Annotated in this window: 44 protein-coding genes, 1 pseudogene and 2 riboswitches (2 of these 47 running past the window's edge); of the genes and pseudogenes, 8 read left to right on the plus strand and 37 right to left on the minus strand. The window is 53.8% G+C overall.

Translation table 11 applies throughout. The features are described 5' to 3' along the window. From purD to purE, 12 genes are all read right to left on the minus strand, one after another. On the minus strand, window positions 1-704 hold the 5' portion of the coding sequence (purD, locus tag K0T92_RS08875) for a phosphoribosylamine--glycine ligase (RefSeq protein WP_219872083.1). It extends 574 nt beyond the left edge of the window; the window shows 704 of its 1,278 coding nt (coding positions 1-704); its start codon is at window positions 702-704; the stop codon falls past the left edge of the window. A 154-nt stretch (window positions 705-858) separates the two neighbouring features. Then, entirely contained in the window at window positions 859-2,406 is a 1,548-nt protein-coding gene (gene purH, locus K0T92_RS08880; RefSeq protein ID WP_219872084.1) for a bifunctional phosphoribosylaminoimidazolecarboxamide formyltransferase/IMP cyclohydrolase, read from the minus strand. A 23-nt stretch (window positions 2,407-2,429) separates the two neighbouring features. Then, window positions 2,430-3,038, minus strand: coding sequence for a phosphoribosylglycinamide formyltransferase (gene purN / locus K0T92_RS08885; protein WP_219872085.1), 609 nt, complete (start codon window positions 3,036-3,038; stop codon window positions 2,430-2,432). Beyond that, window positions 3,038-4,081 (minus strand): phosphoribosylformylglycinamidine cyclo-ligase, encoded by a 1,044-nt coding sequence (gene purM / locus K0T92_RS08890; RefSeq protein WP_219872086.1) that lies wholly within the window; start codon window positions 4,079-4,081, stop codon window positions 3,038-3,040. Before purM ends, purN begins: the two co-directional genes overlap by 1 nt. A gap of 42 nt (window positions 4,082-4,123) precedes the next feature. Beyond that, window positions 4,124-5,605 carry an amidophosphoribosyltransferase gene (purF, locus tag K0T92_RS08895; protein ID WP_219872087.1) on the minus strand — a complete coding sequence of 494 codons (1,482 nt, stop codon included), beginning with the start codon at window positions 5,603-5,605 and terminating at the stop codon, window positions 4,124-4,126. Next, the gene (purL, locus tag K0T92_RS08900) at window positions 5,590-7,833 is read right to left on the minus strand and encodes a phosphoribosylformylglycinamidine synthase subunit PurL (protein WP_219872088.1); all 2,244 of its coding nucleotides are present in this window, start codon (window positions 7,831-7,833) and stop codon (window positions 5,590-5,592) included. Before purL ends, purF begins: the two co-directional genes overlap by 16 nt. Then, complete coding sequence (gene purQ / locus K0T92_RS08905) at window positions 7,811-8,506, minus strand: phosphoribosylformylglycinamidine synthase subunit PurQ (protein WP_219872089.1); 696 nt, start codon at window positions 8,504-8,506, stop codon at window positions 7,811-7,813. The genes purL and purQ overlap by 23 nt, the downstream gene beginning before the upstream one ends. A 3-nt stretch (window positions 8,507-8,509) precedes the next feature. Continuing rightward, window positions 8,510-8,752 carry a phosphoribosylformylglycinamidine synthase subunit PurS gene (purS, locus tag K0T92_RS08910; protein WP_219872090.1) on the minus strand — a complete coding sequence of 81 codons (243 nt, stop codon included), beginning with the start codon at window positions 8,750-8,752 and terminating at the stop codon, window positions 8,510-8,512. Between the two features lie 79 nt (window positions 8,753-8,831). Next, complete coding sequence (locus tag K0T92_RS08915; protein ID WP_219872091.1) at window positions 8,832-9,722, minus strand: phosphoribosylaminoimidazolesuccinocarboxamide synthase; 891 nt, start codon at window positions 9,720-9,722, stop codon at window positions 8,832-8,834. Between the two features lie 80 nt (window positions 9,723-9,802). Then, window positions 9,803-11,098 (minus strand): adenylosuccinate lyase, encoded by a 1,296-nt coding sequence (gene purB, locus K0T92_RS08920; RefSeq protein ID WP_219872092.1) that lies wholly within the window; start codon window positions 11,096-11,098, stop codon window positions 9,803-9,805. A 5-nt stretch (window positions 11,099-11,103) separates the two neighbouring features. After that, window positions 11,104-12,294: a 5-(carboxyamino)imidazole ribonucleotide synthase gene (gene purK / locus K0T92_RS08925; RefSeq protein WP_219872093.1), complete on the minus strand. Its 1,191-nt coding sequence runs from the start codon at window positions 12,292-12,294 to the stop codon at window positions 11,104-11,106. Next, on the minus strand, window positions 12,291-12,776 hold the full coding sequence (purE, locus tag K0T92_RS08930) for a 5-(carboxyamino)imidazole ribonucleotide mutase (protein ID WP_219872094.1): 486 nt from the start codon (window positions 12,774-12,776) through the stop codon (window positions 12,291-12,293). Before purE ends, purK begins: the two co-directional genes overlap by 4 nt. A gap of 160 nt (window positions 12,777-12,936) precedes the next feature. Continuing rightward, window positions 12,937-13,038, minus strand: a riboswitch (purine riboswitch). Window positions 13,039-13,338: 300 nt separating this feature from the next. Here purE and K0T92_RS08935 point away from each other — a divergent pair. Beyond that, window positions 13,339-19,062, plus strand: coding sequence for a carboxypeptidase regulatory-like domain-containing protein (locus K0T92_RS08935; protein ID WP_219872095.1), 5,724 nt, complete (start codon window positions 13,339-13,341; stop codon window positions 19,060-19,062). Window positions 19,063-19,110: 48 nt separating this feature from the next. Here the strand turns inward: K0T92_RS08935 and K0T92_RS08940 are convergent, their stop codons facing one another. The 12 genes from K0T92_RS08940 to K0T92_RS08995 all read right to left on the minus strand — a co-directional run bounded on the left by K0T92_RS08940 (window position 19,111) and on the right by K0T92_RS08995 (window position 35,497). Next, the gene (locus K0T92_RS08940; protein ID WP_219872096.1) at window positions 19,111-20,502 is read right to left on the minus strand and encodes an NCS2 family permease; all 1,392 of its coding nucleotides are present in this window, start codon (window positions 20,500-20,502) and stop codon (window positions 19,111-19,113) included. Between the two features lie 132 nt (window positions 20,503-20,634). Beyond that, window positions 20,635-20,735: riboswitch (purine riboswitch) on the minus strand. Window positions 20,736-20,893: 158 nt separating this feature from the next. Next, window positions 20,894-21,604: a Crp/Fnr family transcriptional regulator gene (locus K0T92_RS08945; protein WP_246628002.1), complete on the minus strand. Its 711-nt coding sequence runs from the start codon at window positions 21,602-21,604 to the stop codon at window positions 20,894-20,896. Between the two features lie 16 nt (window positions 21,605-21,620). Further along, window positions 21,621-22,694: an HD-GYP domain-containing protein gene (locus K0T92_RS08950; RefSeq protein WP_219872098.1), complete on the minus strand. Its 1,074-nt coding sequence runs from the start codon at window positions 22,692-22,694 to the stop codon at window positions 21,621-21,623. A 497-nt stretch (window positions 22,695-23,191) separates the two neighbouring features. After that, window positions 23,192-23,866 carry a restriction endonuclease gene (locus K0T92_RS08955; protein ID WP_246628003.1) on the minus strand — a complete coding sequence of 225 codons (675 nt, stop codon included), beginning with the start codon at window positions 23,864-23,866 and terminating at the stop codon, window positions 23,192-23,194. A gap of 340 nt (window positions 23,867-24,206) precedes the next feature. After that, complete coding sequence (guaA, locus tag K0T92_RS08960; RefSeq protein WP_219872099.1) at window positions 24,207-25,745, minus strand: glutamine-hydrolyzing GMP synthase; 1,539 nt, start codon at window positions 25,743-25,745, stop codon at window positions 24,207-24,209. Between the two features lie 699 nt (window positions 25,746-26,444). Next, the gene (locus K0T92_RS08965) at window positions 26,445-29,351 is read right to left on the minus strand and encodes a transglutaminase-like domain-containing protein (protein WP_219872100.1); all 2,907 of its coding nucleotides are present in this window, start codon (window positions 29,349-29,351) and stop codon (window positions 26,445-26,447) included. Continuing rightward, complete coding sequence (locus tag K0T92_RS08970; RefSeq protein ID WP_219872101.1) at window positions 29,329-30,666, minus strand: DUF58 domain-containing protein; 1,338 nt, start codon at window positions 30,664-30,666, stop codon at window positions 29,329-29,331. The genes K0T92_RS08965 and K0T92_RS08970 overlap by 23 nt, the downstream gene beginning before the upstream one ends. After that, a complete protein-coding gene (locus K0T92_RS08975) occupies window positions 30,663-31,649 on the minus strand; it encodes an AAA family ATPase (protein WP_343223672.1) in 987 nt (328 codons plus the stop codon). The genes K0T92_RS08970 and K0T92_RS08975 overlap by 4 nt, the downstream gene beginning before the upstream one ends. A 676-nt stretch (window positions 31,650-32,325) precedes the next feature. Beyond that, on the minus strand, window positions 32,326-32,808 hold the full coding sequence (gene bcp / locus K0T92_RS08980; RefSeq protein WP_219872103.1) for a thioredoxin-dependent thiol peroxidase: 483 nt from the start codon (window positions 32,806-32,808) through the stop codon (window positions 32,326-32,328). A gap of 32 nt (window positions 32,809-32,840) precedes the next feature. Continuing rightward, a complete protein-coding gene (locus K0T92_RS08985) occupies window positions 32,841-33,632 on the minus strand; it encodes an ABC transporter permease (RefSeq protein ID WP_219872180.1) in 792 nt (263 codons plus the stop codon). 7 nt (window positions 33,633-33,639) lie between these two features. Beyond that, window positions 33,640-34,434, minus strand: coding sequence for an ABC transporter permease (locus K0T92_RS08990; protein ID WP_219872104.1), 795 nt, complete (start codon window positions 34,432-34,434; stop codon window positions 33,640-33,642). Continuing rightward, window positions 34,427-35,497 (minus strand): ABC transporter ATP-binding protein, encoded by a 1,071-nt coding sequence (locus K0T92_RS08995; protein ID WP_219872105.1) that lies wholly within the window; start codon window positions 35,495-35,497, stop codon window positions 34,427-34,429. Before K0T92_RS08995 ends, K0T92_RS08990 begins: the two co-directional genes overlap by 8 nt. Before the next feature lie 254 nt (window positions 35,498-35,751). Here K0T92_RS08995 and K0T92_RS09000 point away from each other — a divergent pair, with 254 nt between their 5' ends. Together K0T92_RS09000 and K0T92_RS09005 are read left to right on the plus strand one after the other, a co-directional pair. Then, window positions 35,752-36,813: an LCP family protein gene (locus tag K0T92_RS09000; protein ID WP_343223673.1), complete on the plus strand. Its 1,062-nt coding sequence runs from the start codon at window positions 35,752-35,754 to the stop codon at window positions 36,811-36,813. A 106-nt stretch (window positions 36,814-36,919) separates the two neighbouring features. Beyond that, window positions 36,920-38,239: a glutamate-1-semialdehyde 2,1-aminomutase gene (locus tag K0T92_RS09005; RefSeq protein ID WP_219872107.1), complete on the plus strand. Its 1,320-nt coding sequence runs from the start codon at window positions 36,920-36,922 to the stop codon at window positions 38,237-38,239. Window positions 38,240-38,363: 124 nt separating this feature from the next. On the opposite strand, the gene K0T92_RS09010 is transcribed toward K0T92_RS09005, so the two are convergent. The 8 genes from K0T92_RS09010 to K0T92_RS09045 form a co-directional block, all read right to left on the minus strand. Further along, complete coding sequence (locus K0T92_RS09010; protein WP_219872108.1) at window positions 38,364-39,218, minus strand: inositol monophosphatase family protein; 855 nt, start codon at window positions 39,216-39,218, stop codon at window positions 38,364-38,366. A 97-nt stretch (window positions 39,219-39,315) separates the two neighbouring features. Further along, window positions 39,316-40,137 (minus strand): sulfite exporter TauE/SafE family protein, encoded by an 822-nt coding sequence (locus K0T92_RS09015; RefSeq protein WP_219872109.1) that lies wholly within the window; start codon window positions 40,135-40,137, stop codon window positions 39,316-39,318. 690 nt (window positions 40,138-40,827) lie between these two features. Further along, window positions 40,828-41,259 (minus strand): hypothetical protein, encoded by a 432-nt coding sequence (locus K0T92_RS09020; protein WP_219872110.1) that lies wholly within the window; start codon window positions 41,257-41,259, stop codon window positions 40,828-40,830. A 142-nt stretch (window positions 41,260-41,401) separates the two neighbouring features. Beyond that, complete coding sequence (gene fabI, locus K0T92_RS09025; protein ID WP_219872111.1) at window positions 41,402-42,172, minus strand: enoyl-ACP reductase FabI; 771 nt, start codon at window positions 42,170-42,172, stop codon at window positions 41,402-41,404. 89 nt (window positions 42,173-42,261) lie between these two features. Next, window positions 42,262-43,287, minus strand: coding sequence for a UV DNA damage repair endonuclease UvsE (gene uvsE, locus K0T92_RS09030; protein ID WP_219872112.1), 1,026 nt, complete (start codon window positions 43,285-43,287; stop codon window positions 42,262-42,264). Then, a complete protein-coding gene (locus K0T92_RS09035; protein WP_219872113.1) occupies window positions 43,284-43,601 on the minus strand; it encodes a hypothetical protein in 318 nt (105 codons plus the stop codon). The genes uvsE and K0T92_RS09035 overlap by 4 nt, the downstream gene beginning before the upstream one ends. Before the next feature lie 54 nt (window positions 43,602-43,655). Next, window positions 43,656-44,786, minus strand: coding sequence for a D-alanine--D-alanine ligase (locus K0T92_RS09040; RefSeq protein ID WP_219872114.1), 1,131 nt, complete (start codon window positions 44,784-44,786; stop codon window positions 43,656-43,658). A 34-nt stretch (window positions 44,787-44,820) separates the two neighbouring features. Beyond that, entirely contained in the window at window positions 44,821-45,945 is a 1,125-nt protein-coding gene (locus K0T92_RS09045) for an amidase domain-containing protein (RefSeq protein ID WP_219872115.1), read from the minus strand. A 203-nt stretch (window positions 45,946-46,148) separates the two neighbouring features. Between K0T92_RS09045 and acnA the strand changes: the two genes are divergently transcribed. The 3 genes from acnA to K0T92_RS25295 all read left to right on the plus strand — a co-directional run bounded on the left by acnA (window position 46,149) and on the right by K0T92_RS25295 (window position 50,433). Next, window positions 46,149-48,860, plus strand: a complete 2,712-nt coding sequence (gene acnA, locus K0T92_RS09050) for an aconitate hydratase AcnA (RefSeq protein WP_219872116.1) — start codon at window positions 46,149-46,151, stop codon at window positions 48,858-48,860. A 258-nt stretch (window positions 48,861-49,118) separates the two neighbouring features. Further along, window positions 49,119-49,694, plus strand: a complete 576-nt coding sequence (locus tag K0T92_RS09055; RefSeq protein WP_219872117.1) for a sortase family protein — start codon at window positions 49,119-49,121, stop codon at window positions 49,692-49,694. A gap of 43 nt (window positions 49,695-49,737) precedes the next feature. Then, a complete protein-coding gene (locus K0T92_RS25295; protein ID WP_219872118.1) occupies window positions 49,738-50,433 on the plus strand; it encodes a hypothetical protein in 696 nt (231 codons plus the stop codon). A 553-nt stretch (window positions 50,434-50,986) separates the two neighbouring features. Here the strand turns inward: K0T92_RS25295 and K0T92_RS09065 are convergent. Beyond that, the gene (locus K0T92_RS09065) at window positions 50,987-51,733 is read right to left on the minus strand and encodes an IclR family transcriptional regulator (protein WP_219872119.1); all 747 of its coding nucleotides are present in this window, start codon (window positions 51,731-51,733) and stop codon (window positions 50,987-50,989) included. 239 nt (window positions 51,734-51,972) lie between these two features. Between K0T92_RS09065 and K0T92_RS09070 the strand changes: the two genes are divergently transcribed. Both K0T92_RS09070 and K0T92_RS09075 read left to right on the plus strand, forming a co-directional pair. Then, window positions 51,973-53,058, plus strand: coding sequence for an alpha/beta hydrolase (locus tag K0T92_RS09070; RefSeq protein ID WP_246628004.1), 1,086 nt, complete (start codon window positions 51,973-51,975; stop codon window positions 53,056-53,058). A gap of 162 nt (window positions 53,059-53,220) precedes the next feature. Then, window positions 53,221-54,525 (plus strand): Fe-Mn family superoxide dismutase, encoded by a 1,305-nt coding sequence (locus K0T92_RS09075; RefSeq protein WP_219872120.1) that lies wholly within the window; start codon window positions 53,221-53,223, stop codon window positions 54,523-54,525. Window positions 54,526-54,566: 41 nt separating this feature from the next. Here K0T92_RS09075 and K0T92_RS09080 read toward each other — a convergent pair whose 3' ends face one another. From K0T92_RS09080 to K0T92_RS09095, 4 genes and pseudogenes are all read right to left on the minus strand, one after another. Then, window positions 54,567-55,421 (minus strand): sugar phosphate isomerase/epimerase family protein, encoded by an 855-nt coding sequence (locus K0T92_RS09080; protein WP_219872121.1) that lies wholly within the window; start codon window positions 55,419-55,421, stop codon window positions 54,567-54,569. 30 nt (window positions 55,422-55,451) lie between these two features. Beyond that, a complete protein-coding gene (locus K0T92_RS09085; protein WP_219872122.1) occupies window positions 55,452-56,432 on the minus strand; it encodes a DUF6005 family protein in 981 nt (326 codons plus the stop codon). Window positions 56,433-56,518: 86 nt separating this feature from the next. Next, window positions 56,519-56,773: pseudogene (asbD, locus tag K0T92_RS09090) on the minus strand (petrobactin biosynthesis protein AsbD); the annotation flags it as partial. Further along, on the minus strand, window positions 56,760-57,671 hold the 3' portion of the coding sequence (locus K0T92_RS09095; RefSeq protein ID WP_219872123.1) for an AMP-binding protein. The gene runs 387 nt beyond the window's last position; the window shows 912 of its 1,299 coding nt (coding positions 388-1,299); the start codon falls outside the window, past its right edge; the stop codon is at window positions 56,760-56,762. The pseudogene asbD and the gene K0T92_RS09095, both read right to left, overlap by 14 nt.

Raw genomic sequence — 57,671 nt, forward strand, 5'->3', positions numbered from 1 at the left:
GGCAGCGGCGAATACGTTCCCATGCCGCCTGTATTTGGTCCTTTATCATCGTCGAATACAGGCTTATGATCCTGTGCAGGCACCATGGCGCGAACGGTTTCGCCATCAACGAAGGCAAGAATCGACATTTCCTGGCCCTCCAGGAATTCTTCAATAACAATGCTGCCGCCGGATTCCCCGAACACCTTCTCCACCATCATCTCGCGCAGAGCATTCTCCGCTTCCTCGATCGTGAACGCAACCGTAACCCCTTTACCCGCTGCCAGACCGTCGGCCTTGACTACGATTGGCGCAGATTGCTGGCGCAAATAAGCAAGTGCCGCTTCATAATCCGTGAACGACTCATATTTCGCCGTTGGAATGTTGTATGCCTTGAGCAGGTCCTTCATAAAAATCTTACTGCCCTCAATAGCCGCCGCATTCTTCCGTGGTCCAAAAATCGGAATATTCCGCTCTTCGAAAGCGTCTACAATTCCATCCGCAAGCGGATCATCCGGCCCCACTACAACGAGGTCAATCGCATTGTCGCAGGCGAATTGAATCAGATCCCCGAACCGGTTAACCGGAATCGGCACGCATTCTGCCAGCTCAGCGATACCCGCATTGCCCGGCGCGCAATAAATTTGCTTCACCTTGTCGCTTTTGTTAAGTGCCCATACAATGGCGTGCTCGCGTCCGCCGCCGCCAATTACCATAATACGCAAAGAAAAACCCTCCTATTGGGACTGAATAATGTAGTCGAGTCAGAGCTGCCCTGCACTTCACAGCAAGCGGGTAGGACAAGCGGAACATTCCCTGCATCGAAACCTGCGGGTCGCCACTTGCCCCTGTCAGCTTGTCAGCTGCCACTTCCAGCTATTAATGCTTGAAATGGCGAACGCCGGTCACAACCATCGCGATGTTGTTCGCATCCGCAACAGCAATGGACTCCTCGTCCTTGATGGAACCGCCAGGCTGAATAACTGCCGTGATGCCTGCCTTGGCAGCCATCTCCAGCGTATCGCCCATCGGGAAGAACGCATCGGATGCCAGCACCGAGCCCTTCGCCTTCTCGCCCGCTTGCTCAATAGCAATACGCGCTGCGCCAACGCGGTTCATCTGCCCTGCGCCTACGCCAACGGTCATGCTGTCTGAAGCCAGCAGAATCGCATTCGATTTCACATGCTTCACGATCTTCCAGCCGAACAGCAGCTGCTTCAGCTCTTCCTCGGTCGGCTGACGCTTCGAAACAACTTTAATATCGTCCAGCGACAGGCTGTGAACATCGCTTTCCTGTACAAGCATACCGCCGTCAACGCTCGTAACGAGCCATTCCGGCTTGCGCTCTGCAGCCGCTTGGAACTCGCCAAGCTTGAGCAGGCGGATATTCTTCTTCTTCGTCAGTATATCCAATGCTTCCGGCGTGAAATCCGGCGCGATAATGATTTCGAGGAAAATCTCGCCTAACAGTCCGGCCGTCTCTGCCCCGATCGTACGGTTAGCCGCAACAATACCGCCGAAGATCGAGGTCGGATCAGAAGCATACGCTTTCTGATACGCTTCATGGATGTCCTTGCCAATCCCTACGCCGCAAGGGTTCATATGCTTCACCGCTACGACAGCCGGCTCTTCGAATTCCTTGACAATTGCAAGCGCCGCATTGGCATCATTAATATTGTTGTAGGACAGCTCCTTGCCATGCAGCTGCTCTGCCGTTGTAATATTGCCCGGAGCAGCGAGCGGCTTGCGGTAGAAGGCTGCTTTCTGATGCGGGTTCTCGCCATAGCGCAGATCCTGCACCTTCTCGTACGTAACCGTATAGCGCTCCGGCAATGGATTGCCGCCAAGCTTGGACAAGTAGTCGCCGATCAGCGCATCGTATGCGCCGGTGTGACGGAATACTTTGGCAGCGAGAGCTTTGCGCGTTTCGAGCGTCGTGTCGCCCTGCGCCTTCACTTCTTCCAGCACGGTGCCGTAATCCGCTGCATCAACAACGACGGTTACGAAAGCATGGTTTTTCGCTGCAGAACGAAGCATTGTCGGTCCGCCGATATCGATATTCTCAATCGCATCCTCATAGGATACGTCCGGCTTCGCAATTGTCGCTGCAAAAGGATACAGGTTTACGACCACAAGATCGATATAATCAAGACCCAGCTCCTGCATCGCTTTCTGATGTCCCTCATCGTCACGGACAGCAAGCAGTCCGCTATGCACAGCAGGGTGGAGCGTCTTCACGCGTCCGTCAAGAATTTCCGGGAATCCGGTCACATCGGAGATTCCGATGACAGGCACGCCTTCCTTCTCCAGCAGGCTCGATGTTCCGCCTGTCGATATAATTTCCACACCCAGGCCCGCAAGCGCACGCGAAAATTCCACAATACCCGTTTTGTCCGATACACTAATTAAAGCTCTCCGAATTGCCACTTTTGTATCCTCCTAAAAAGTTCTCATATCATTACTTTGCGTCCGTCCAACCGAACCACGCCCGCCGCAATACGCTGAACGACCCAAGGGAGCAGCTCTTGCTCTGCCGCATGCACACGCGGCGCAAGCGTCGCTTCCGTGTCGCCGTCCAGCACTTCAACCGCCCGCTGGGCAATGATCGGTCCGCTGTCCAATCCGCCGTCTACATAATGAACGGTGACCCCTGTCACCTTCACACCATAGTCCAGCGCCTGCTTCATGGCACCCACACCAGGAAAAGCCGGCAGAAGCGATGGATGAACATTGATCATCCGTCCATAGTACGGCTCGACAAGCACCGGCGTAATAATGCGCATATAGCCCGCCAGCACAATCAGCTCAATCCCTCTGCGCCTAAGCTCCGCGAGAATCTCTTCCTCGTAGGCCTCACGCGAAGCATATTCCTTCGGCCGGAACAGAAAGGTGTCGATCCCCGCCCTGCGGGCACGCTCCACGACCGGGGCTTCCGGCTTGTCACATACAAGAAGCTCGAGGCTTGCGCCCTCGAGCCTTTCTTGTTGTGCCGCATCCGCCAGCGACTGGAAGTTCGTTCCTTGCCCGGAGGCGAATACAGCGATCCGTAATCCAGCCATTACACTTCCGCTCCAGTAAAGGTAACGATACGGCTTCCTTCCGTTACTGTACCGATCCGGTACACATCCTCGCCAAGCTCAGCCGCAATACGGAGCGCTTCGTCCGCTTGCTCGGCAGGAACGACAACGACCATGCCGATACCCATGTTGAATGTCGTGAACATGTCGCGGTTGGTGATGCTGCCCTTCTCCTGCATCAGCTGGAAGATCGGCTGGATCGGCCATGAGCCGTACTCCACATTTACATTCACGCCCTCTGGCAGCACGCGCGGAATATTCTCGATGAAGCCTCCGCCTGTAATGTGCGCCATCCCTTTTACCGTCACACGGTTGATCAGCTCAAGCACTGGCTTCACATAGATGCGCGTTGGCTCAAGAATGACCTCGCCAAGCCCCTTGCCGCCCAGCTCAGGGAGCGTATCGTTCAAGCTGTATCCGCTCTTCTCAAGAAGAAGCTTGCGCACAAGCGAGAAGCCGTTGCTGTGAATGCCGCTCGATGCAAGACCGAGCACAACATCGCCGGGAGCAATCGTGGAGCCGTCGATCATTTTCTTCTTGTCCACAATACCGACCGTGAAGCCTGCGATATCGTATTCGTCGCCTTGGTACATGCCCGGCATTTCGGCCGTCTCGCCGCCGATCAGCGCGCAGCCTGATTGTACGCAGCCATCGGAGATGCCTTTGACAATCGCTTCGATCTTGGCTGGCTCGACTTTGCCGCAAGCCAGATAATCGAGGAAGAAGAGCGGCTCTGCGCCTTGCACGATAATATCGTTCACGCACATGGCCACCGCATCGATACCGATCGTGTCATGCTTGTCCATCGCGAATGCGATCATCAGCTTCGTGCCGACACCGTCCGTACCGGATACAAGAACCGGCTCCTCGTACTTATCCTTGTTCAATCCGAACAATCCGCCGAACCCGCCGAGCTCAGCCATAACCTCCGGACGGAACGTTTTCTTCACATGCTTCTTCATCCGTTCCACTGCTTCATTGCCTGCCGCAATATCGACGCCAGCTTGTTTGTAAGCTTCTGCCACCGTATTCACTCCTAATGATTAATCCCCGCAAGGGTTTACGCTTTAACAGCTGCAGCTTTTCTCCGAATTCGGGTCAATCAGTGTCGGGTAGTCATTATCGAAGCAGGCCAGGCACATGCCGCGGTTGAACGCGCCGTCATTGCCGCCGACCGCATCGATAAGTCCCTCATGACTTAGAAAATATAGCGAATCCGCATTAATTGCCTGCCTGATTTCCTCCACCGTCTTCGAAGAAGCGATCAGCTCCTTGCGGTCCGGCGTGTCGATGCCATAGTAGCAAGGGTTGGCGAATGGCGGCGATGTAATCCGCACATGCACTTCCGTTGCGCCAGCCTCGCGAAGCATGTTCACGATCCGCAGACTTGTGGTGCCGCGAACGATGGAATCATCGATCATGACGACACGCTTGCCCTCGACCACTTTGCGGACTGCGGACAGCTTCATCTTGACACCCTTCTCGCGAAGCTCCTGGGAAGGCTGGATGAACGTCCGGCCCGTATACTTGTTCTTGATCAGCCCAAGCTCGTACGGGATGCCTGTTTGCTCCGCATAGCCGATTGCGGCCGAGATGCTCGAGTCCGGCACGCCTGTAACGACATCCGCGTCAATAAAGGCTTCCAGCGCCAGCTTTTGACCCATTCTTTTACGCGAGGAATGCAGATTAATGCCATTAATATCACTATCAGGACGGGCAAAATAGATATACTCCATCGCGCATGTCGCGCGGCGCTCGATTGGCGCATAACGATCCTCGAACAGTCCGTCACGATCAAGAATCAGCAGCTCGCCGGGCTGGACATCACGCTCATAGACGGCACCGCAAGTTTCCAGCGCACAAGTCTCGGAGGCAAATACATAGCCGCTCCCCAGCTTGCCCATGACGAGCGGGCGAAGCCCATGCGGATCAGACGCGACAAGCAGCTTGTCGTTGGTCATAATCAAGAAAGCGAAGCCGCCGATAATGCGCTGCAAAGCTTCCTTCGCCGCACTGACGAAGTCCTTGCTGGAGCGGGCAATCAGATGGGCAATAACCTCGGTATCGCTCGTCGTCTGGAAGATCGATCCCTGCATCTCCAGCTCACGGCGAATCGATGGCGCATTCACAATATTGCCGTTCGTAGCAACAGCGAGATCGCCGTCGCGGTATTTGAACACTAGCGGCTGCGCGTTGGCAAGCTTGCTCTCGCCCGCTGTCGAATAACGAACGTGGCCGATGACACGATCACCGGGAAGACCGTCAAGACGCTCCTGATCGAACACTTCCTTCACGAGCCCCATGCCCCGGTGGTAGTTAAAGCTGCCATCCTTGGAGTCCACGGAGCACATGCCGGAGCTCTCTTCCCCGCGATGCTGCAGCGCATGCAGGCCATAATAACCAAGCGACGAGGCATGCGGGATGCCGAACACCCCGAATACACCGCACTCTTCACGCAATTTATCAAAAATGTCGTCCCGGCCAATGCCCTCATTGTAATGAGAGCCAGTCCACAGCTTATGCTTCAGCTGCTTCACTTCATCAGACATGGAATCGCATCCTTCCAGACCTTCTCCAGTTGTTCTACCGGTGCGCTAACGCCCGGCTTGCCATTGATGTTGATGGTCAGTCCGTCTCCGCCTACAACGCCGATCTGCGCATTCGGTACGCCCTGCTCGTTCAGGTGAGCGATCAGCTTGTCCGCTTGCTCAGGTTTAACCGAGAGCAGAATACGCGATTGCGATTCGCTGAACAGCGCCGCATCCGCACGAAGCGATGTCGCAACATTAACTTCGGCGCCCAGCTTGCCGCTGATGCACGATTCCGCCAATGCCACTGCAAGACCGCCCTCGGACAGGTCATGCGCCGAAGCAACCAGACCTTGCTGGATAGCAGCAAGCACGGTGTTCAGCAGCTTCTTCTCCACTGCCAGATCGATCACTGGCGGACGGCCTTCAGACTTGCCTTGCAGCACATATTGAAGCTCGCTGCCGCCGAATTCATGCTTCGTTTCCCCAAGCAGGACGATAATATCTCCCGCAGCCTTGAAGCCTTGTGTCGTAATATGATCCACATCATGCACGAGACCGACCATACCGATAACCGGCGTCGGGTAGATAGCACCCTTCGCGTTCTCGTTGTACAGACTGACATTGCCGCCGATAACCGGCGTGTCCAGCACGCGGCAAGCCTCGGACATGCCGTCAGCCGATTTCTCCAGCTGCCAGAACACTTCCGGCTTCTCCGGATTGCCGAAGTTCAGGTTATCCGTAATCGCCAGCGGCTCAGCGCCGGAGCAGACAATGTTACGGGCAGCTTCTGCAACAGCAATACGTCCGCCTACTTCTGGATCAAGGTAAACATAACGGCCGTTGCAGTCAGTCGTCATCGCAAGCGCCTTGCGCGTGCCATGAATCGTTACGACCGCCGCATCCGAGCCCGGTTGAACGGCTGTGCTTGTGCGAACCATGTAGTCATATTGACTATATACCCATTCCTTGCTCGCTACTGTTGGCGAAGCAAGAACTTGCTTCAATGCATCCGTCAGATCGCCAACTTCCGCGTAAGCAGTCGTGTCGATCGCGCCGTTCTCCGCATAGTAAGCAGGCTCCTTGGACGGCTTGTCATACACCGGACATTCGTCAACGAGCGCAGTAACCGGCATATCAGCCACCTGCTCGCCTTTGTGGAACAGACGCAGACGTCCGTCGTCCGTAACTTTACCAACCTTGGCGCAGATGATGCCCCAACGGTCGAAAATTTCTTTCGCCTGCGCTTCATGCTGCGGCTCGACAACGAAGAGCATGCGCTCCTGCGACTCCGACAGCATCATTTCGTACGGCGTCATGTCCGTTTCACGCTGAGGCACTTCATCCAGGTACAGCTCAAGGCCATTGCCTGCTTTGGATGCCATCTCCGCGCTGGAGCAAGTCAGACCCGCTGCTCCCATATCTTGAATACCGAGCACGATGCCGGAATCGATCAGCTCAAGTGTCGCTTCCATAACGAGCTTCTCCATGAACGGATCGCCGACTTGTACCGCGGTACGCTTCTCTTCTGATTCTTCGGACAGCTCAACTGATGCGAACGTCGCACCGTGGATACCGTCGCGGCCTGTTGCTGGACCAACGTAAAATACCGGGTTGCCTACCCCTTTAGCGACACCGCGCTGAATTTTATCATGGTCGATCAAGCCGACGCACATCGCATTTACGAGCGGATTGCCCTCATAGCTCTCATCGAACATAACCTCGCCCGCAACGGTTGGGATACCGATACAGTTGCCATAGCCAGCGATTCCGCTAACCACATGCTCGAACAAATATTTGACGCGTTCATTTTCCAGACGTCCGAAACGAAGGCTGTTGAGCAGCGCTACCGGACGAGCACCCATGGAGAAAATATCGCGAATAATGCCGCCCACGCCTGTCGCCGCACCTTGGAAAGGCTCAACCGCCGACGGATGGTTATGCGATTCGATCTTGAATACGACGGCTTGATTGTCGCCGATATCGACGATGCCCGCGCCTTCGCCCGGTCCCATCAGAACACGAGGGCCAGTGATCGGGAACTTCTTCAGAATTGGCTTGGAGTTTTTGTACGAGCAATGCTCCGACCACATAACGCTGAATACACCGATCTCCGTATAATTAGGCAGGCGACCGAGAAATCCGCAAATAAGCTCGAATTCATAGTCGCTTACACCGAATTGCTGATAAATTTTCTGATCCGCGATTTGTTCTGCTGTCGGCTCCTTAGCCGTTAACTGCTGCGCCATTCTTTTCCCTCCATGCATTCAAAATCGAGGTAAACATCCGTTTGCCGTCTTCCGAGCCAAGAATCTGGCTAATTGCGCGCTCAGGATGCGGCATCATGCCAACCACATTGCCCGCTTTGTTGCTAATACCTGCAATATCTTCAATCGATCCGTTCGGGTTCGCGCCCGCTTTGTAACGGAATACGATCTGACCGTTCGCTTTAAGCTCTGCCAAAGTCGCTTCATCACAGTAGTAGTTGCCTTCGCCATGCGCGATCGGAATATCGATGATTTCGCCCGGCGCATATTGATTGGTGAACGCTGTGCCGTTGTTGACAACTTCAAGCAGTGTGCTGTGGCAGCGGAATTTCAGTCCTTCGTTACGGCGCAGAGCGCCAGGGAGAAGGCCCGCTTCCGTAAGAATTTGAAATCCGTTGCAAATACCGAGGATGTACTTGCCTTGCGCTGCTGCTTTGACCACTTCGCTCATAACAGGAGCAAAACGCGCGATTGCGCCGCAGCGCAGGTAGTCCCCATAGGAGAAGCCGCCCGGCACCAGAATAGCGTCATAAGCGGAAAGATCAGTTGCCGTGTGCCAGACATAATCAACCGGCTGCCCAACCGTTTCTTCAACCGCTTTGTAGCAATCAATATCACAGTTGGAGCCTGGAAATACGATTACCGCGAACTTCATCGCTTATCCCTCCAACTCGAAACGGTAATCTTCAATAACCGTGTTGGCGAGCAGCTTCTCGCACATCGCCTTCAGGTTGTTTTCCGCCTCAGCACGATCCGTCGTATCAAGCTCAAGCTCCAAATATTTGCCGATGCGCACCTTGCCTACTTCCTCGAAGCCCATCGTGTGCAGCGCGCCTTGAACAGCGCTTCCTTGCGGGTCAAGCACGTTTTGTTTGATCGTCACGTAAACCGTTGCTTTCATTGGGGGTGTCGCCTCCTGAAAATGTTTTGGATAGGGTGCGAGGCATATTTGCTTGCCCCGCGGGTGAATCAGCCTTGCTTTATAGAGACGAGCCGGTCAAGCGCTCGAAGATGTTCAGATAGCGGCGGGTTGTTTCCTCGACTACCTCAGCAGGCAATGGGTCGGGCTTGCTGTTCTTGTCCCAGTCAGAACCGGCAAGATAGGTGCGAACCGGTTCCTTGTCCATGCTGTCGATCTCGATATCGTAGGCATAGTTCTCCTTGGCCCAGAAGCGTGAGGAATCCGGTGTGAAAATCTCGTCGATCAGAATAACCTTGCCGTCGATAAGTCCAAATTCAAACTTGCAATCCGCCAGAATAATGCCCCGCTCCTCGCAGTAAGCACGGGCAAACTCATAGAGCTTGATGCTGCGCTCGCGCAGCTCCTCGGCAAGCCCGGCGCCGATCATTTCGGCCATGCGCTCGAACGGAATATCCTCATCATGCCCGACATCATTCTTGGCGGCAGGCGTGAACAGAGGCGCATCGAACCGTTCGTTCTTGCGCATTCCGGCGCGCAGCTCAATGCCGTTAATCGCCGACGTTCCCTCGTATTGTCTCCAGCCGCCGCCCGTGATATAGCCGCGCACCACACACTCGATGTCGATCCGCTCTGCTTTCTTGGTTACCATGATCCGGTTCTTCAGCAGCTCCGGCTCAGTAATGATATCCCCCAGCTTCGCAACATCGGTATGAATAACATGATTCGGCTGTATATCCGCTGTCTGCTCGAACCAGAATGCCGACAACCGGTTCAGCACATTCCCCTTCTCCGGCACAGCCGGGTCCAGTACATAGTCGAACGCGCTGATCCGGTCGGTCACCACGATCAGATAGTGCTCGCCCAGATCGTACAGCTCCCTCACCTTTCCTTTGTAAATCAGCGGTGCCTTGACATAATCAACGGCGGAGGATAAAGCAATTGCGGCCATTATTAAATGCTCCCTTCCCTGCTGCGGCTGCAGCCATGAAGCTTGTTATCTCAGTCAATTGCAGTCAAACAACCAGTCTATTAGATCAGTTCAAGACGTTTGAAGATCGTGTCCACATGCTTGAGATGCCAGGATGGATTGAAGCAGTCCTCAATCTCCTCAGCGGACAGCACGCTTGTAATTTCCGGCGTAGCTTCAATGATCTCGCGGAATTGGCGCTGCTCCTCCCAAGCCTGCATCGCACGCGGCTGAACCGTGTCATATGCTTGCTCGCGGGCAAAACCTTTATCGATCAGCTTCGTCAGGACGCGGCCGGAGAACGGCACGCCGAACGTGCGCTGCATGTTGCGTTTCATATTCTCAGGGAATACCTGAAGGTTCTTGATAATGTTGCCGAGACGATTCAGCATGTAGTTCAGCAGCATCGTCGCATCCGGTAAAATAATCCGTTCAACGGACGAGTGGCTAATATCGCGCTCATGCCACAGCGGTACGTTCTCGTAAGCTGTAATCATATGTCCGCGAATAACGCGGGACAGGCCGGAGATGTTCTCGCAGCCGATCGGGTTGCGTTTGTGCGGCATTGCCGACGAGCCCTTCTGGCCTTTGGCAAAAGGCTCCTCCACTTCGCGGAACTCGCTCTTCTGCAGGGCGCGAATCTCGGTTGCGAACTTGTCAAGCGACGAAGCGACAAGCGCCAGTGTCGCCATATATTCCGCATGGCGGTCGCGCTGCAGCGTTTGCGTCGAGATCGGAGCAGGCGTAATGCCGAGCTTGCGGCAGGTGAACTCCTCTACGAAAGGATCGATGTTCGCGTACGTGCCGACCGCGCCGGAGATTTTGCCGAATTGAACGCCACTCGCCGCATGCTTGAAGCGCTCCAGATTCCGTTTCATCTCCTCATACCAGAGAGCCAGCTTGAGACCGAACGTCGTCGGCTCCGCATGAACGCCATGCGTACGGCCCATCATCGCTGTATCCTTGTAAGCAACCGCTTGGCCGCGAAGAATCTCGATGAAATTGACGATGTCCTGCTCCAGAATGCTGTTCGCCTGGCGAAGCAGGTAGCCCATCGCCGTATCGACGACATCCGTCGAGGTCAGGCCGTAGTGCACCCATTTGCGCTCTGGTCCAACCGTCTCGGAGACTGCGCGGGTAAAGGCGATAACGTCATGGCGCGTCTCCAGCTCGATCTCATTAATCCGGTCGATATTGAAGCTTGCATTGCTGCGAAGCGCCTCAACGTCCGCGCGCGGTATAACTCCCAGCTCCACCCATGCCTCGCATGCGCAAAGCTCGACTTCAAGCCACGCCTTGAATTTATTCTCTTCCGTCCAAATCGCTCTCATTTCCGGTCTGCTATAACGTTCTAACATGCGTCTTATACCCTCCAAATGTTCGTTTCGGCGATCCAGGCCAGCGCTGCGTCCACATCGGCCGCCAGCACGTTCACATGCCCCATCTTCCGTTTATGCTTTGCTTCATGCTTCCCATATAAATGCACCTTCGGCGCTACGCCAAGACGCTCAGCCGTCTCATCCACTGCCGCCATTCGCTCCAGCAGCGGCTCCATATGCTCGCCCAGCACATTCACCATCACAACAGGCGTCAGCAGCGACGTATCGCCCAGCGGCAAACCGCATACCGCTCTGACATGCTGCTCGAACTGCGAGGTGCGGCAAGCCTCCATCGTATAGTGACCGCTATTGTGCGGACGGGGCGCCAGCTCGTTGACGAACAATTCGCCGTCCGCTGTCAGGAACAGCTCGACTGCGATCAGGCCGACTACTCCGAGCCCTTCCGCAATACGTGCGGCAAGACGCTCCGCCTCCCGCTGAATGCGATCCTCCACCCTTGCCGGAACAATCGACAGATGCAGGATGTTGTCCACATGTATATTTTCCGCTGCCGGGAAGGTCCGGATTTCTCCTTGCGGGCTTCTTGCGGCAATAACGGATAATTCTTTGTCAAATCGTATAAACTTCTCTAGCACAAGCTGAGTCTGCGCCCTATCCAATGTGTCGAACGCTTCGTCGATCTCCGATTCGCTGCGGATGACCCATTGGCCCTTGCCGTCATATCCGCCTGTAGCTGTCTTGAGCACACAGGGCACGCCGAATTTCGCGACTGCCGCCCTGAGCTCGTCCTTGCTGGCAACCTCGCTGTACGGCGCAACCCGCACACCCGCCGCCTCAATGGCCCGCTTCTCGCGGAGCCGGTGCTGCGTCGTATAGAGCAGCTCGCTGCCCTGCGGCACGTAGGACTGCTCCATCAGCATAGCGGCAACACCAGCGTCCACATTCTCGAACTCATAGGTGATGACATCTGCTCTGTCCGCAAGCTCCCTTGCTGCTTCCCGGTCGTCGTACCCGGCAATAATCTGCTCCGCAACTTGTCCGCACGGCGCATCGGGCGTGGGATCAAGCGCGATGAAGCGGTAGCCCAGCGCGCTGCCCGCATTCGCGATCATCCGCCCCAGCTGTCCGCCTCCAAGTATGCCTACGGTCGCGCCGGGCAGAATGACCTTGGCTGCCGCCGCTGCTCCCGCTCCAAGCTTGTCCGCTTCACTCATAGCGTCTCACTGCTTTCCAGCACTTCCTGCTGAATGCGGTCGCGCCGCGCCTGCACGCGCGCTTGAATGTCCGCATCAAACGCTCCGATGATCTGGGCTGCCAGAAGCCCCGCATTCGTGCCCCCTGCATTGCCAATCGCAACAGTAGCTACAGGAATTCCTCCCGGCATCTGCACGATGGAGAGAAGCGAATCAAGCCCGCTCAAGCTCGAGGACTTGACGGGCACGCCAATAACCGGCAGAATCGTCTTCGCAGCGACCATGCCGGGCAGATGAGCGGCTCCTCCAGCTCCCGCAATAATAACCTTCAACCCGCGGGATGCGGCGGATTCCGCATATTGAAACATCAGATCCGGCGTGCGATGCGCCGAAACAACCTTCTTCTCATAAGGAATTTGCAGTTCATCCAGAACGTCGCAGGCCAACTTCATCGTCTCCCAATCTGACTTGCTGCCCATGATGACGCCCACTTCCACTGACATGCATCAAACCCACTTTCTATATAGAGAATGTAAAAATTCATAAAAAACAGAAAAAGCCCGGCAGCACCCTTCTAAATCGGAAGACTGCCGCTGGACACGAACGATAGGGGAACAATATCACCTAAAGACAGGCGAAGGTTGCCCCGGTCCGGGACAACCTGATTTCCCTATTCATGCTCGTAGTCCGAAAATTAATGGTTTTCGGGTAGATACTTTCGGGCCGTATTCCCGAATTTATACGAGAAAAACCTCATTAGTCAATAAGCGACTTTACCTCTCTCAGTTTACTCAATTGAGCCCGTCAATGTCAACTTAAATACGAACGTTTTGTTCTCATGTCATATTAAAGTTCGCTTTTGCAAGCAGTTTCATCCTCCGCAAACCGTTATAAAGCACTCATTCCTGACGGTCCGCTGTTCTTCTGCCATGAAGCTCCTGCATATTCTAAACCAATATGAACTTTAGCTTGCGCCCATCTTCCCGTTTCCATTCGGGGAGACAGACCCTTGTGCGTACTCCAGCAAGCGTTAGAGACTCTCAATTTATGAAAAGGAGGAATCCAATGCCCTTTCCGAGCAACAGTCAGTTTGTCCCTGTGCTGCTGCAAGGTGCGCCGGTATCGGATCCGGTCAAGGATGTATCCCCGGATGAGACCGATATTGTCGGCAGCAGCCAGTATCCTGCCGTCTATTATGCTTACGACGGTACGAATGTATATTTTCGCATCCGCCTGAATGCCGATCCGCGAGCCCAATCTGCCTTCAAGAACTTCATCTGGGGCGTGCTGTTCGATACGGACAACAACCCCTCTGCCTATGAATGGGCACTTATCGTCAACGGCAAGCGCAGCCAGATCAACCTGATTCAGAACCCGAACCCCGGCACGAACAGCTTCAGCGGCGGCAGCTCCAAGAACGACGATCTCGAAGATTCGCAGATAGCGGTCAGCCGCCCGATCGTCAACTATGATCTCGCACGGGCCAAGCCGACGGAGGATGGCTCCAGCTTCGGCGGCGATGCCGATTATTTTATCGATTTCTTCATCGACAAGACAACCCTCTTCTCCCAGCTGAAAATTACAGATCAGACAGCGCTTCGCTTTACCTTCTTCACCTCGGCCAACAGCAATAAGTTCAATAAAGATACAATCGGGAGCGGCACGCTGTTCAGTACGGCCTTCTCAGATCCGCTTACGATTGCCGCCGGAGACATACGCGCCAAATTAACCGTCACCCAGACAGCAGCCAGCGGAACTGCAAGCATAACAACGGGTCAGCCCGTTATTGTGAGCGGCACCATTACCGTCTCCAATACCGGCCTCAGCGGCGCCTCGACGATCTTCGTCAATGCCCCGTTCTTGTTCGACAAGCTCATTACATTCCTTGTGACGCAGAAGTCCGCCGGCACCACTGTATTCTCGGCTACAACCAATACGCTGACATGGAATATTGGCAATCTCGGCGCCGGAGCATCCGCGACCCTTGCCTATACGACCCAGGGCATATTCAATACAGCAGGAGTCCGCACGCTGGATACCAAAACATTGACAGGCACAGATCTGTTCACCGGCGGACAGCTGGCGGCTGTAACCAATACCGCAACAGTCACCGTAACTGCGACCGGCTGCATCAATGGAACCGTGCTGGACAAAGCCACGGGCCTCCCCCTTACCGGTGTGACGGCTCAGCTTGTCAGCCTCCCGGCCAATACCGCTGCCGGATCGGCTGTCACAGGTGATGGCGGGGTCTTCTCCTTCCCTAATCTGCCCGCTGGCTCCTATCAGGTAACGCTCTCCCTCGCCGGATACCAGAATCAAACGGCTGCAGCCGCAGTTACCGGCACTGCTGCTGCAACCATCCAAACCTTCCTCCAGCCATTGCCTGCAACGGTACAAGGAACGGTTACGAATGCGGATACGAGCGCTCCCGTTGCGAATGCGGCTATCAATGTAACCAATTGGGTTGGCGTTCCTATTGCCCAGACCACCACAAATGCCACAGGCCAATATACGCTGACCGGGCTACTTGCGGGGTATTACCGGGTCAGCGCATCAGCCGCCAACCTTCAGCACATGGATGTGCCCGTCACGCTTGGCGCCGCCGAGACCAGGACGCTGAACTTCGCGCTGAAGAGCAACCCAGGAGCGGTTGCCGGCACGATTACAAGCACGGGAGGCGCACCGCTGGCGAATGTGCTGGTGGAAGCGCTGGACAATCGCAACAACGTGCTCGCCACCGCTCTAACCGATGCGCTCGGCTCATATCGGATCGATACACTGGCCCCGGCAACCAATGACCGGCTGCGCATTACCGATGCCGGCTTTATAACCCAGGTTATCGGGTTCCAGATCGTTGCAGGAGGGACGACAATCGTCAATGCGGCCCTCTCGCCCAACTCTGGCGGTCTTACAGGCGCCGTTACTGACATCGATACTGGAGCTTCGCTGCCTGGCACCAGCATTCGGGTATTTAATTCCGAAGGCTTGACCGTTCAGACTGCCGTGGCAGACGCCGCAGGGGGCTATACCGTTACATCGCTCAGCCCGGGCAGCTACTCGCTCGTCTTCGCTGAGGAAGGCTATGCCTCCCGTACTGTAGGCGCAACCGTTACCGCCGGCACTGTATCGAATGTCTCTATTGCGCTTGCCCGCTTGGCCGGGGCTGTCTCGGGCATTGTGACCGATCTCGGCGGCACCCCGCTGCCTGATACGGTTATTCGTATGTTCTCCAACAATATTATTGTCGGGCGCGTCAATACGAAGGAGGACGGCTCCTATATCATACCGAATCTCTCTCCCGGCACTTACATTCTGTCCGCCCGAACGGATGGGTTCGGCGGCGAAACGCTCGGCGTCATCATCGAGCCTTCCCAGACGACTCCCGTCAATATCCGTCTGACGCCCAACCCCGGCTCGATTACAGGCATCGTCAGAGACGGCTCAGGAAATCCCATTGCCGGGGCTCTTGTTGCCATCCAGAACAATGTTGATGGCGGACCGGTCATTCTAACTCGGGTTATCTCAACCGTCGACGGAACCTATATCGTGAATAATTTGCAGCCCGGCAATTATATCGCTGCCGTATCCGCAGACGGCTACCAGAATCAGTTCGCAGCAGTCCAGGTAAGCTCGGACGGGATCGCCAGACATGATTTCTCCCTTGCGCCCAGTCCCGGCATCATTCAAGGAACTGTTACAGAGGCTGGCGGCACGCACGTGTTCGGAGCTGCCGTGGAGATCCGTGTAACGAATGCCAACGGCATAACGGTGTTCTCCCTGTTCACCGATCCGAACGGCCGCTTCGAAGTTGATAATTTGGCCCCCGGCACCTACACCATTCTTGCTTCTTCAAGCAACTTCCAGACCGCCGCGGCAACAACAATGGTTAGAGCTGCAGCAAGCTCCACCCTGTCCCTGGTACTGCTGCCCGATCCTGGCGCCATTCAGGGCCGCGTGACTGACAGCATAACCGGAGCAGGCATTATTGGCGCTGCGATTAACATCCTCGACCAGAATACATTTCTCACCGGGTCAACTATAACCGACAGCAGCGGCAATTTCCGTGTCTCCGGTCTGTCTCCGGGCAATTATTCCGTTATTGCCCAAGCAAGCAATTACCAGAGCAATACTTTCGGGGGCATTGTAAATTCCAATTCCATCACCCCCGTTGATTTTGCGCTGCAGCCCAATCCAGGCACGATTAATGGTGTCGTCCAGCCTGCGGTAGCCGGAGCAGTCATCCAGCTGTTCAATAACAATAATGTGCAAATTGCCTCGACGATTTCAGCCGCGAATGGCGCCTTCCAGTTCATCAGCATACAGGAGGGATCCTATTTCCTGACCGCAGTAGCGCAAGGCTACTCATCGGATATTGCCGGCGCAGCTGTATTGCCCGGACAAATTATTAATACGGCGATCCATCTTGTCGCAGGTCCGGGGAGCGTCTCCGGTAGAGTTACAGATCCGGCAGGCAGCCCAATTCCGCCTGCAGTCGTCAAAATCATCAATGGCAACGAGTCTATACGCGGCATAGGGCAATCCTCCGCAGACGGAACTTATTTCATTGATAACTTGCCGGCCGGAACACTCTCCGTCATCGGTTCTGCCCCGAATTTCAGCAATGCAATCCGGGGCGCTGCGCTAGCTCCCGGAGAGCAGGTAACGGGTCTTGATCTTATTCTCATTCCTGATCCGGGAGCGGTTAGCGGGCAAATAACGAACAGCGTTACAGGGCAGCCGATTGGCGGCGCGGATGTGGAGATAAGGATCTTGAACGCATCAGGAATTTCCATCGCCTCCGTATCCACCAGTCCATTCGGAAACTTCCTGTTCACCGGTCTTCAGCCTGGTACCTACACCATAATCGCAAGAGCCGATGGCTTCGCATCAAATACGGTTGGAGCGGTCGTCATCAGCAATGAAACCGTCAGCGCCAGTATTGCGCTCCTTCCTGCATTCGGACAATTAGCCGGACGAATTACAGATTCCAAAGGAATGAGCATTACAGCCAACAACACGGAGATCAAGCTCTACACTATAGACGGGGCTTTGCTGGAAACCCAATTCTCCGACTCGGACGGCAACTTCCTTATCTCCAATCTCACACCGGGCGAATATATTCTCACTGTCGTCTCGCCTGGCTACACCTCGCTTTCCACCGGTGTAACCATTGCCAACGGGCTTACAACGCCAGTCCATGCTGTGCTGACCCTTCAGCCTGCCGTCATTACAGGCACAGTGAGAAATGCTCTGTCGGGTAATCCGATTTCAGGAGCGCTTATTAACAGCTATGATATTTACGGCATTCCGCTGGAGACGACTTCCTCCGATGAGCGCGGCAGCTTTATTTTGCCGGGTCTTCCTTCCGGCAATTTGACCTTATCCGCCTCGGCTCCGGCCTTTGGAACCGATACGCAGGCAGCAGTAACGCGGCCCGGACTAACCGTCAGCGCCAGCTTCACCTTATCGCCGAATCCCGGCCGGTTGGTTGGATTCCTTAGCGATTTCATTGACGGCGCCAATCTGGCGGGCGGCTCCATTCGCATCTATGATGCGGTTACAGGCATACTTGCCGCATCCATTGTTAGCGGTACGGGCGGCAGCTACTTGTACAGCAATCTGGCTCCAGGCGCTTATACGGCTATCGCCAGCGCGAACGGCTATGCCAACCAGATCGGCGGGTTCGATATCGTCTCTGACCAGACTACCCGCTACAGCTTCGCGCTCGACCGGCTGCCCGGCCGTATTAACGGCATCGTCATTAACAGCGCAACCGAAGCTCCGCTCGGGGGAGTCAGCCTTGCGCTCAGGCCTTTCAACAACTTCGGACCAGTGCTCGAGACTATGCTGAGCGATAATAGAGGCTCATTCGATCTTGGCGAGGTGCCAGCAGCGAATTATGTCCTCACCGCTTCCTTGCAAGGATTCGTATCCGAACAAACCTCCGCAGCAGTAACACCGGGACAGCAGTCATTCGTTATCATCAGGCTGCAGCAGGCCACAACCTCCATTGGCGGCATAGTGACAGATAAGGCCAGCGGCGCACCTCTTCCCGACTCGCTTGTCATTATCGTTGATGACAATGGTGTTATAGGCGGCAATGGCGTCACCGATAATAAAGGGGAATACACAATCCCAAGCGCGCCAGGAACGAACCAGACTGCTGTCGTATCCAATGAGAGCAAGCAGATTAATACCGAGTTTGTTTCCGTCCATGCGGGCCAGCAGCCTCAGGCAAATGTCAAATTAGACGGCGCTCCCTCCACAATAACCGGCGTAATATTGGATAACCAGACCGCTCAGCCCATTCCCGGGGCAATCGTCAGCGCACTGGAGAGCGTCAATAACACTCCGCTGCAAACCGCCGTCACCGACGGAGAAGGCCGTTTCCGGATCGATGGACTCGGGCCTGCGAGCTACACCCTGACAGCTTCATCTCCGCTGTACGGCTCTAGCGCCCGAGGCGTCCATATCGCCTCCGGCAGCTCTGCTGCTGAAGCGGGCTTGCAGCTTAACGTTCATTTCGGCACACTGCGCGGAACGATCCGCGACACAGCCGGGCAGCCCCTGTTCAAGGCGTTGGCTGAGATTGTAACGCCGGAGCAGCTTTTGATCCGCGAAATCATTAGCAACGCACAGGGGCAGTATGTGCTGACGAATCTATCCGCAGAAATAATAAGTGCGAGGTTCTCCTTCCCCGGCAAGCAAACAGCCGTACGGACACCGGCGATTCCCAGCGGTGGAACGACCATCCTTGATGTCGTCCTGCTGGATGAGGATGAGGAGTAGACAAAAAAAAGACAGCGCCGGTCCAGCGCTGTCTTCTTCGCTATCATTTTAACCTGCGCTGCCAAGGAAGCCGTAGCGGGCAACGATAAGGATCGCCAACACCCACATGAGCCAGTGGATCTTGTAGCTGCTCTGCTCCCCTTTGCCTGTTGCATTCGCAATGGTTGCAAGCACAACATAGGACACAATACCGAATGAAATGCCGTTCGCAATATTATAAGTGAAGGGCATTAGCGCAACCGTCAGGAATGACGGTATCGCATAGACCATATCGGAGAAGTCAATTTCCTTCACCGACTGCATCATAAGCACGCCGACAATAATGAGCGCTGCAGCAGTAGCCGAGCCGGGAATAAGAGAAATAAGCGGCCACAGAAACAGCGCGGCCAGAAAGCCGCAGCCTGCGGATACTGCCGTTAAGCCGGTACGTCCGCCCTGAGCGATACCCGCCGAGCTTTCGACGAATGCAGTAACCGTGCTTGTCCCAAGCATTGCGCCGCCGCTGACTCCGATTGCGTCCACGAACATCGCTTTGCCGATCCGCTTCTTCCCTTTTTCAGGGTCCTTCATGAATCCGGCACGCTGCGCAGTTCCGACCAGCGTACCGAACGTATCGAACAGCTCCACGAAAGTGAACGTTGCGATAACGGAGATCAGACCTACCTCGAACACGCCTGCGAAGTCAAAGTTCCAGAAATTAAGCTGGCTGAAATCCGGCAGCCACGTTTGGCCCTCCAGCCCTTTGCTCACATCAACATCGCCTGTAAGAATCGCGACAATCGTCGTACCGATAATGCCGAACAGAATCGCTCCCGGCACACGAAGCACCATAAGAACGGCAATAAGCAGCAGTCCGACCAGCGTCAAATATACGCTTGGGTTCGCAAGATCCCCCATATGGAAGACCGTTTCAAATCCGAGCACATCCGTGAAAACGCCCTTCTCGATATCCGTAACCTTATTCTCGACCGCAACCGTCAGAACACCGCTGTTCTTCAAGCCGATAATCGTAATGAACAAGCCGATACCTACCGTAATCGCATGCTTCAGGCTTTCCGGAACGGCAGTAATCAGCATTTGCCGGATTTGCGTCACCGTTAGAATAATGAAGATAATACCCGAGATAAATACAGCAGTCAGTGCCATAGAAGGCGTAATCGTCCCATTCGATGCCAATACCGTTGCGGCAAAATAAGCGTTCAATCCCATGCCGGGAGCAAGCGCTACCGGGAAATTGACGAACAATCCCATAGCAATCGTGAATATACCGGCAGCCAGCGCAGTAGCAAGAAACACCGAGTACGCGGTTAGTCCGGCACCTCCAAGAATGCCGGGATTGATGGCAAGTATATAGGCCATCGTCATGAAAGTCGTGAGACCTGCCATAATTTCTGTTCTTACATTTGTTCCGTGTTCCTTCAGACGAAAGAAACGCTCCATTCTTTTATTGCCTCCCCAAAAAAATGTGTTCAGAACAAACCAAAAAACCTAAGAAATAATGCCGCTACGAGCATTCTCTCCTAGGTTCCGCGTCAAACAAGAAAAATATGCATACGACGGACCGTAGCCGTATCCACTCTTCCTGTTTTTCGTAGCCAGATCATTTACGGTGACCTCGTAGAGACTCCCAAGCCGATTCTTGAGATTATACGAAAAGATGCAGTTTGAACGATAATCAAACATCATTCTAAAGAGGGTTCGACAATACGTCAATATGTAATAAACAATTCGATTGGCTTCATTGTAATTTAATCCTTTTTAATCCAGTAATACAATACAACAATCCGCTTATGACCAGGAAATTTTTGTGTGCGTTAGAGGAAGAGTGCCCTTATGACTCAAGGAGCAGTTTTTTCTGAAGTTGACTCGGATCGGGGATTATAATCAGCTTATTGCGGGTTTCAATTAATCCTTCCTCCTGAAGCTCAAGCAGTACCTTCGACACCGTCTCGCGTACAGCCCCAACCATTTCAGCCAATTGCTGATGGGTAACCTTCCATTCCACAGGCGCTTCTGAGCGCTGTTTGCTGCCGGGGGAATTCGAGACAGTGGCCAGCTTCTTCACAATACGTGTTCGAACATTGAGAAAAGTCATATCATAGACCTGCTGGTTGGCCTGCCTAAGACGTTCCATCGTGTAGTCCAGCAGATGAATGGCGAGCCGTGGATTCGCTTCAATTAAGTTCTCGAAATCCGTTCTCCGCAGAGTCAGCACCTTCGTAGTCGCCATCGCTTCCGCAGTTGCCGAGCGTACAAGACCTGGCTTAATGAGCGCCATCTCGCCAAAATAATCTCCTTCGCGCAAATAAGCAAACACAACCTTCTTCATACCTTCAAACGTATAAATATTAATAGCGCCGGAGCGGATAAAAAAGATTTCATCGCCAGCATCACCTTGAAGGAAGATAATCGCGCCTTTCCTGTACGTCTTCTCCACGATATAAGGCAGAATACGATCAACCACATTGGCATCCAGTTCATTGAAGAAAGGGATCGTCGCCTGCAGCTTCGCCGTATCGACCTTTACATTACTTTTGGTCAACACCATCAACTCCTAATTAAAGTACACCACTAAGCACCGGCTGCCGATCGATCTCCTTGCACCGAGCAGTCTCATCGTTCAGCACAACCTCTTTGATCATGATCGAGTTCATCTTCATCAGGTCGATTCGCATATCGCCATCACGCATGACGACAACCGGCCTTGTTGGATAGTTTTCGTCCACAGCACATACTCTGCCAGTCATGCCGTTCGAAAGTTTGACAACCGTTCCAACGGGATACGGTGTAATGCACTTAATAAATGCACGGACAACCTCAATATCGTAGGATGTGTCTACTTTCGACATGACGTACTCAATCCCTTCATGCGGGAGACGATTCATGCCGATTTCATTAATGAAATGATCAAAATCATTGGAAATCGCAACAATCTGGGCGGATTGGCGGAATGCCTCGCCGCGAATCCCGAGCGGGAAGCCGGCTCCATTGATCTGCTCATGGTGCTGAAGCGCAATATGGGCCGACAGCAGCGGGATATCATGATTCCGGCGCAAGAGGTCAAAGCCAACCTTCGGATGATCAAGCGCAGGATTGGCAGCATCCGGGGATACATATCCGATATCATGCAGCAGCGCGCCGATTGCAACCGTACGCAGATGCTCCTCAGAATAATTGAGCTTGTGTGCAGTTAGCACAGCGAGCAGGCACACATTAATACTGTGCGAGAGCAGATAAGAATCCGGTTCGCGCAGCTCCTTCATCTGAACGGAAGATTCCAGATCATTGCCGAACCGGCGGGCAATTTCATTCGCAAGCCGGGTGACCGGCCCGCTGTTGAACGTGCCTTTCAGCGCCACCTCGCTGAATACCGATTTCATCACCTCATGCGCATTTTCGCGCAGCGAACGGATATAGCCATAATCCCCATCATTCGCCGTATCCTTCACGTCAATTTCATTGTCCCGGCGATTATCGATATCAACCTCATTAATGCCGATCTTGTACAAGCCTTCAATCAGCTTACTCGTCAAAACGATGCCTTTAGCGAGCGCAAGCCTTCCGTCGCTGCTGTATACATGCTGGCCCAGACGATCACCATCAACCAACGCCTTAACAGGAATATAACTCATGTCCATCACTCCATAAATAGTTCTAAAGTCTGACTTCATAGTGATTTTAACATAGGAAAATAACCATTTTCTGTGACCATGGCTACATAAAATGATAAATTTCTGTTAAAGACAGGGTTAAATTCGACATATTTCTTCATGAAAAAAGAGGCTGTCCCGAAAGTCCTTTTTGGAAATCTCGGTTCCCACTTTAAGAAGCGGTACGATGTGGAATGTTGTATGGGGAATGCCTGCCAAAGTGCAGGTATTATCGAGTTCTTGGCCTACTGAAGAGCAAATGCCTGCCAGAGTGCAGGTATTTCACCTTTATTTCCCCTTAGCGGCCGATTTTTTCTTAAATTCATGCATGATCGCAGGAATTGTACCATTATGGCGTCTTGTAACCGAAATTCATGCACATTCGCAGGCTTCTTACTACGTCACGCTGCCTTCAAAACACTAGAGTCCTCACTAATTCCCCCCTATACTATTGAAAAAGATGCTTCCAGTCTCACTTTTTAGTGGTTTGGAGGCATCTTTTCACCGTTTCTATTTCCCATTACTCTCTTTACAAATCTCTCCGCTTTATAGTCCTTGCGAATTTCATGCAAGACAGGATTCGTCGACTCACTCCATGACTCCAAAATCATGCGCGGCTCTGTTTCAATCACATCCTTTACAGCTTGAATATCATCTCTTTTGAATTCCTCTATGATTTTTATTAAATCAGCACGATCTAACAGCTTTACATGGTTAATTCCGGCGAGCGTTTCACATGCTTCTGTGAATCTTGCTGTAGCTATTACCATTGATTTCCTAGCTTTGTAGTATCGCATGCACGAGAAAACTTCCTGTACCGCACTTATGCCAACGGGATTGTCTACAGAGTAACGTTTCGCCTGTATTACGTTTCTAATGCCCTGACGATCAGTAAATACAATATCCGCTCCAAAATCACGACTACCCACCGTTTTGTATACTCCAGAATAGCCTAATTCAATAAATAACCTATACAGATATAATTCAAATTCAGAACCATCAAGCATATTGTCAATATCAGTAATGCTAATTGCTTTCAAATCATGATTCTCTGGTAATGACTGACTTTCGTTTTTCGATTTATTGTGAATCTTGTAGCCGAATAATCCAGCGATCAAGATTACTACAAAAATTAATATTAAAAATATACCCAAGCGATTCTACCTCCACTTCAAATCAACGCGATAATTTTTCGAACCAATACCGAAGATGCCGTATATATACTGAAACTACTATGTGATCTATTTGAGAAGTTCCACCTGTTCCCTCGCGTTGTCGCTCCTGTATGCACTTTTTTGATATGAAGCTGTGTCATATCTCTCCTTGATTTTAGTCATAAAAAACTCCCTTCTATTTGCTAAACCACGCAGATAAAAGAGAGTAATTTTTTGCACTCTATTGTTGCAGGTATACGTGGGGTTTCAATGTCGCCAATGCTGACAATCCTTATGTAACAAGGATTGTCAGCGATTAACATCATCAATCATACCCGACCTATTCCCACTCGATCGTAGCAGGCGGCTTGGACGTTACGTCGTAGACGATGCGGTTGACGTTGTCGACTTCGTTGACGATACGAACGGAGATTTTCTCAAGCACGTCCCATGGAATGCGGGCCCAGTCTGCTGTCATGCCGTCGATGGAAGTGACTGCGCGAATACCGACCGTGTACGAATACGTACGGGCATCGCCCATAACGCCTACGCTCTTCATGTTAGGAAGTGCGGTGAAATATTGCCAGATCTCACGATCCAGGCCTGCTTTGGCGATTTCTTCACGCAGAATGGCATCCGAATCACGGACAATCGTCAGCTTCTCGTCGGTTACCTCGCCTAGAACGCGGATAGCCAGTCCAGGTCCAGGGAACGGTTGGCGCCAAACGATTTCTGCTGGCAGACCGCATTCTTCGCCGACCTTGCGAACCTCGTCCTTGAACAGCGCTTTGAGCGGTTCAACGAGCTTGAACTTGATATCTTCAGGAAGTCCGCCGACATTGTGATGCGACTTGATCGTTTGAGCTGTAGCAGTTCCGCTCTCGACGATATCCGTATAGAGCGTTCCTTGAGCGAGGAATTCAAAATCATCAAATTTCTCCGATTCCTCTTGGAACACATAAATAAACTCATTGCCGATGATTTTGCGTTTCTGCTCCGGATCATCAATGCCTTTCAGCTTGCCTAAGAAGCGTTCACTAGCATCGATCTTAACGACCTTCATATCAAACTTGCCGACGAACGTTTCCATAACGCTCTCCGCTTCGCCCTTGCGAAGCAGGCCATGGTCGATAAACATACAAGTCAATTGATCACCGATCGCCTTATGGATCAGCATAGCGACAACGGAAGAATCAACACCGCCAGACAGAGCGCAGAGCACTTTGCTGTTGCCGACTTGAGCACGGATATCGCGAATCGTATCATCGATAAAAGACTCCATGCTCCAGTTGCCTTCACAGCCGCAAATATTATAGAGAAAATTACGGATCATTTCGTTGCCGTATTCGGAGTGACGCACTTCCGGATGAAATTGCACGGCGAAAAGCTTGCGCTCCGCGTGGCTCATAGCGGCGATTGGCGCATGCTCGGTGCTTGCGTCAACGCGGAAACCAGCTGGTGGCTCCACGACGAGATCGCTGTGGCTCATCCAGACCGTTTGACGGCTTTGCAGTCCTTGAACAAGGTGGCTTCCTGAGACAAAATCAACTTCGGCCTTGCCGTATTCGCGTTTGCCTGCGCGTTCCACTTTCCCTTGCAGTTGATGGGACATCAGCTGCATGCCGTAGCAAATGCCGAAGATCGGCAGACCGAGATCATAAATAGCAGGGTCAACGAGTGGCGACTTCTCCTCGTACACGCTTGCCGGTCCTCCCGAGAACACGATGCCTTTGGGCTGAAGTTCACGGATCCGTTCTACCGGCGTGTTGTACGGCAGCAGTTCGCTGTACACACCCAAGTCCCGAATACGTCTTGCGATTAACTGGTTGTATTGTCCGCCGAAATCGAGGACAACAATCATTTCATTTGGCTTATCCATTAACAAGGGCCTCCCTCAAATCAATGTGATCATTATATAGTTTGAAGTTTAAGCCAGTCAAGGCACGCGCTGTGCTTTCGCACTTACTTTACATAAAGCAGAATCGCGGTTTGATCCCGGACAGCCGATGGAGGGAGTTTACATGTGGCGTGGCAGCCTTTTGGGCCACTATCCCCTTCGTTCAGTTTATTGGAGCCGGGCGGGGTTGCCTGGCCTTTGGGCCACTATCCCCTTCGCTCAGTTTATTGGAGTTGGGCGGGGTTGCCTGGCCTTTGGGCCACTATCCCCTTCGCTCAGTTTATTGGAGTTGGGCGGGGTTGCCTGGCCTTTGGGCCACTATCCCCTTCGCTCAGTTTATTGGAGCTGGGCGGGGTTGCCTGGCCTTTGGGCCACTATCCCCTTCGCTCAGTTTAGACTTATTACATGTTGATGGGCAGGAGTTTCTCATTTTCACAATAACTTGCTTTACGACAGGAAACGATCTACGATTGGCGCTTAGTTGGAGCCATGAGAAGCTTGCCAATCACGAATCTGAGCAATGGGGATAATGGGCAAAAGAGGCTCCCCCCCTGGTTAGTCGTTTTGCGGGAAGCACTTATCTGCCCCGCAGCGCATCCTCACCCTCGCCATATTCAACTTTCAATTTCAACATCGACTGCAAAATCGACTGTATCTTTAACTTCAACAAAAATGTCCAAGCTATAATCGCTTAGGCCCGCTTATCGGCTCTTGTTTAATAGCTGTCAGTAGCCTCTTAACTTCCTCTTCTTTAGGCAACTGCACCCACTCCAAACTATAACGCGCCTGCTCCTCCCAGCAAATGAATTCTCCCACAAGCTGGGACAACTGCGGCGGCAGCGACAATGCCGCCGCATATTCACGTGCGGTGCTGTGCGATAATCTCGCACCGCATCGTCTGTACAGCTCGCGCCAGCAGACATCCGCGAGCTGTAGCAATTGACTGCGGGCCGCTGTGCGCCGGCCCGCTTGGAGCGCGCTGCCGTATCGGCGCAGCGCGTAGGCGAACGCTATGCGTTCGCGTCTGCGCCATGCCGCCGCTGTCAGCCCTGCGGCGGCTATGGCGCCTGCGGCTAGCGCGGCCACGGCCCAAGGCCTGGCCGCCGCTGCGCCGAGGACCGCTTGAGCGAGGGCATGCGCCCCTCGCGCTGCGGCTTCGGCGGCCCGTATCGCGGCCGCCTGCAGCTCTGCTGCGCGCCCTGCAAGCCCTTGGGCGCGCGCAGCATGGCCTGACGCGGCGGCGTTGCCGGGTGCCGCCGCATCAGGTCCTTGCGAAGCAGCATCGGCCAATTCGCCCGCTGCTGCTTCGCTGGTGACGGCGCCGTCAAGGCCCGTCGGCGCCACAAACCCCGGTGTCGGCTCGAACGGCAGCCAGCCGACACCCGGGAAGAAAACCTCAACCCACGCATGCGCATCGCTTGCGCGCACCGTGTACTGCTTTTGCTCCAAAGAATGCTGATTCCCATACTGGTCCTGATTCCCGTCCTGCTTTTCCTCCCCGTACTGGCCCACCAACTCAGCCCTGCCGCCACCATCTGCTCCAACACCGCTTCGCCATTCTGTCCCGCCCGCTCTGCTGCTATCCCCTATCACCCTGTTAGCAGCTTCGAGATGAACTGTTTCGACCACATTTTTGCTCTCTGCAGCTACATCGCCTGCCGTCACCATCGGAGAGGCTTCCCCAGATGCATTGTCCCTTTCCCCAGTGGCAAACCCCTTCACATACCGAGCCGGGATACCTTGTGTTCTGAGCATAATTGTCATCGCAGTGGCGAAATGCACACAGTACCCTTTGCGCTGCTGGAACAAGAAGTGATCGACAAAATCCGCTCCCTCAGGCGGAACCTCGGTTTCCGACAGCGTATAGGAATAATTGCGGCGCAAGTAAGACTCGATCGCTTTTACCGTCCCGTACCGGCTGCCATCCCCCTCATCCGCGACCTGTTCCGCTAATCTGCCAATTCGTTCAGGCAGCGAAGCCGGAAGCTGGGTGTACTCGTCCCTTATTGCAGAAGGATCAGCCTCTATCTCTCCCCTGCCCTGCCAAAAAGCTGCCGCAATCTCCGGTATTTTCGTCTCGATTGTATACGTTCGGGGTATTCCGTCCTCAACAGCCGGAAATAACGCCCCTGTATGCAGATCAACGCGGTAATAGCCCGTTTTGCCTGAAACAGCATTAGTTTGCTCCCCGACAACTGCCGCAACAGCACCGGAAGTAAACAGGGGCCATCCTTGCGGCATCGGGGAAGCCATCGTTATCGTGTGCCTCAGCAGCCGTGAACGTGATTGCGCCACATCACCGGAAGCTTGCGCCGCTCCCACATTCTTCTCTGCGTTGGTTGCAAACGGCACCACGGTTCTCAGCTGGATATCATGTGTCCGCTGCGTCCAGCCCCTGCCATCGTAATAACCTTTACTGTCCCCTCGCCAGTACATCGGTTCAGGTGATTGCACGCGAAACAATACCGTTTCATTGCTCGCAATCGCAGCGCCCGGCGCACGATCATCCAGACCATACCCCACTTGCCCCATCACGCTTGATCGGCCAGCATCATCCGCAGCAGCCTGCAAGGCGTCATGATTCGCCGTTGTTATGCCTTTCGACGAGAGATGCTTCTTGCTCCAATTCACCGTTTCCACGGCCCATGGAGGCGGTCCCGAAGACTCCGGCTTGCCCCATGCCGCCCCAGCTCCCACCGCCACAACCAGCACCACCAGCCAAACAGCCCCGCTCCACCATCGGAAGGACCAGCCCGCAAACGAATTCCAAGAACCGCCGCCCGCTGCTGATCCTGCCAACGTTCCTGTCCCTGCTAACGCCTCTGATCCTGTGCCTGTTCCGTCCCCCGCCGCTGCCCCTATGCCCGTTTTTTCTGCCCTTGACCCCGCTCCCCCGCTTGCTCCCGCCCCATCATAGCCGCCCAACAGCCGCTCAATTCGCGGAACGGTCAGAAGCACGCTCAGCAGCAGTCCTTCCGCGATCGCCCGAACCAGGCCGGACATAACATCCAATCCGAGAAAGGCATGCAGCACCAGCAAATAAATAGCTGTTATTGCAGTCAACCCAAGGCCCCATTGACGCAGCCAGACTAATGACTGCACCGCCGTTACCATCATGCCAACACCAGCAAACATCAGCAGCGTTCTTGTCTCTCCGCTAAACAGCAAGTCCCCGCCTGCAACCCCCAACATATCCTGCCAAACAGCTTCGGCAATCTGGAATAATGGTGCCCCTGCTCCTGACGCCTGCTCCCCGTACAAAAAGAGAACAGCACCCAAGCACACGGCGCTGTTCAACAGCAGGGACACCAGCAGCGGCAGCACAAAAAGCCCTACCGCAAGAAACCCCGCAACAGCTGCTATGACCGGACCAATCCGGTACAGCTGCGTGTAGGCTTCCAATTGCGCGAGAGGCAGCACCCATTCTGTAATCAGGCCAAGCAGCAGCAGGCTCGTCACAAGCCGGGGAGCCGCCATGCTGAAAAACTGCCCCTCCTTAACGGTCTGCAGCTGCGCTTTAACGACAGCAGCTGTCTTCCCGACAGCTGCTGTCTCTCCATAACCACTATCCGGTTGTCGCGCAAGCATCGCAGTCCCCTCCTTCTATAACCGGCTGATTCCGGTAAGCGGCATGAAGGGGCAAATAGGCTACATACCCGCCGAACCACTTCCCCTGCTGCTGCCCGCCGCTCGGACCTGGAGCTTCTCCTGCGAGCCAGAAATGCGCCCTTCCACCCCGCACCGCAGCGAATTTCGCCGTTCGTTCCATCATGTCCTTGCCCTCACCGCTATGGGCGATGGCTCCCCCAGTTATGCAAACAACCTTTGCAGCCTTAGGAATTCGGCTTATCACTGCCACCAGCCATTCGGCAAGCGGCCGCTCCCCATCTGCGCGAAGACGGGCCAACCGCTGCTCTGCTTCACGCAGAGCGTCCCGGTCACCCGCTTCGATGTGCAGCCGCAGCTCCTCTTTGCTGCTGCACATCAGCTTGACGCCTCTTCCTGAATCGAATACGGTGCGCAGTGCCAGAGCAGCCCGGCCGACGCATGCATCGAACATTCTTGGATCTCCCCCGAACATGGCGCCCGACGCATCCAGCATAATGATCGTATCGCATGGCGCGTCTGATTCGCTCACTCTTGTCTGCATGCCAAGTCCTCTTGCCACCGCTCTCCAATTCACCCGCCTTAGAGGATCTCCGGGCACATATGCCCGCATATCCAATCCTCCTCCGGAGAGCCCCGCTGCCCTGGCAGCTGATGATAGCGGCGCTCCGTTCTCAGCGGCCAAGGCAGCCTTGGCCGAATGGATGCCAGGCAGCCATTTTCCTAAGGCAGCCTCCGGCGGCCTCGGCATGACCAGCCTGCTTGCCGGACACTCGATACGAAAGGTTCGAACGGTCATTCCCAGCAAATCACCAACCATAATCCGCACAGGTTCAAAGGACAGCTCGCCCCGCTGAACTCCTTTGACTGTATACGCAACGGTCTGCTTCTGTCTGAACCAGGGCAGCAGCACTCTCCTGTAAAGCAGAGATGGGCCGGCTTCTGACGTAACATTCACGATCTCATCGCTGACAGCCAGCCACATAAAGGGAAGTGGTCCCGATGATGAGATAACGAGCCGGATTCGCAGCTCATCCCCATCTGCCAGCACCTTGGCCGTTTCAAGGAATCTCGCCGCTTCAATCCGGCCGATCATTATGCAAGGCGCGAGCAGGCAGCCCAGCGCCAGAACAGCCATAACCCCAAACAGCAGCCATTCCACAGCATGTCCCCGTGACCAAAGCGCCGCTCCACTGGCAATCAGCAGGAGCATTAACACCATTTGTCCCCAATGGCGGCTTCCCACATGCCGCGAACGCGCTTTGCCAGGCGGGACTCCCCCTTTCGGGCCGCTCATCGCCTCCTCCGGCTGCTGTCACCTGCTGGCGCTGGAATCGGCTCCGCCGCAATCATTCGGTCGAGCAGCTCCGTCGCCTGCAGCCCGGCTGCAGCCGCTTCGTCCTTCATCATTAGCCGATGCGCCAGAACGGATTGCGCCGTTTCCTTGAGATCGTCCGGCACTACGAACCGCCGCCCCGCCACATAAGCAGCAGCCTGCGCGGCACATACCCAATCGCGAGTGGCACGCGGACTCGCACCAAGCAGCAGCTCGGGAGCCGAGCGCGTTGCGCCTGCTATACGAACCGCATAGCCAAGAAGCGATGTATGCACATGCACAGACTGGGCATCGCGCTGCATTCTCAGCCATTCCTCCGGAATGACGACCGGGCGCAGCTGCTCTGGCTGCAGCCGCTGCGCTCCGTTCTCCAGCATCGATATTTCATCTTCAACCGACGGATAACCGACGGACAACCGCATCATAAAACGATCCAGCTGCGCCTCCGGAAGCGGATAGGTTCCATCGTCACTGAGCGGATTCTGGGTCGCCAGCAGCATGAAGGGCTGCGGAAGCTGCATCGTCTCGCCATCCGCCGTCACGCTTCGCTCCCCCATCGCTTCAAGCAGCGCCGATTGCGTGCGCGGCGGTGTGCGGTTGATTTCATCCGCGAGCACAACATTAGCCATCAGCGGCCCCTGGCGAAAGACCAGCTCTCCCCGCTTTCCGTCCCAGACCAGCCCTCCTACGACATCAGCCGGCAGCATATCCGAGGTGAACTGGATACGCCGGAACTCGCCGCCCATGACACGGGCAATAGCCCGGACAAGCAGCGTCTTGCCGACTCCGGGAACATCCTCCAGCAGCACATGGCCGCCTGCAAGCAGCGCCACGAACATACGGGTCACAACATCGCTTTTGCCGATGAACACACTATTCACCTTAGCCATCATCAGCTTCAGCAGCTGACTGGATGCCTCCGGCCAGCTATCTTGGTCAGACACTGCCGGAAACACTCCTGTTTGCCCGGCTTCTGCAGATTGTTTAGGAATCATGGGACATCCTGTCCTTTCTCTGCCAATCTCGTTTCTGCTCTAGCATCATTCCTCTTGCTCCGCTCTAGTTGTTCTTTCTATCGTTCTTCTTATATAGCATTTTCTCTATTAACAGTTTCGCCAGAGTACCGCCTGTTTACACCTGCCAGGGAAGAAAGAATTTGAGCACATTCCTGCGATAATACAGTTTTTCTCTCACTTCGGGCTGCTAATGACAGAATGCCTGCGAGAGAGCAGGAACTTTACCATACTTCACCGAAATCGACTAAATCCGCTCGCAATTCCTGCGTAATCGCAGGCATTCCCAATCTAACGCTGCTTTCAAACAAAAATCCCTGCACTTTTGCATCCTTCCTCCCTCAGTGCCCAGTGGCATAAAGAAATAGACAGAAAAAGACCGCCCTCCTGCTTGCAATTCGCAAGAGAAAGGCGATCTATTGGCATGCTATTCGATTGCGCAAGCCTGCTGGCATTGCTATTCGATTGCGCAAGCCTGCTGACATTGCTATTTGACTGCGCAAGCCTACTGTGGCATTGCTATTCGATTGCGCAAGGCCTGCTGGCATTGCTATTTGACTGCGCAAGCCTACTGCACTGCTATATTCCGCATGCCAGACTTGCACTGCTATTTGACTGCGCGAGCTGCTTCCAGCACCGTGTCTACGTGATTCTTAACTCTCACATTCCGCCATTCCTGGACCAGCTTTCCCTTCGCGTTAATTAGGAAGGTGGAACGAACCAGTCCCATATATTCACGCCCGTACAGCTTCTTCAGCTGCCACACGCCATACAGCTCGCATACTTTATGCTCCGTATCTGCAAGCAGCTCATAGGGAAGCTCGTATTTGGCAGCGAAGCGCTCATGCGTAGCCACCGGATCGTTGCTGATTCCCAGAACGACCGTGCCGCAATCTCCAAACGCAGCATACGCATCACGGAAATCGCATGATTCCTGCGTACAGGCCGGCGTCAAATCCTTCGGATAGAAGAACAGCACAACCTTCTGTCCAATATAGTCACTGAGCTTGATTTCCCGTCCGCCTAACGAGGGCAGCGTAAAATCCGGCGCTTTTCGCCCGACGAACGCTTTTGCTTTTATTGTAGCCACTGTTCCAATCTCTCCTTCTCCTGCTTGCGGCTCTAAGAGCCTGCTCCGCGATATCGTTTGACCCCGTGATTCCAGATGGTGATTCCGATGACAAGGACGACAATCCCCACAACTGGCGTAAACAAGGCAAGTGTCGTCAGCCCTTCCTCATGACGGTCAAGAAAATAGGAGGCAGGAATGACGCCGACGAAAGCGAATGGAAGCAGCCAGGTCAGCAGAAACCGGATCGTTTTATTATAAATATTGATGGGATAACGGCCATAGTTCTGAATATTCCACATCAGCGGCAGGATGCCCGTAGGTGCGTCGGAATAGAATGATATGGCTGTTAATGCCGTATACAGCCCCGCGTAGATCATCACCGCTCCAACCGTAAACACCACCAGCATGAGCGCATCCAGCGCTTCAAAAGGAAGTCCCAGCTGCGACCAGCTTATAATCATAATTACAGCACCGAATATCGAGCCGAAGATAGACGGCGGATCGATATTTTCCAGAACGATCTGGTACAGGTTGTAGGCGGGCCGCGTCAAAATCCGGTCCATCTCGCCTTTCACAATATATCGCTCACTGAAGCTCCACAGGTTGAAGAACGTCCCGAACACCCCATAAGGGATCATAAAAAATCCGTAAACGAACACCACCTCCGCCTCCGACCAGCCGCCGAGCGACGGTGTATGCTGGAAGACAATCAGTATGAAGATCAGGTTCAGCCCCTGGAACAGAATATCCGAGAGCACCTCGATCCAGAAATCCGCACGGTAGGTAAGCCGTGTTTTCGCATAATTTTTCATATATTCCACACATAACGACCAATAGAACATCATACGTTTAGCCCCCCTGCACGAACAGCCGGTATCTTGCCTGCCGCCATACCAATAGAATCGGGATGATGAGCACGAGGAACCAGATGACCTGTACTCCCAGCACACGCAGCGCCTCATCGCCCGCTGTCCGTCCCGTGAAGACCGAGCTTGGCAAATAAGTGATCGCCTGGAACGGCAGCCATTTCATCGTCACAGCAAGCCATCCCGGGAAGAAGGAGATCGGCACGACAACCCCCGAGAACAGATCGACCAGTACGCGCTTCATTCGCAGCATGCCCTCATTGTTCTCAACAAAGAATGCGAACAGCCCCGTCAGAATGTTGATCTGCGAATTAATCAGAAAGCTGAACACCAGCATGACAAAATACAATACCCACACGCCCGGCTCCGTCGGCAGCGTAACGGGGAACAGCAGGCAGACAATGATAAGACCTGGAACCATGAACAGCAGGAGACGGAAGATGCCTTCCCCGAAGCCCTGCATCATCTTCACCAGCAAGTAGGAATACGGCCTAATAAATTGAATCGCCACGCTGCCGTCACGAATTTCGCTGGCAATCTCGCGGTCCAGATTATTGAAGTAAAATGCGCGCGCCATCCAGGAGACGGCAACATAGGTCGTCATCTGAGCCAATGTAAATCCGCCCATGACCGTCTGCTCGCCGAATATGGCCTCCCACAGAAAATAGTAGGCCCCAATATTGATGGCATAAATAATTATGCCGCTGTAATAATTAACCCGATATGCCAGCATCATTAGGAAACGTATGCGGATAAGATCCAGGTAAGCGCTATTCATTGCCTTGGTGCGCCTCCTTGTCCAGTGCCACGACATTGCCTAATTTCTTCGTCGCTTCCGAAGATGCCGATCCGGACTGATAAATCTCCCGCACGATCTCATCGGTATTCGTCTCAACGATCTTAATATCGCGAATACCCGCTCCGCCGCCCACTACTCGTGCCAGCGCATCAGACACATTGACCGCATGGGGCAGAAACATCGTCGCCGTCAGTTCATTATCCTGCGACCACGACACACCAAGCCCGTCAGTCAGCACTCTCAGATTATCCAGCTGCGGATGCTCCGCGAATTGGAAATGAATCTCCCGCCCCTTGCTCCAGCGGGACTTGAGCTCATCCAGTCCCCCGTCATAGATGATGCGGCCGTCATCCAGCATAATAACTCGCGAGCATAGCGCCTCAATGTCCTGCAGATCATGTGTCGTGAGCAGAATAGTCGTCCCGTGCTCACGATTGATTTTCATCAAGAAATCCCGAATCTCCGTCTTCACTACAATATCGAGGCCGATTGTCGGCTCATCCAGAAACAGAATCGATGGATTATGCAGCAGGGACGCAACAAGCTCGCATCTCATCCGCTGTCCAAGACTGAGCTTGCGCACCGGACGGTTCAACAGCTCGCCCAGTTGCAGGCGCTCCACCAGCTCATCCAGCCTTTTGCGGAATTCGTCTTCCGGTACCCGGTACACCTTGCGCAGCAGCTGGAACGATTCGATAACACCGATGTCCCACCATAGCTGGCTTCGTTGTCCGAAGACGACGCCGATCCCTTTCACAAACTTCTCGCGTTCCTTGAAGGGGACGAACCCGTTGACCTTGATATGCCCTGATGTAGGAACAAGAATACCGGTCAGCATCTTGATCGTTGTCGATTTCCCTGCACCATTCTCCCCTATGTATCCGCAAATTTCTCCCTGTGGAATTTGGAAGGAAATATCCTTTACAGCCGTTATTTGATTGTATTCCCGCTTGAATAAGTCCTTTAGCGCTCCAGAGAGACCTTCACGGTTCTTCTGAACATTGAACTGCTTGCGTAGATCTTGAACATCAATTGCTAACATAATGGCATCCCTTGCCCCTTTCGCTCGACATTTCCTGGGAAATATCATCCTCTATCGATTCCAATAGATAAAACTTGCTTCTATACGACGTTACATTTTATAATTTTATGATATGTAATACTACAATAGATTTAAGATAGCGTAAATGAAGGCCTTAATCTTGTCGGATGCAGGCGCTATATTAAACACTGCCAAAGTCATTGTAGACCATTATAACACTGGATGGAACAGCTTGCAGAATGGGAGGAACAGAAGTGGCTCGCTCTAGACAACGCACGAAAGACGGCGCTAAGAAACGCAAACGGCCCTGGTTATGGGCGCTGCTTGGACTAGCAGTCGTAATAGCATGTATTGCCGGTTATTATATGTATAATATTTATAATTTTACAGAGGGTCTCAGCAAGCCTAAGGAGGATTCCCTGTTCGGACAATTCGAGGATAAAGAATCCGAGAAGCCGCCGGAGTGGGAAGGCTCGGAACGTGTCAACATTCTGCTGATGGGCGGTGACAACCGCGGCCTGGAGAAGAATGAATCTGCCCGTTCAGATTCCATGCTCGTCGCATCCATTGATCCCGTCACCAAAAAAATCCATCTGTTCTCCGTGCTGCGCGACACCTTCGTCCCTATAGAGGGGCATGGCGAAGGCCGCATTAATACCGCGCTGGCGCTGGGCGGACCGAATTTGGCGATGAAGACCATCGGGAATATGCTGGGACTGGATATTCAATATTATGTGTATACCGACTTCGAAGGATTCAAGTCGCTGGTGGATGCCATTGGCGGCATTGAATTTGATGTTGAGAAGAACATGAACTATGTCGATAATGCAGACGGCAACCGGTACGATATTCATCTGAAGAAGGGCAGACAGATGCTTGATGGGGAGAAAGCGCTCATGTATGTGCGATTCCGGCATGATGCAATGAGCGACTTCACTCGGACTGAGCGGCAGCGGAACTTCCTTGCTGCTGTTGCAGCAGAGCTCAAATCAACTTGGAGCTTGATCAATATGAAGTCTATTCTGGATAGCATCCAGCCATACATGGAGTCTAATCTGCAATCGCTGGATATTCTCAAGCTTGCCCAGCTTGGCATGGGCAGCCATATGGCGGGCTCAGCCCAAGTGCCGCCGATGGAATTGATCGGCGACAGGAATGTTGGCGGCGCATCTGTCCTTGCAGTCAGAGATGACGCCAAGCTGCTGGAATATGTACAGGAAGTATTGGCGAATGACACGACCGTGACCGCTCCGGCTGAGGGCAGCGGCGCAACCGATACGGATTCCAGTGCAAGCAGCAGTACGGATAAGCGTTAGCTGCGTGCCAGCATAACAGGAAAGAGGGAGGATTCGTAACCGTTCCGGTACAATCCCCCTCTCTTTGTCTTGTCTGAAGCAGCTCAATATCAAAGGAGGCTTCCCTATGTCCATCTCTCGTCCACGGTCAGAACAATTATATGCCGAGGCGCTCCAGCATATCGTTGGCGGCGTCAACAGTCCATCCCGCTCCTTCAAGGCTGTCGGCGGCGGCGCGCCGGTATTCATGAAGCGCGCACAGGGCGCGCACTTCTGGGATGTCGATGATAATCGGTATATCGACTATCTGTGCGCTTATGGCCCTGTCATTACAGGACACGCCCACCCGCATATTACGGCGGCAATTACGCGGGCAGCCGAGAACGGCACGCTGTACGGCACGCCGACAGAGCTTGAGATTGAGCTTGCCCGCATGCTGAAATCCGCGATCCCGTCCCTGGATAAAGTGCGCTTCGTCAATTCAGGCACAGAGGCCGTCATGACAACGATTCGCGTCGCGCGCGCCTACACGAAGCGCAGCAAAATCATCAAATTTGCCGGCTGCTATCACGGCCATTCCGACCTTGTCCTTGTTGCGGCAGGCTCAGGTCCATCAACGCTCGGCATTCCTGACAGCGCAGGTGTGCCTGCCAGCATTGCAGGCGAGGTCATTACCGTCCCGTTCAATGATCTGGGCGGCCTGGCGCAAGCACTTCAGCGCTGGGGCGATGAGGTAGCCGCTGTCATGGTGGAGCCGATCGTCGGCAATTTCGGCATGGTGATGCCAAAGCCGGGCTTTCTTGAGGAGCTCTGCCGCATGACGCGGGAAGCGGGAGCGCTAGTCATCTACGACGAGGTCATCAGCGCATTCCGGTTCCATTACGGCAGCGCCCATACCTATGACGTCTTTCCCGATAAAGCGGCCATTGAGCCTGATCTTACAGCACTGGGCAAAATCATCGGCGGCGGCCTTCCCATTGGCGCTTACGGCGGCCGCAAGGAAGTGATGGAGCAGGTTGCTCCGCTTGGCCCTGCTTATCAGGCGGGCACGATGGCGGGCAATCCCGCCTCGATCTCGGCAGGCATCGCCTGCCTGGAGGTGCTGCAAGCACCCGGCGTCTATGAGCGGATGGATGCGCTCGCCGTTCAGCTTGCCGATGCACTGAAGCAATCTTCTCTCAGCTATGGCATACCGCTAGAGATTAACCGGATACGCGGCTCGTTCTCAGCTCACTTTTGCTCGCATCCTGTAACGAATTATGATGAAGCACAGGATACCGACGGCGAGCTGTTCGCCCAGTTTTTCCGGCTTATGCTGGATCAGGGCATCTGCCTCGCCCCTTCCAAGTACGAAGCGTGGTTCCTGACCACCGCGCATACGGAAGAGGATATTGCAGCAACGATTCAGGCCGCGGATCAGGCTTTAAAAGTAATGGCTGGGAAGTAAAGGCCCCGAAATAATTGCATTGCCATCTGCTCTCGAGGAAAAAGAAAAAGCATGTTCCCAAGGTCAAAATGACATAGGAGCATGCTTTTATTTTGTACATCCTTAACTTGTGCAACCAACCGTATTAACCGATTGCATCCGCCTTCTCCAGTTCATCCAGAAACTGTCCATGAATATGACCGTTGGAGGCGACGACATGGCGAACGCCAAGGTCGTATGGTCTGCCCTTGATATCCGTTACCCGGCCGCCTGATTCTGCCACCAGCAGAGAGCCGGCAGCCAAATCCCACGAGTTCAAGCCGATCTCCCAGAAACCGCTCAGACGTCCGGCAGCCACATATGCCATATGAAGCGCTGCTGAGCCTCCTGAACGAATATTGCGCACTTGCGGAACGAGCGCCTGAAGCCCCTTCATATTAAGCGGCAGAGCGAACTGCTGATCTGCCGGGAATCCGGTGGCCAACAGACTCTCATTCAGCGTCGTCTCTTGCGAGACCTGCATCCGCTTGCCGTGCACATAAGCCCCTTTGCCCTTCTCCGCAACGAATAATTCATCACGGATGGGATCATACACGACCCCGACGATAATCTCGCCCCGATGGGCTAACGCTATGGACACGGAGAAGAAAGGAAAGCCGTGAACGAAATTGGTCGTACCATCTATTGGATCGACGATCCAAAGATATTCGGCATCCCGCACGTTGTCCAGCGCCCGCTGGGACGCTTCAGGCCCTGGCTCAACTCCTTCTTCACCGAGAAACGAGTGATGCGGAAAATGCGTCAGCACCAAGTTTTTTATCATCATTTCCGAGCCTTTGTCTACTTCTGTGCAAAGGTCTTGGGCAGAATATTTTACAGTTAGGCTTGTATGATTTCCAAGCTTTGTTTTGATCCATTCTCCCGCTTTAGCCGCACAATTAATGGCGACGGCGGTAAAGCTTTTGCCCCCGATTGTCGGGATATCATTCTGGTCACTCACCGTCTATCACACTACTTTCCTATGAGTTCGATCGCTGCCTTACTACTATACGTCAGCAATCCGTCAAAGTTTCGCCCGAATGTCGAATGGCCATGCCTCAACTTTGTACGATTCCCTCCACGATAAGTTCAATTCCGAGCAGCACAAACGATACGCGCAGCAGCCACAGCAGCCCTCTGCCTGTCATTCTGCCGGCAATGAACGCCCCGATTCTTCCGCCAGCCCAAGCGCCGGGAAGCAGCGCAAGCACGAGCCATAGATCTGTCTCCCCAAGCCAAGTGTGGACACCACTGCCGAGAATCGAGGATAAGAAAATAACAAACATGGACGTCGCAGTCGCAACATGAGGCGGATAACGGAACAGCAAGACCATTACCGGTACGAATAACGAACCGCCGCCAATGCCGAACATGCCCGATACCAACCCTACACACAGGCCTACCAATAGAGCGGGGAGCAGACCGTAGCTATACGTATGGACATTTCCCTCCGCATCCGTATAGGTTCTTATAATGGGCCACTGCTTTTGTATCGGCTTCATATAATCGCGTGCAACAAGCAGCCCTGCCATAAGCAGGATGAAAATGCCGAAGGACAACTGGAACATGCCGTTCTTGAATTGGCTCGTCAGCAATGATCCGATCATCGCAGCAGGACCGCTTGTGATAAACAGCAGCCAACCGCTGCGGAAGTCCACCCGTTTGCTCTTGGCATAGGCCAGCGTGGAGGAGAGCGCCGTTACAATGAGCACCGTCAGCGAGATGCCGACAGCCGTAGCATGATCGATCTCCGATCCTACCAGCTGCGGGCCCAGCAGGACGAGTGCGGGCACGATAATGATACCGCCGCCAAGACCGACTATGCTTCCGAACACAGCAGCTACCAGCCCCAGCAGGAGAAGAAACAGCACCTCCAGCATTACAATTACCCTACTTCCTGTCAGAATTGCCGAACCAATGCGGGAATGCTTAGAATCATTAATATTTAATAGGATGGCCTTTTATGAGCTTTATTCTACCGTCAAGCGCAAGCGCCGCATTAATCCGCTGCCCCAGCCCCGCAATAAGCCGTTTCCATATTCTATCTTACTCCAATTCGCCGCCCCATTGCCACTTTCCTCATTATGATCGTTTGAAACAGCTGCTGCAAAACAGAATTGCCTTCTTATCCCGTTAATCCTCATTGCGCCAGCATGTCCTGTATGTTGGGTGTATGTATGGTTTACATGCCTGCAGAGTCTGCACGTCTGCACGTCGGAATGTCGGCATGTCGGCATGTTTGCACATCGGCACGTTTGCATGTCTGCACGTCTGCTTCTCTGCATGTCGGCACGTCTGCTTCTCTGCATGTCGGCACGTCTGCTTCTCTGCATGTCGGCACGTCCGCACGTTCGCATCCCAACATACCTGCAAATGTGCATCCTTTCATCTCGTAAGTGTGCCTAATCTTGAATATTCCTGCGAAAGCGCATCTATTTATCGACTAAATCTTACATTTAGAGCGCAAAGGCCGAATTACCTGCGTCTAAGCAGGCTTTTCTTCCAGATGGGGAGATTCCAGCGAGAAAGCCTGCTCTCTAGCAGGCTTTCTGGGCAATTCGACGAACTATTCATGAACGTCCCCTGAACGGTTCCTCGGACCGTTCCTCAAACCGTTCCTTGGACCATTCCTTGGACCATTCCTCAAACCGTTCCTCGTACCATATCATTTGCCGGACTGTTACACGAACCGTTTCCCCAAACTGCTCCTCGAACCGTTTCCCCAGACTGCTCCTCGAACCGTTCCCCCGTACACTCTTCCTCTTACCATTCGACGAACGGTTCATCGGATCGCTCGCCCACTCGACGACGGATCGGTTGCACTGTACGTCGCCCGGGCAACCGCCGACTTCCGCAATGTGCGCTGAAAGCAGCACACATTGCGGAATCACTTCATTCTCCGCGCTGTCGCCGGGCTGCACCCGGTGCCGACGCTCGCTGTCGAAACCACCCGCAATTCCCAGCGCGTGGTTTCGCTCGCATATCGGTCGACCCTCGCTCACCGCGCGTGCTGCGAGAGCGCCTGCTACTTCCGCTATGCGGGCGCGCTGAAACAGTCAGCACAGCCAACCAGAGAGAGGGCCTTCAGCATGCTGAAGGCCCTCTCTCCCCTGCCATATAGGCCAAGGGTTCCGCTCTTATAATCTACACGCCTACGATGTTGTAGCCGTTATCGACATAGATGATCTCGCCCGTAATTCCACGGGAAAGGTGGCTCATGAGGAACATCGCCGTATCTCCAACTTCGGCAACTTCCGTCGTTCTGCGCAGCGGCGCTCTCTCTTCCACTTGGCGCAGGATGGAGTTGAAATCTTTGATACCCTTGGCAGCCAATGTGCGGATCGGGCCTGCAGAGATCGCGTTGACACGGACGTTGAATTGTCCAAGATCTGCGGCCAGATAACGGACAGACGCTTCCAGCGCAGCCTTGGCTACACCCATAACATTATAGTTGCGAAGCGCGCGCTCTGCGCCCAGGTAGGTCATCGTCATGATGCTGCCGCCCTCGGTCATAAGCGGATAGACACGCTGCGCTACTGCAGTAAGCGAGTATGCGCTAATATCATGCGCCAATGCAAAGCCTGCACGGGACGTATCCGCGAACATGCCTTCGAGCTCCTCCGTCTTGGCGAACGCAATGCTGTGCACCAATCCGTGGAGAACACCATACTGCTCCTTCAACTGAGACACCAGGGAATCGATCTCTTCATCCACCGTTACATTACAAGGCAGAATGATGGAGCCGGGAATCGTGTCCGCCAGCTTGCGAACGCGTTCCTCCACACGCTCACTCTCATATGTAAAAGCAAGACGAGCGCCCTGTGCAGCCAACGATTGCGCAATCGCCCATGCGATACTGCGATCATTCGCAACACCCATGACAAGTATATTCTTACCAGCTAATAATCCGTTCATTATTAAAAATCCCCCTCTCCCTTGCGGGAAAATCAATACATTTCTGTTACCCAAAATACCCCATTTACCGCAATAATTCAAGCACTAGATCATCCGATAACTTCAATCGTTCCGCCATCGATGACACGTATGCCTTCACCTGCTGCTTCCAGCTGCCGCATATCGTCCATAAGCTTGAACACCGCAGCATCCTTCTGCTTCGCTTCCAACATAACATCCAGCCTGTCCACCGAGCCCGCCGTTTCTCTCAAGAACCGCATCAGAGGGCCAGCGTCCACATAGTCGGCATGGCCGCGCGGATCCTTCTCGCTTTTGGGACTGGATGCATGCAGCTTAGGCGGGAGCGGACTGACGCTCCCCTCCATCCCCGGCTCAGCCGCTGCTTCATGCGCCCAGGTCTGCACAATGCGGGGCCATAGCTCCCCGTACAGCGCAGCAGCGCTCTCTCCGCCATCATTAACCGCATGATGGTGAATATCCAGCACCATCGGAGTCCGAACCCGCTCCGCAGCTTCCAACGTTTCGCGTGCCGTGAAGGTCTTATCGTCGTTCTCAAGCGTAATCCGCCTGCGGAGCCGCTCCGGCAGCGCCCCGAATTGCGCCACAAACCGCTCTGCAGACAGGGGCTTGTCCCCGTATGCCCCGCCCATATGTATGTTGCACTTGGCCGATTCATCCAGCCCCATCGCCTCCAGCATCCGGCAATGATAGTCCATGTCCTCCTCGGACTTGGCCAGCACCTCGGGCCGAGGCGTGCTGAAGACACAGAAGTGATCAGGATGAAAGGATACACGAAGCCCTTTCTCCCTCACATATTCGCCGATTCTGGCAAACCCGTCCTCCAATGCAGGCCACGGAGACCAGTCCAGGAGCGCTTCATGGGTGACCAGTGGTATCAGTTTCGAGGAGAACCGGTACATCGCGATATCATTGGCAACACAATGCCGCAGCAGCCGCAGCGTATTCTTCAAATTCTCCTCCGCAAGAAACTCCAGTCTGCGCAAGCCCGCTTCGCGATCCTCCAGCTTGGAGAAATTCGCATAGGTCATCGTGCGTGACGGTGAAGCATTCTCAAGCTGCATGCTCATCGCAACGAAGCCGAATCTGACAATCACGCTTTCTCACCGAAGAACATCTCGAACGCCAGCGCTGTCTGCACGCGGGCCTCCTCTTCGTTCAGCTTGCGAACAAGCTCCATCTCCACCTGCGTCACTTCCTCGCCCTGGAAATTAATCTCGGCGATTGAAGCGACAATACGAACGATAGCAATCGCTTCATTGTCCGGCGTATAAGCGATAACCTTCTGTCCCGTAGGATAGACGCGAAAACCGCTTTTGACCATTTTGCCCCGGCCATATTCCAACAGCTCGTACAGCTCCTGTGCCGATTTGAACTTGCATACCGAATTGAATTCTGTCTCAAATCCCATCGTCTAACCTCCATATAGTACGATAATTGCAGTGCTTGTCCAGCAAAGCCCGCCTTAGACCGGGCTCCCTTCCCCATATTCAATACGCTGCTTCTCCGCATGGCGGGAGATAGCCAGCTCAATGAGCGTATCCAGCAGCTCCGAATACGATACACCGCTTTCCTTCCACATCAGCGGATACATGCTGTACGGCGTAAAGCCAGGCATCGTGTTCACCTCATTGATGAACAACGCGCCATCCAATTTGCGCATGAAAAAATCGACCCGCGACAATCCAGAGCCATCAATGGCCAAATAAGCGCGAATAGCCATCTCGCGGATCGACTCCGCAGTTTCTGCCGGAATGCCCGCCGGAATGTGCATCATCGATTTGCCATCCATATACTTGGCCTTGTAATCATAGAACTCACTGGAGGTTGCTATCTCTCCGCAAACGGATGCCCTTGGCTCATCATTCCCGAGAACGCTCACTTCTATTTCTCTTGCATCAACGAACTCTTCCACAATGACTTTGCGGTCAAAGCGCAGCGCATATTCCACGCCCGCTATAAGCTCCTCACGATTGCGCGCCTTGGAGATGCCTACGCTTGAGCCAAGGTTAGCCGGCTTGATGAAGCATGGATACCCGAGTGCCACCTCGATCTCCATCACGAAGAAAGCAGGATCCTTCTCCCACTGCGTCCGGTTAAAATAACGGAACACGCACTGGGGCAGCCCCTCCTGCGCGAACACCTTCTTCATCATGACCTTGTCCATGCCAACCGCCGAAGCGAGAACACCCGCCCCGACATACGGAATGTTAGCCATCTCCAGCATGCCTTGAATCGTTCCGTCCTCGCCGAAAGTGCCGTGCAGCAGCGGAAATACAACATCGAGCGGCTTGCGGTCAACAGCTCTGGCCCCGCCTTCAACCAATGCCCCGGACAAGCCGTTAAAGACCGGCGTCAGCGCTTCAAGTCCTGACTGTGCATTGCCGTCCGCTAGCCTCAACAATTCTAATTCGCTTGGGGGAGCGAGCAGAATGCTGCCCGAGCGCCACTCGCCTGATTTGGAAATATAGAAAGGTTTAATTTCGTATTTGTCATAATCGAATGCTTTCATAACCGCTAGAGCGGTTTGCAGCGAAACTTCATGTTCGCCAGAACGTCCCCCGTATACGAGTCCAACGCGAACTTTCTCACCCATGGCTAATCCTCCGGTTATATATAATTTTCATACGTTACAGAAACTCATCAGCAATATGAAAAAATCGATATTTGGTCGCTTCCGTCCAAGCATAGGAATCCTGATAATCCCAGTAACGGTGGCGGCTTGCTACCGTATTGGCGTTCACAAGCGGCATGCCCTGCGCATCGAAAGCCGTAACAATTGTACTGTGCTGGAAGCGGTTGTCGCCTCCCCAGTCATACGTAATGACATCGCCCAGCTCCAGCTCCTCAGGTGAATGAACAATGGTTGCTTTGAGGCCCTTTTGCCTCGCACCCGATAAATAAACCTGCAGCGCGTTGGATACTGCCCAGCTATAGCTCCACTGCTCTCGCCCGCCGCTCCGGCCACGATACCACCAGCCCAAATCTCTTCTACTAGTATAGTTCATCGGTGCATGGCCTGCAAAGAGGCACTGGGACACATAGTTCGTGCAGTTCACGTCGAATGTCTCGTAAGCCGGATTCGGCTCCTCCCACCAACGGTCCGCATAAGCAGCCGCTAAATCCCTTCTGTATCTGGCACCTGCGCGCTGATGATTAAAAACAGGCAAAATATCATAATTTATATACGGTATGGATGGTGTCCCCGTCCGATAATCCCCGGCTTCTTCCTCGGAGAGATGCAGGGGAAAGCTGTTCAGATCAGACGCATTGAATCTGGGACGGCGTTCCGAGACAACGGGTTCAATTCGCGCAATGTAATAACGGCCGTCTTCCGCGTTAAGCCATATGCGCTCCCGCTCGCAGCGCTCTTCCATATAAGTGCGGCCGGACTGATCCATCGTACGCTTAATGTGAAGGCCGATGGTTGCAACGATCTCGGTGCCAGAGCTTGATTCGCTTACCCGGAGCAGCTCTGCTTTGGTCTGGCTGTTCGTAGGGAGGACGCCCCGCAGCAGCTCCTGTTCCTTCATCCTGTACAGCCGCTGGCTGCAGCGGGACAGATGGTCGCCATCCTTCACAAGACCGGTAAATACAGGAGGAAACCGATCGATCTCTGCTTGATTGAACAAGGTCACATATTCATGAACGACAGCCTTCCATCCTTGGAGCACAGGCTCTTGCGGCTTCCCCTGGCTGCGGCTGACGGCGCTCCGTTTGCCGCCTCGGCTCGATCGGTTTGACGTTCTCGGCATGACGATCCCTCCCCGCGGACTCTCTTGGGCACATTAAAGTTGTTTCATTATATGAGCCGATAAGCGAATTCATGTAAATGTTAAAAAATTAGGAGAGGTACCGTCTTTACGAAACCACTGGATTAACGCTATACTAGAGCTATAAACGGTTTTTTGAAATTGTGTTTCACACAATGAAACTACATTAGGAGGCGTCAATCCGAATGACTCATCAAAACGAATACTCCGTTCGCACTTCGCTGGAAGTCGGCGGAAAGCCATTCGCTTACTACCGTCTGCAAGGACTGGAAGAGCAAGGCGTAGGCAACATTTCCAAGCTCCCCTTCTCCATTAAGGTTCTGCTTGAAGCCGCTGTTCGTCAATTCGACGGCCGCGCAATTACGAAGGATCACGTCAAGCAGCTTGCTACTTGGGCTGATGGCCGCGAAGACAAAGAAATTCCGTTCATTCCAGCACGTATCGTCCTGCAGGATTTCACAGGCGTTCCCGTAGTTGTTGACCTTGCGGCAATGCGCGACACCGTTAAGAAATCCGGCGGAGATCCGAAACAAATCAACCCGCTTGTTCCTGTCGATCTGGTTATCGACCACTCCGTAATGGTTGACGCTTTCGGCAGCCCGGAAGCGCTTGAATATAATATGAACATCGAATTCCAGCGCAATGAAGAGCGCTACCGCTTCCTTCGCTGGGCGCAAACCGCATTTGACAATTTCCGCGCAGTTCCACCGGGAACAGGTATTGTCCACCAAGTAAACCTTGAATATCTCGCATCCGTAGCAGCTACCAAAACAGTCGGCGGCGAAACTGTCGTCTACCCTGACTCGCTGGTAGGTACGGATTCCCATACAACGATGATCAACGGTCTTGGCGTAGTAGGCTGGGGCGTAGGCGGTATCGAGGCTGAGGCTGGCATGCTGGGTCAACCGCTGTACTTCGTTATGCCTGATGTTATCGGCTTCCGTCTGACAGGCCAGCTCGCTGAAGGCGCTACAGCAACTGACCTTGCGCTGACCGTAACACAAATTCTGCGCAAGAAGGGCGTTGTCGGCAAATTCGTCGAGTTCTTCGGTTCCGGCTTGTCCAACATCAGCCTTGCAGACCGTGCAACAGTGGCGAACATGGCTCCTGAGTACGGCGCAACTGTCGGCTTCTTCCCTGTTGACAGCGAAACGATCAACTTCCTGCGCCAAACCGGCCGTACAGAAGACCAGATCGCACTGGTAGAAGCATATTACAAAGCACAAGGCATGTTCCGTACGGACGATACGCCTGAGCCGGTCTTCTCTGATATCGTAGAGCTGGATCTCTCCACCATCGTTCCATCGCTTGCTGGTCCTAAGCGTCCGCAAGACCGTGTGGAATTGACGGCTATGAAAGAATCCTTCAACAACATCATCCGCACTCCAATCGACAAAGGCGGCTATGGCCTGTCTGACAACAAGATTGAAGAAGTCGTTGAAGTGAAGCATAAGAACGGATCCGTGAGCAAAATGGGAACAGGCGCAGTCGTTATCGCAGCTATTACCAGCTGTACGAATACGTCCAACCCAAGCGTTATGCTCGGTGCGGCGCTTGTTGCCAAGAAAGCCGTCGAGCGCGGCCTCAAGAAGCCGGCATACGTCAAGAGCTCGCTTACGCCAGGATCGCTTGTCGTTACGGAATACTTGAAGAGAGCTGGCCTGCTTGAATCGCTGGAAGCGCTTGGATTCCACGTTGCCGGATATGGCTGCGCTACATGTATCGGTAACTCCGGTCCACTTCCTGACGAAGTAAGCAAAGCAATTGCTGACAACGATATGACGGTTGCTGCTGTATTGTCCGGTAACCGGAACTTTGAAGGCCGCGTACATGCACAGGTCAAAGCGAACTATCTCGCTTCGCCTCCGCTCGTAGTTGCTTACGCGCTTGCTGGCACGGTCAATATTGATCTTGCGAATGACCCAATCGGCTATGACAGCAGCAATCAACCGGTATATCTCAAGGATATCTGGCCAACGTCCAAGGAAATTGCTGATACCATCGCAATCGCGATGAGCCCTGAGATGTTCCGCAGCAAATACGAGAACGTATTCACGCAGAACGAGCGTTGGAACGCAATCGATGTGCCGCAAGGCGAAAGCTACGAGTGGGATGCCAAATCGACCTACATCCAGAACCCGCCGTTCTTTGAGAACCTGGGTGAAGTTGGCGACATCTCCGATATCAAAAATTCCAGCGTGCTTGCTCTGCTGGGCGACTCCGTTACGACCGACCATATCTCGCCAGCTGGTAACATTACAGTGAAGAGCCCGGGCGGCAAATATTTGATCGACAACGGCGTTGAGCAAGTCGACTTCAACTCCTATGGCTCGCGCCGTGGTAACCATGAAGTTATGATGCGTGGTACGTTCGCTAACATCCGCATCCGGAACCAGGTTGCTCCAGGCACGGAAGGCGGCGTAACAACTTACCTGCCGACTGGCGAAGTGATGTCGATCTACGACGCATCGATGCAGTATCAGAAGAATGGCTCCAACCTGATCGTTATTGCAGGCAAAGAATACGGAACAGGCAGCTCCCGCGACTGGGCGGCCAAAGGAACGTTCCTCCTTGGCGTGAAAGCTGTCATCGCCGAAAGCTTCGAGCGTATTCACCGCTCCAACCTTGTGGGCATGGGCGTTCTCCCACTGCAATTCCAGGAAGGCCACGGCTGGAAAACGCTGAACCTGACTGGCCGCGAGAAATTCGATATTATCGGCCTGAGCAATGACGTAACACCAGGACAATCCGTTCAGGTTGTTGCGACTCGCGAAGACGGTACAACATTCGAATTCCCGGCGATTGTACGTCTCGACTCCATGGTGGATGTCGATTACTATCGCAACAGCGGTATTCTTCAAACCGTGCTGCGCCAAATGATCGCAAACAACGCCTAACCTATTCCCGGCGAGACAACCTCCAACCCCGCTATTACAGCTATTACAGCGGGGTTTGGAGGTTTTTTGCGCTTCCGAATACAAAAAGATTTGCAGCAGTAATAAATCCCGATTGCCGCGCCATATAATACGATGCAATGCTCCTAAAGGAAGTCCAACATGACAAACCGGCATTTATTTACATTCTTCTCTTCAACAAAAAATGAAGCGCACAGTGGGAATAGCAACATTCCGATTCTGTGCCAAGGAGCGTATCTAATGGCCAATGATCTTACAGTACCGAGCGGAACGACACTGACGCTGGACGACAATCCGCCCGAGCATTTGCGCAGCAATCTGGAGCGTATCCCGATCGTCACATTCAATGATTTGATCACAGCCGGGTTTGTAAGCTCAGAGGATACCTTGAAGCGGCTGCTGGATTCCGCCAAAGAAGCAACCAAACATGCCCTGTCTCGAAGGGATGTCCAGCATTTCCGGGTGCAGGGAACGACCCGCATCGACCTTCGCCGCTTCGGCAATTTCACCTTGGCTGCCCACAATACGATGCATCAGGAGCAATCTGCCTTCTGGAATCTGTACCGCGATATCGAACCTCTGACAGCAGTCAAACTCGATTCCACTGCAAAAATTACGGACTTGCTGAGAGTGAATCGTGTCGTCTACAAATTTCTGTTCCATGATGTCGTTATTGAGCAGAACGCTGTGCTGGAAATCAAAAAACCGACCAATACATTCTGGTGCAATGAACTGCTTATTAAGAAGACGGGCCGGATCGTCGTCAAGAAGAACGGGGTTCGAATAAAGGCCTTTTCCATACAAGGCGAGCAGTAGTGCAGCCCATTCTCATTCATACATAGACAAGGGAGGAATATCGATGATTAATATTATTGCGGCCGGAATAAGCGGAGCCAGTGCTCCGGATGGTCCCGAAGGCCCCACCCCGCCTCAGGCTCCGCCTGGTCAGGATGCTGATTGCGGATTCTGGGATGACAATGAGCCTACCCGTGGACAGGACGGCAGTCGCGGCGGCGATTCTCCGGAAGCGCCATCTGGCGTATCCGGCGGTCAAGGCGGCGCAATCACCATTGAAGTGGAAGAATACCGTGGTGGCATTGAAGCCGATTGCCGCGGCGGCAATGGAGGACGCGGCGGTGCTGGTGGGCGCGGGGGAGCAGGCGGACGCGGCGGCGATGGCGGCTGGGGAGCAGACTGCGAAGCCAATGCATTCGGCGGGCGCGGCGGAGACGGCGGCAATGGAGGACGCGGGGGACGCGGCGGTGATGGCGGCAAGGGCGGAACATTCGTGTTGTACTACAAAGAAGACAAGAGCGGCGGCAATCCGCCGAAATGGGACGTCAGCGGCGGAGCCGGAGGCCTCGGCGGTGTCGGAGGATTGCCCGGGCTGCCGGGTCAGCCCGGTGCCACAGGCAAGGGAAAGAGCACAAGCTACAGCCATTCCGATTACGAACCCGGCAATCCGCCCTCACCGGCGAGCTTCGGCCAGCCGGGACCTACTGGCTCCCCGGGGTTCCCTGGCCCAGGCGGTACGGCGGAGTTCAGGCAAGTATAGAGGCGTTCAGCACCAAAAGGCAGGGATTGCCCTCGCGTCATCTTCGATGACAGCGGGCAGTCCCTGCCTTTTTTCGGAAGCCAATAAGACAATTGGGCGGCAAAAGCAGGGGCCGCAGTAATCCAGTTATAGCATTGAGGACCTCTCAGAGCCAGGGGCAATTCCGGCTTCCTTTGACCATTATCCCCTTTGCTCAGATCATATCTTTTGGCGGCCATCGCGAAGAATCTCATCTCAACCATTGCACGTGTGTGATACCAACGATGTCCCTATGTCCCTACGCTCTCAGCCTAAACTCGCCCACTCAAATTGCGACTCCATCACCAGCCATGGGCCCTAGCCGTCTATCTGAGCTATGGGGATAGTGGCCATAGGAGGTACAATCCCTCACCTCTCCATAATCCCAGCTCCCCCAATCAACTATCTGAGCTACGGGGATAGTGGCCATAGGAGGTACAATCCCTCACCTCTCCATAGCCCCATCGACCCCAACCATCTATCTGAGCTACGGGGATAGTGGCCTTAAGAGAGAGGCGCTCCCTCTGCAACTCTGCTATTTCAGCATGGTGCCAATATGCCGGGCGGCTTCCATGATCGCCGGAGCTTGCTCACGCATCTTGTCCAGTGTTAATCGGTTCGCAGGCCCGGATACGGACAATGCAGCGATCAGCCTGCCTGCGCGGTTGAAGATCGGTGCCGATACAGCGGCGGCGCCTTGCTCACGTTCTTCGATACTGGTCGCAAAGCCTAGCCTGCCTATCTCCTCCATTTGCTCTCTGAATTGCCCCTTATCAATAGAGGCAGGCCAAGTATGATCCCCCAAAAGCTCCTCACGCTGCTCCTGCTCCTCGAATGCAATTAATATTTTGCTCGATGCGCCAACATACAGCGGCAGACGCGCTCCAATAGGAGCTACCCTACGAACCGCTTGATTGCTCTGCACCGCTTGTATTCGAATCCGCTCATTCCCATCCCGTATATATAGACTGATCGTCTCCCCTAATTGATCGCGCAGTTGCTCCATCTCTTGAAGACTGATAACGGCAGGGTCATCCGCTCCCCACATATTCGCAGACAGCTCCCACACGCGCAGTCCCAATCGATACCGGTCCGATGCCGAATCCCGGAGTACAAATCCCTTATCCTCCAACGTTGCCAGCATCCGATGAACGGTGCTTTTGTGAAGGCCGACTTTTTCAGCAATCTCTGTCATTGCCCACTCATTCTTCATTGTAAAACAAAGCAATATATCAAGCGCCCGTTCAACAGCGCGTACAGTCGATTTGTTATCCTCCGACATGGCGATACCACCTCTTCCATTAGTTTCATTGGATGAAACTCAGTTACATTTAGTATAGCCTAGCAGCGGCTTATTAGCAAAGCTTATGCAAGAAGTTACCATATATTTTACAGCTATATTACAAGTCGCTAACAATACATCGACATTCGTTGACATGCCAGGTATTGAGTCATACGATGGGATTATAGAACTATATAAAACGCTTTCATTTACATGACCTAACAGAGGGGGAGTTCATCATGAGTACAACAATCGCACCTATGCTGCCAGCAGGCGGGAATTATACACCCGATCTCCTATCCCCCGAACCCGGATCGAAGCCCACCGCTATCGGCGGTTCACGGCGCAAGCATGCGGTAATTGCCATATTGTCCGCCCTGACGGCGTTAATTCTATTTACAGGCCTTGCTTTTCACGGCTATGTCGCCTGGATTATTGCTCATCCTTACGTGGCCCCTCTAACCTCTAACCCTATGGATGCCAAAGGGCTCGCCTATTCAGACGTATCCTTCCCGAGCAATAGCGGTCAAACAACGGTGCACGGATGGTTTATACCAGCGGCTCCGGCAGCAGCCAAAGGTTCTGAGGTTCAAGCATTGTCCGCTGCAGCAGCCCCTTTGGACTCTAAACGAACGGTTATTTTCAGCCATGGCTATGGTGCTAACCGGGAAGAGACTTGGGTTCCGATGTACGAGCTTGCCGGTCTGCTGCACCGTTTGGATTATAATGTATTGATGTTTGATTATGGCTACGCCTCCTCCGAGGATCGTTCACCAGCCACTGGCGGCCATGAGGAGTCACAGCAGCTTCTCGCTGCCGTGAACTATGTCCGTGAACAAGGCGCAGAGCAGGTTATCGTCTGGGGCTTCTCCATGGGAGCCGGTACTGCGCTGCAAACAGCGCTGCAGACAGATGAGATCGATGCGATGATTCTCGACAGCCTGTTTCTGCCAAGCCCGGAATCATTGTACTCCAATGTGCGTCAGCATCTGGATCTTCCCCGTTACCCATCGCTGCCGCTTATTGAGTGGATGCTTCCATTCTGGACGGGAACGAAATTCAACCAAATACCTGCAGAGCAGGTTATGGAGAAAGCCTTCACTATCCCGCTGTTCGTTATTCATGGCACGAATGATGCCAAGGCTCCGCTTGTAACCGCAGAGCATATCGCTTCTAATCAGCGCCAGCCGCTGTCCCGGGAATGGGTCGTACAGGGCGGCAAGCATGAGCTGCTGTTCCAAACCCGTCCCAAAGAATATATCCAGCGCGCCGCATTATTCCTCAGCCAAGTGGATGCAGCGTTCAAGCAAGCACATGCAAGCTAGTTTCGAATTAACACGCACGACATAGATGAAGCGCCATTCGAATACATCTAGTAGAGGATGTCTTCGAATGGCGTTTGTTAATTAAGCCGTCCGGTTCCGGATGGCTTTTGCTATGCGCCTCTCTCGGACTATCTCGTTCATGAGAAGTGAGGAGGAATGATCGTGCTTCTAGTATATGGCCCCTACATGCCTCTAAGAGTGCTTGAAGAAATTTGCTTCTGGAAAATGCAAGAGATGGAGCATACCGTTGTGATCCGTCAGATCGTCCCTAATCTGGAGCAGCCTTATGTGGAGCTGTTAAAGGCTTGGGAGCCCCTCTTCGCCCGCACGGAGAAAATAACACAAAGGCTCCTGCAGACCGCTTTAATCTGTCCGACTGACTTGTCACCTGCCATTGCCAAGCAGACCGATACGCTGCTGCAAGTATCCGCACTTCAATCCAGAACATTCGTTGCACAATTAACGCAGCTGCTGACCATTAGTGCAGCAGTTGCAGCGAGTCCCATTGCCGTGACGGTCATCAATCATATCATCCGTGAATCCGACTATTTTCTCTGTGTGCTCGCCACCCTGCTGCACCCTCATCAAGCGCATGGAGATGGACTCACCGAACGCGAGCCAGAGCTGTCCACAACTGGCGAGGCTTTGTCTCCTACAATTGGTGACGCTTTGTTTCCGGCAGATGAAGCTCCCTCCGCTGCCGACAGTATTCCAAGCCCGCCCTCATCGGAATCCGATATTGAGCGAGACAGTCCAGCCAAGGATTCCCCATTGAATGAAAATAATGAAGCAGGCGCAGAAACCATCGAACCCCCGCTCGATGACCGTATGCGTCCTGCCTCTGTACCTATCGGGGGACATACATTGCCGCCCCTTCCTTATCCATACAATGCGCTTGAACCCCATATCGATGAGGCCACGATGCGGATTCACCATGATAAGCATCATCAGAGCTATGTCGATGGCTTGAACAGGGCAGAGAAGGAGCTGGAGAAGGCACGGCAGCAGAATGACTTTGACCTAATCAAGCACTGGGAGAGGGAGCTCGCCTTTAACGGTGCCGGACATTATCTGCACTCCATCTTCTGGAACATCATGTCTCCTCACGGCGGCGGTCCCGCCACTGGCCCCATAGCGAGACAGATTGAGCGGGATTTCGGCAGCTATGAGGCGTTCAAGAAGCAGTTCAGCGCAGCAGCAGAGAAAGTAGAGGGCGGCGGATGGGCCATCCTTGTCTGGAGCCCGCGCAGCCGGAGACTCGAAATTCTCACTGCAGAGAAGCATCAGAATCTATCGCAATGGGATATCATCCCTCTGCTGCCGCTCGATGTGTGGGAGCACGCTTATTACTTGAAGCATCAGAACAAACGCGCCGACTACATTAAAGACTGGTGGAATGTCGTCTATTGGCCAGGCGTGAACGATCGGTTCACAGAAGCCAGCAAGCTGGTATGGGAGCCCTACTAAGCCCAGCCGGTCAACCAAGCTGGGGCAAGCCGGCTGTTCCCTTAGTAAACCGCCAAAGCAGGCTTCGCTTCACCCGCTATGCCCCTCAGCCAGGCAATATCGCTCGCCAATGCGCGGTAAGGCTGCGGACCGAACCATTCCAGTGACGCATAGAGCCCCGAATGCTGGATAGCCTCTATAATAGGGCGGTAATCCAGCGCACCGGCATCCAGCGTCACGATCCCGTCGCGGTCACCGCTCGCTGCATAGACCTGATTCGGCTGGAAGACGCCAAGACGTTCCGCAGACGAAACATTTTTGAGATGAAAATGCTGCACCCAGGGCTTCAGCTTCTCATAGGATACGAGCGGATCGTCTCCCGCTTCCCACAAATGCAAGAAGTCGAGATTAATGCTGAGGCTCTCATGCCCTACCTCGTCAATAAGCGAACGGGCCGATGCCAGATGATCGGCCAATGTGTCCGGATGCGTCTCCACAAGCAGCTTCAGGCCATGTTCAGCACAAATACCGCACAGGATACGCAGGCGATCCGCATAATTTTGCCGTTCCCTCATGTTTACCTTCATGCTGGGACTTGAACCGGCGAATGTTCGAATACGATCGGCCCCGAACCATTTGGCCAACGCTGCAAGCTCCTTTAACCGCCCCACAGTCGCCGGGAAACGCTCCTCCGAGGCCACATCCAGATAATCGCTGATCATCGTAATTCTCTTGCCCCGGCTGTGCATAATTCTTAGCTGCTCCTTCGTCCGCTCCGGCTCCTCTCCCGCCAGATAGGTCGCATGGGCGCCCCACAGCTCGATGCCATCAAAGCCATGCTGCGTTGCAAATTCAACCAAGCTTCCAAAGGATACAAGCCCATGGCGGAACGATATTGTGCACAAGGCATATTTCATCACATGGCCTCCCTTTCTTCCCTCATGCCGTCAAGTCAGCACGCGCTCTGCCGAAGGATAGACAGATTCCTTCCACAGCCAGTACTGCCTGTCGATCTCGGCCTTGATGCTGAATTCAATGGCATCCGCACGGTCCAGCTTCTGAAGGATGTCCGGCAGCATCGACGCATCGTTAGTCATCGACATTTTTACCGCCATGAACTGTATCGTATTGAACACCTGCACCAGATCGCGGATTTGCTGGCACCAATGCTCATAATTATCAGCGGACAGCCCCAGCTCATCGCGGAAATACATAAGCGCATAATCGTAGCTGTACTTGCGGATAACGAGAATATTCAGCTGTTTGACAGCCGGCATCAGCATCTCAAGCGTGCGTCCATCCCGTCCTTCCGTCATGCTCTGCACAATGTCACGCAGACGGGAGATCAGCTCATTGTTGTCGCGCCGCATCGTCGCCACATAATATTCATCGATAACTTCGGCAGTCGGCGCTGTAATCGTATCGGCATCAATAACATAGCCTCCGCCGAATTCATTGCCGAGAAAAGCCTCGATAATCCGCTCCTTAGGCAGATTCCCTTCCCATCGAAAATCAGGATCGAACATAAACCATTCATCCTCATTGTCCGTCTTGGACAGCATCAGATAATGGGGAAACGGCTTCTGCGCGAATTTGTTCTCCCGCTCCGGCAGGAACGACATATCGATCTGCACGACGATATAACGATGCTCCGGCTTGTTATCCAGCAGATCCAGCAGCTGGTCCAGATTTTGCTGGCGGTTCAGAGAAGGGTCGTACCATTCCCGAATCGATACGCCAAAAAATTTGCGGTACCAGTTTACAAAATGATCATGGCTCGTGCGCCCCGAATAATAGGTAATGCAGCCATTCTCCGTCACATCGAAATACGAATCCCATACGCCAAAATAATAAGGCCAGTGCTTAACCTTGCTGCGCCTTTTAATAATTTCGCAGAAGCAGCTGACCAGACAATGAACCTTGATCATTCCCCGGCCACCCCCGCTCCCGCTGCGGATGCGCTAGTGCCGCCCAGAGACTCGGCCCCTGCGGGACTTCCAGCCCGCGCTCCATCCAGCGGTTCAAGCCGCTCCATAAAATCCAGCAGCGATCCGATAGTAGCGAACGCTTTGGCATCCACCTCTTCCTCGGGAACGCTTAGCCGCAGCTCCTGCTCGATGAATACGATCAGTTGCAGCAGCATAATGGAATCCACTCTCAAATCCTCGTTAATCCGGCTCTGCTCCTCTAACGGACCGGTCAGCTGAACCTTCAGCCGCTCCTCCAACAGAGACTGCAGCGCGGTCTTCAATTCCTCACGACGTGCCATCATACGTCTCCAATTCCTCCTTCTCCTCCAGCTCCTGTATCAGTCTCCGGCTTAATTTGCCATTCGCGGTGCGCGGCAGCTTGTATGCCATGTGAATTTCTGAAGGCACCTTATAAGCCGGCAGCCCTTCCTGGCACCATGTCCGAATGAGCTTGGGCGTCACGCCCTCTTCCACTGCAACAATCGCCTTGACGCATTCTCCCATTACAGGGTGAATGCCACGATAGACGGCAGTCTCCTTGACACCGGGGAGCTTGCCTATCCACTCCTCGACCTCCAGCGGAAATACCTTCTGCCCGCCGATATTAATGACATCATCCAAACGGGAAACAAAGATCAGGCTGCCGCTGCTGTCCATATAGCCCAAATCCCCTGTTGCCGTCCCCGCCGTACCGGATGCAGCAATAATCTCTGTCGGAACATCGGCATTATTGCTTGCCGACACGATCAGGTGACCGAGCGGCTTTCCTAAATCCGCATGGCTGCTCATTTTCTGCGCCACACTTATGCAGCCGACCTCGGAGCAGCCATACTGCCCCATAACAGCGACATCTGTCATGCTCTCCAACTTGCCCAGCAGCGATTGCGGCATCGGAGCGCCCGAGCTCATCAGCCGATGGAATCTGAAGCCTTCCGGTGCAAGGCTTGCAATGACATGATGCTGAAGCGGCACGCCATAGACGAGATGGTTCGGCGTATCCCGAATGATGCCAAGCGCCAGCTTGGGATTGGAATGGGTGACCACCACAGGCGCAATCCCCCGCTTCAATGCGGCAAGAACACCGCAGATCAGTCCAAAGGAATGAGAGACCGATGCGAGCACGACTGGCGTACAGGCCGCCGCTTCTCCAAGTGCCGCATTGTATGCATCGATCTCTGCCTCAACCTCCTGCCAGGA

Origin of the sequence: Paenibacillus oenotherae (genome assembly GCF_019443105.1) — a bacterium.
In the GTDB taxonomy this organism is placed as follows: domain Bacteria; phylum Bacillota; class Bacilli; order Paenibacillales; family Paenibacillaceae; genus Paenibacillus_Z; species Paenibacillus_Z oenotherae.

What these genes read in the sequence shown, in the direction of transcription:
- guaA (WP_219872099.1), bottom strand. Translation starts at nt 25,745, where the DNA reads ATGGATAAGCCAAATGAAATGATTGTTGTCCTCGATTTCGGCGGACAA.
- K0T92_RS08915 (WP_219872091.1), bottom strand. Translation starts at nt 9,722, where the DNA reads ATGGCCGCAATTGCTTTATCCTCCGCCGTTGATTATGTCAAGGCACCG.
- K0T92_RS09045 (WP_219872115.1), bottom strand. Translation starts at nt 45,945, where the DNA reads ATGCCGAGAACGTCAAACCGATCGAGCCGAGGCGGCAAACGGAGCGCC.
- K0T92_RS08935 (WP_219872095.1), top strand. Translation starts at nt 13,339, where the DNA reads ATGCCCTTTCCGAGCAACAGTCAGTTTGTCCCTGTGCTGCTGCAAGGT.
- K0T92_RS08995 (WP_219872105.1), bottom strand. Translation starts at nt 35,497, where the DNA reads ATGTTAGCAATTGATGTTCAAGATCTACGCAAGCAGTTCAATGTTCAG.
- purB (WP_219872092.1), bottom strand. Translation starts at nt 11,098, where the DNA reads ATGTTAGAACGTTATAGCAGACCGGAAATGAGAGCGATTTGGACGGAA.
- K0T92_RS09080 (WP_219872121.1), bottom strand. Translation starts at nt 55,421, where the DNA reads ATGAAATATGCCTTGTGCACAATATCGTTCCGCCATGGGCTTGTATCC.
- purL (WP_219872088.1), bottom strand. Translation starts at nt 7,833, where the DNA reads ATGGCGCAGCAGTTAACGGCTAAGGAGCCGACAGCAGAACAAATCGCG.
- acnA (WP_219872116.1), top strand. Translation starts at nt 46,149, where the DNA reads ATGACTCATCAAAACGAATACTCCGTTCGCACTTCGCTGGAAGTCGGC.
- K0T92_RS08950 (WP_219872098.1), bottom strand. Translation starts at nt 22,694, where the DNA reads ATGAGTTATATTCCTGTTAAGGCGTTGGTTGATGGTGATCGTCTGGGC.
- K0T92_RS08940 (WP_219872096.1), bottom strand. Translation starts at nt 20,502, where the DNA reads ATGGAGCGTTTCTTTCGTCTGAAGGAACACGGAACAAATGTAAGAACA.
- purK (WP_219872093.1), bottom strand. Translation starts at nt 12,294, where the DNA reads ATGAGTGAAGCGGACAAGCTTGGAGCGGGAGCAGCGGCGGCAGCCAAG.
- K0T92_RS09015 (WP_219872109.1), bottom strand. Translation starts at nt 40,137, where the DNA reads ATGCTGGAGGTGCTGTTTCTTCTCCTGCTGGGGCTGGTAGCTGCTGTG.
- K0T92_RS09070 (WP_246628004.1), top strand. Translation starts at nt 51,973, where the DNA reads ATGAGTACAACAATCGCACCTATGCTGCCAGCAGGCGGGAATTATACA.
- purF (WP_219872087.1), bottom strand. Translation starts at nt 5,605, where the DNA reads ATGTCTGATGAAGTGAAGCAGCTGAAGCATAAGCTGTGGACTGGCTCT.
- purN (WP_219872085.1), bottom strand. Translation starts at nt 3,038, where the DNA reads ATGGCTGGATTACGGATCGCTGTATTCGCCTCCGGGCAAGGAACGAAC.
- K0T92_RS09055 (WP_219872117.1), top strand. Translation starts at nt 49,119, where the DNA reads ATGGCCAATGATCTTACAGTACCGAGCGGAACGACACTGACGCTGGAC.
- purE (WP_219872094.1), bottom strand. Translation starts at nt 12,776, where the DNA reads ATGTCAGTGGAAGTGGGCGTCATCATGGGCAGCAAGTCAGATTGGGAG.
- fabI (WP_219872111.1), bottom strand. Translation starts at nt 42,172, where the DNA reads ATGAACGGATTATTAGCTGGTAAGAATATACTTGTCATGGGTGTTGCG.
- K0T92_RS09005 (WP_219872107.1), top strand. Translation starts at nt 36,920, where the DNA reads ATGTCCATCTCTCGTCCACGGTCAGAACAATTATATGCCGAGGCGCTC.
- K0T92_RS08965 (WP_219872100.1), bottom strand. Translation starts at nt 29,351, where the DNA reads ATGCTTGCGCGACAACCGGATAGTGGTTATGGAGAGACAGCAGCTGTC.
- K0T92_RS08970 (WP_219872101.1), bottom strand. Translation starts at nt 30,666, where the DNA reads ATGAGCGGCCCGAAAGGGGGAGTCCCGCCTGGCAAAGCGCGTTCGCGG.
- K0T92_RS09065 (WP_219872119.1), bottom strand. Translation starts at nt 51,733, where the DNA reads ATGTCGGAGGATAACAAATCGACTGTACGCGCTGTTGAACGGGCGCTT.
- K0T92_RS09040 (WP_219872114.1), bottom strand. Translation starts at nt 44,786, where the DNA reads ATGGGTGAGAAAGTTCGCGTTGGACTCGTATACGGGGGACGTTCTGGC.
- K0T92_RS25295 (WP_219872118.1), top strand. Translation starts at nt 49,738, where the DNA reads ATGATTAATATTATTGCGGCCGGAATAAGCGGAGCCAGTGCTCCGGAT.
- K0T92_RS09035 (WP_219872113.1), bottom strand. Translation starts at nt 43,601, where the DNA reads ATGGGATTTGAGACAGAATTCAATTCGGTATGCAAGTTCAAATCGGCA.
- purS (WP_219872090.1), bottom strand. Translation starts at nt 8,752, where the DNA reads ATGAAAGCAACGGTTTACGTGACGATCAAACAAAACGTGCTTGACCCG.
- K0T92_RS08990 (WP_219872104.1), bottom strand. Translation starts at nt 34,434, where the DNA reads ATGAATAGCGCTTACCTGGATCTTATCCGCATACGTTTCCTAATGATG.
- purQ (WP_219872089.1), bottom strand. Translation starts at nt 8,506, where the DNA reads ATGAAGTTCGCGGTAATCGTATTTCCAGGCTCCAACTGTGATATTGAT.
- K0T92_RS08985 (WP_219872180.1), bottom strand. Translation starts at nt 33,632, where the DNA reads ATGTTCTATTGGTCGTTATGTGTGGAATATATGAAAAATTATGCGAAA.
- K0T92_RS09085 (WP_219872122.1), bottom strand. Translation starts at nt 56,432, where the DNA reads ATGATCAAGGTTCATTGTCTGGTCAGCTGCTTCTGCGAAATTATTAAA.